The sequence below is a fragment of the Gallicola sp. Sow4_E12 genome, assembly GCF_052116305.1.
Lineage (GTDB): Bacteria > Bacillota > Clostridia > Tissierellales > Peptoniphilaceae > JBQKLI01.
In genome coordinates this window covers 57,672-106,632 of sequence record NZ_JBQKLI010000009.1, presented here as the reverse complement: position 1 = coordinate 106,632, position 48,961 = coordinate 57,672, and the positions used below count along the sequence as shown (strand labels likewise).

Genomic DNA, 48,961 nt, shown 5'->3' with positions numbered 1-48,961 from the left:
CACCAAGCTGCTCAGTAGATTGAGCTATCAGAACCTGATTAAATATTTCTTCAAGTAGTTTAGAAAATGCTTCATCCTTTGTTTCTTTTGTAAAAAGTCCGTGCAAAAGTTTTGTATCCAGTGTAATATTTAATTGAGCCATTTTGTTCATCTCCTCAGTTAGGTATTTGTTGGTACTTTTATTTTAACCGAGGACGAGCATTTTGGCTCATTTTTTTTGATTTTTCTTTTTACACCATTATACGGACTTTATCTAGCTTTGATTGTTATTATATGAAGATAGCTATGTCTAATAACTTATCTTTATTCATAGTGTAAAATATTATGTGTAAACATTCTTTTCTTTAATATAGAAAAAGAGGGCCTTTTCTTGTAAAATTTTGTTAACCGACAAAATAGAAAAGGAGACCCTCTTTATGGAATATTTTACCACAGAACTCATTAAAACAATAACTAAAGGTGACGATATTAAGGATTTTTTTCGCCTTCAAATAGAACTGGCGATAAACCAAATACTAAAAAATGAATTAACCGTTTTTTTAGACTATGAACGCTATGATCCTATCGGCTATAACTTGCGGAAATTCTCGAAACGGTTACTATGAACGAAAATTAAAAACCACCTATGGGACCCTTCACCTACAGGTTCCAAGAGATCGCTTAGGGAAATTTGTTCAAGGGCTGATTCCTGCACATCAACAGACAGCAGGAGATTTAGAAACCACAGTGATTCAGCTTTATCAAAAAGGGATCACAACCCGAGAAATAGGTGATTTAATCCAAAAAATGTATGGACATTATTACTCTCCCGCCACGCTTTCCAACATAACAAAATTAGTGGATAAAGATGTAAAAGCCTTTCATAGTCGTCCGATAAAAAGTCGTTATGTCGCCCTTTATTGCGATGCCACTTTCATTTCTGTAAGACGAGATAGCGTTCAAAAAGAAGGACTCCACAGCATTATTGGCATAGATGAAGAGGGACACAAGGAAGTGCTCGATTACGCACTCTTTCCTTCTGAATCAAAAGAAAACTATAAAGAGATGCTCCAATCTCTAAAAGAACGAGGACTCAAAGAAGTGCTTCTTTTTGTGAGCGATGGACTTTCTGGTTTAAAAGATGCTTTACTGGAAGAATTTCCAAAAGGTAGACATCAAGCCTGTTGGATGCATATTAATCGTAATGTCATGAAGCATATACGGGCAAAAGACAAAGCAGAAGTAGCCGATGACCTCCGACGGATTCATCAGGCTAGGGATTTAAAAGCAGCACTAGAAAATTATGATAGATTCATGGAAAAATGGAGCTACCACTATCCGAAAGCAAAAAAAACATTAGAGAAACACGATAATCTGTATACGTATTTGACCTTCCCAAAAGAAATACAAAGAAGTCTTTATACTAATAATTTAATAGAAAACTTTAATAAACGTATTAAGAAACGAACAAAAGGTAAAGAGCAATTTCCAAATGAAAACGCCTTAGATCGCCTAATATGTACGATTTCTTTAGAATATAATGAACGATTTGGGAATAGGATTCACAAAGGGTTTGGAAAAGTACAGGCTGAATTAAGAGAAATGTTTTCAGGCAGCGATTCCCTCTAGAGGGAATCATGAAGATTGTTGACAAAAGTATTACAAGTGAGGTTACACAAAAGATTTGACACTACCTCTTTATTTTTTTTTTTAATGTTTTCTATGGTAAAATAAATAGATAATGAGGATTTATTCTCTTTTGTGAAGAAAAAATTAAAGAAATACTAACAACATAAACAATAGCTAGTTGATTTTAAATAAAAAGCATATTGATGTTTAAATATCTATAGCTTTCAAGTCTAACAGATAAATAACTAATTATTTCTTAATAGAAGGTTATAGACAAAAATGAATGTAGAGAATTATTATAGCTTTTTCAGATATAAATTTGAATAATTTCTTCATTTATGTATTTATCAACTAATTATAGTTATTTGGAATTTAGTTTTTAAAGAAACCTCTATTTTTTAAAAATAGAGAAGAGTAGTAGTCTTTTGAAGTACCTAATATTTTTGATGATGAAGAGAATGTAGAGTTCTATTCATATTAATTATAAGATACGGTGGCTAATCATTAACTTTTATTAGTTGAACTTATAATTTTAGTTGTAAAATATTTGAATCTTACTGATTGGTAGTATATTTTTAGATCAAATGAGATAACTTATGTGATAAGGAGGCCGATATGATAATAAATGCAATAGATTTGTTTTGTGGAGTAGGCGGTCTAACATACGGAGTACAGCAGTCTGGGATAAATGTTATAGCTGGATATGATATTGATGGAAAAAGCAAATTTGCTTATGAATTTAACAATAATGCGAAATTCATATTAAAAGATGTAAAGGATATTGAAGAAGATGAAATTAGTAATTTATATCCTAAAGATACTCAAGTAAAGGTATTAATGGGTTGTGCACCTTGTCAACCTTTTTCATCCTATAGTCATAAATATAAAAACAACAGTAGTAATATCGAAAAAATGAATTTACTTGACTATTTTGGCAAGCAAATAATATTAGTTAAACCAGATATTGTTTCGATGGAAAACGTTCCTCAAATAACAAAAGAGCCTGTGTTTCATAAACTTTTAAAAGTATTAGAAGAGAACGAGTATTATTTTAATTATAAAATTGTTTATGCACCAGAATATGGCGTTCCTCAGAAAAGAAGACGGTTAGTGTTACTAGCCTCTAAACTTGGTAAAATTGAACTAGTAAAACCTAAATATAATAAAAGTAATTATCCGACTTTAAGAGATACAATATATAAATTGCCAACCTTAAAAGCAGGAGAAACAGATAGATATGATCCGCTCCATAGAAGTAGTAGAATGTCAACACTAAATATGAAAAGAATAAAACAGTCAAAACCAGGTGGGACATGGCGAGACTGGGATGAAGAATTATTACTAGAAGCATATAAGAAAAAAAGTGGACAATCATTTGGTGCTGTATATGGTAGACTTGAGTGGGATCAACCATCAAATACAATAACTACTCAATTTACAGGGATAGGTAATGGTAGGTTTGGACATCCAGATCAAGATAGAGCATTAAGCTTGAGAGAAGGAGCAATGTTACAAACTTTTCCTAGAGATTATATGTTCATAAATCCTGAGTTGGGGGGCAATTATTCATTATCACAAGTTGCTTTACAAATAGGGAATGCAGTTCCACCAAAATTAGGTCAATCTATAGGGGAAAGTATCCAAGTACATTTAAAAGAGGTATACCATGAACAAAATTAAATTTTCGACTTCAAATAACGCAGTAACTCATCTAGGAAGGAATTTGTACTCTACTACTCCACCAGCAATAGCTGAACTCGTGGCAAACTCATATGATGCTTATGCTACTAATGTCGATATAATATTAGCCCCAGAAAGAATAATAGTTATAGACAATGGTAAAGGACTAGATATTAATGAAGTAAAGGAAAAGTATGCGATAATTGGCTCTGAAAAACAAGACGAAGAGCCCATCAATGGTTTAGGAAAAAGAAAACCCATGGGAAAAAAAGGGATTGGGAAATTAGCAGCTTTTAGTTTAGGTAGTGTATATACTGTATATTCGAAAGCTGTGGGAGCAGAAAAATGGTTAAAATTCACATTACCATATGATGAAATGATAAATACTAAAGAATATATTTCTGAGCTTAAAGAATGTGAATTACCAGCACATCTATCAGATTATAACTCTTATGATCATGGGTTTATTGTGGAAGTAACCATACTTAGGCGAAAGGTTACAAAGTCCACAAAAGATAAATTAAAATTGCAACTTTCAAGACGTTTTTATATTGATCAGTCCAAGACGGATTTTATTTTGTATGTTGATAAAAAAGAGTTAAAATTAGATTCAAATATATATTATGAAAAAATCCAATACTTAACATATTTTGGCGATTATAAAGATGATGAATTAAAAAAAATATTTCCAAGGACGCAAACAATTGAAGAATATAAGAAAAATAATGAAGTTTCAAGTTATTTTAAAGAATTAAACATATCGGGATGGGTAGGTACAACACTAAAACCTAAGGATTTAAAAGAAGTAGAAGGCTCTAGTTTTGCTAACATCATAGTTTTAGCTAATAATAAAATAGCAGATGAAGATATTTTAAAAGATAGATCAAGCGCTAGGATTGCAAATAGTTATATAGTTGGCGAAATACTTGCTGATGATTTAATCAATAGCTTAAAAGATCCAATAACTTCAAGCAGGCAAGGGCTAGATGATTCTATTCCTGAGGTTGAAGAATTTATAGATAATATAGATAAAGTGAGAAATTATGTTATTGAAAAATGGAATCAAATAAGACTTGAATCGGCTGTTGATAAATTACCAAATAGAATTAAAGATAATAGATCATATAAAGAATGGTTATCGACATTGACACCTGAGCAAAAGAAAATTAATAATAAACTTCTTGATTTGTTATCGGCTAGATTAGATGATGATTTAAGTGTTGATAGCAAAGCTGTTGACTCAATGGTGATCTCAATAACTAGTGTAATAAATAATATAGAAGCTGAAGAATTAATATCCTGTCTTGAAGAAAATGAAATTAAAGATGAGAAATATGATTTTCTGTTTAAACTAATGGATAATATTGCAAAGACTGAAGACTTAAATCATTCAAATTTAATAAGAAAACGGTTAGAAGCAATCGATAGATTAGAAGAATTGATGGCAGATGATGAAACTCCAGAAAAACTATTTGAAAAACATTTATCGGATAATCCATGGCTTATAAGTCCGTATTGGAATATAGACAGAAACAACCCTACAGAAACCGATTACTTAACGAATCAAGAATTTTTCAAATTAAAGAAGTCGGATGAAGTATTTAAGAGAAATTTTTTAGATATTTGTATCAGGGTTGCAGAAGAAAAGTATCCTATAATTATTGAGCTAAAAAAGAATGATCCTGTGGACCATGCAAAAGTTACATACTCAATGATATATGATCAAATTAATAATTATAGGAAAGCTATGATACAAAATATTCCAGAACTTAAAACAGTTGATGTTAAAGAGATTAAAGTGATTTTTATTTTATCTGAGGATACAGGAATTATTGGATCAGATAATAGGATTGAATTATTGGACGATGAGGTTAAAATGCTCCAAAGTATGAATATTGAAATATTGAAGTACAATAAAATTATTGATAAATCTAGGAAAATGTACATGGAACACATAAAATATCAAGATAAAAAGAAACTAATTCCGAACTTATCGGAGCGGATTTCCACTTCCGAAATTTAGTCATTAATGAAATCCATATTCATGGAAAATACAAAAAAGATTATAATAACAATTATACTTATCATATAAACTTACGAACTATGTGAACTTCGGAATCTGATTGTTTTTGTGTATTGTTATCATATGGAGTGCTGATTTTTATATTTGCACAATTGATTAAAAAGAGTAAATCTCGATTGTTAGAATAATTAAATATATCAAAAAAGCGATTAAAAAAATCAAGTCGCTTTTTTGGATTCGAAAACCCCAGTTAGACCAGGGCTCAGTATACCTTTAGCGTTCCTAGACAGACAATAAAACACCTCTATGTTAGAATAAAGTTATGGTCTGCTAACTACAACAAATAACAGGAGGTATTTAATGTCATCAATAAATAATACTTCTAGCTAAGCTGATTGAAAATAGTATAATCAGGGCTAAACGTTCGAAAAGTTCGTTTATATAAATAAAAAACGAATAAAGAATACATAAGCACAAATATTGATAAACCAATACATAGACAAGCTAAAGAATCTCCTGAACCTCCCGCGGTATTCTAATTCATTCCAAAAAATAATAATCCTTTAACTATATCTAACCAAGTTGAAAAAAAGTGTATATTGCTCTAGAACTTGTAGAGTTGTATATTTAGTATATTATGTACGATAAGGGAGGATTATTGTGAAAAAGAAAATTTTAGGATTATTTCTAGTATTTGCTATGGTGGCGACGATGGTTTCAGGTTGCTCTCAATCGCCAAAAGAAACAGCTAAGGCAAAGTCAGAGGAAGCAGCGGTACCTGCAGGAAAACTTGGTAAAAAAGTTGAAGGAACCGTTACATATAATGTCGATATGTCAGGATATGACAAAGGAAAAGTTGTGAAATTATGGCTTCCTGTTGCTAAGACGATCGATTATCAAACAGTAGAAGAAGCTGTATACGATGCGAAAGCAAGCAAGGTAGAAATGAACGAAGATGAGTTAGGTAATAAAATGCTTTATGCGGAATGGGATGCGAATGCAGAACCGGCAGATAGAAAAGTTACCTGCTCTTTTGATGCAGTTCGAAACGAAGTTCTTCGCCCAGAACTTAAAGAAGAGGGCGAGGCAGGAAGCGATATGGATCAATATTTAAAAGGCAATGAGATGGTCGTTGTGAGCGGAGAAGTGAAAAAGCTTGCAGATGAGATCACTAAAGGCGAAGATACCTATCTTGGAAAAGCAAGAGCAATTTATGATTGGGTTATTGCGAACATGAATCGAGATAACTCTGTTACGGGCTGCGGTTTAGGAAATGTTCCCGTTTTGTTAACAACAATGGCCGGCAAATGTACAGATATTAACTCTGTTTTTGTTGCTCTTTGCAGAGCGTCAGGTGTTCCTGCCCGCGAAATGTTTGGTGTTCGAATGAATGCTGAAGATATCACGAAAAATCAGCACTGCTGGTCTGAATTCTATCTTCCAGGAACGGGATGGATTATGGCAGATCCTGCAGATGTTTTAAAAGCGGTACTTACAAACGAATGGGATAAAGAATCGCAAGAAACAAAAGATTTACAAGAGTATTATTTTGGAGGTTCTGATGCAGAAAGAGTCGAACTTTCAAGAGGGCGAGAGCTTAATTTATCTCCGAAACAAGAGGGGAAAGCTTTAAATAACTTTGGTTATCCTTATGCTAAAGTAGATGGAGAAGCAGTAGATTTTTATGCTCCAGATACATTTATCTACACAATTTCATTTAAGGCTAAATAATTAAATCAATCAATAGGAAAGATAGTGCGATAGAAAGAGATACTTCTGGAGCACTATCTTTTTGTTTATTATAGGGGGGAAAGAATTGATGCAGTTCAGATAAAAAACGATAGACTGTGAAAAGGCTGGAATAGCGTTAAGTAATCGTAGGAAAAACTTTCAAAATTTATGATGGTAAGCTTATAAATAATATCTTTTCCAACTTCTTTAAATTGCTTAAATTAGAGGGATTCTATATACTGATAAGTAACAATAAGCAGATAAATCGCACACAAATCATTTTTTAGGAGGGGGATATGGATTTACTATTTATTTCATTGGTTCTAATTTTAGCTCTTTTTGCGATGAACCTCTCGAGCAAGTCAGGGATTCCATCGCTTTTATTATTCTTAAGTTTAGGAATTATGTCTAATTTTCTAGGGATCGATTTCAATGATTACGGGTTGGCTGAGAAGTTTTCTACTCTTGCTTTGATCGTTATTATGTTTTATGGAGGTTTCGGTACAAACTGGCCCATGGGAAAGCCTGTAGTAAAAGAGGCGGCAGTTTTGGCGTCCTTAGGTGTTGCGGCGACTGCTGTGATAACGGGAGCTTTTGCTTATTTTATCTTACGATTTCCACTTTTGGAAAGTATGCTTTTGGGTTCTGTTGTAGGCTCTACAGACTATGCATCGGTGTCTAATATTCTGACTTCTAAGAACTTGAATCTAAAATATAATACGGCATCTCTTTTGGAGTTGGAAAGCGGTTCAAACGACCCAGCTGCTTATACGATGACAATGCTCTTTTTATCCTTGATCGCAGGTACGGATATTTCGATACCTGGTCTGATTCTTATGCAGATCATCCTAGGGTTATTATTCGGAGTCGTGATTGCTTTTCTTGTGAAAAAGATTTTAGTACGGATTAACTTTCAAAAAGACGGGGTAGCGATAGTATTTATGGCAGCGATGGCTCTTCTTACCTATTCTCTTACAAATGTGGTTGGTGGAAATGGATATCTTGCAGTATACCTTTTTGGAATTATTGTAGGTAATCAAGCTTTTATCGGGAAGAAAGACATCGTCTTTTTCTTTGACGGGTTTTCAGAGCTTATGAGTATAGGACTGTTCTTCCTTCTTGGATTGTTGGCAACTCCTGCCAATATTATTTCAAGCCTACCTATTGCAGCGATTATTATGCTCTTTATGACGGTAATTGCACGGCCTCTTTCTGTATGGGGATTAACATTGCCTTTTAGTCTAACGAAAAATCAGCTGACGGTTATTTCTTGGGCGGGTCTTCGTGGGGCTGCAGCAATTGCCTTTGCAATTATGGTGATCAATAGCGGAGTTTCTCTCAGTATTGATTTGTATCATATTGTATTCGGGATTTGTTTCTTATCTTCTTTAGTTCAAGGATCTTTTTTGGCAATGGTTTCCGAGAAGGCGGATATGATCGATCCGAAGGATACGGTATTATCAACCTTTGGTTATTATGCAATGAAGGGATCTATTTCGTTTTTTAAGACTACAATTGAAGAAGACAGTAGTCTAATTGGAAAAAAAGTGAAGGATCTGGATATGACCTTTGATTTTATCATTGCAAAAATCAAACGAGGAACGACTTCTATAGTACCTCGAGGAGAAGTTGAACTTGAGGCGGGAGATGTGCTGGTATTTGGCGGGGAAGAATATTTTGATCCCTATAGCCAGCAGCTTATAGAGTTTTCTGTTACTAAGGGACATCCATGGATTAACAAAAAGATCATGGATCTTAATCTGCCGGAAAACCAACTGATTCTTACGATCCAGCGGGGAGGGCATGTTGTCTCCGCAGAAGGCAAGACTGTAATTTTAGAAAATGACCGTATCACTATTTCAACAGATGATCGTTTAGATTTTAAGGCGGGCATATAGAAAGAGAAAAAGCAGTGCGAGGAGCACTGCTTTTTTTGAGCGATGATTGTTCAGAGATAGACTATATTATAATCTTTGAAAAATTTCTCAATAAAAAATTACCCTGCAATCCTTTTTTTTGTTTTTATCATATATTAAGATTCAAGAAATACTATTTTTTTCGTCATATTCTAGATAGCAAATTGCAAAATCCTGCTTATTGACTCTCTGTACAATTTGATATAGCTTTGTTTTATAGAAAGCTAATAAATAATAGCTAAAATTGAAAGGAGATGTATTATGAAAAAAGTGTGGTGGAAGGTGTTTTTATCTTGTCTAGCGGTTGTGTTGTTAGCTAGCTGTTCTGGAGAAAATACTCAGGAGAAGGTGGCGAGTAATGAGACTCAGCAGCAAGAAGGGGCTTTTACTGGTATATATATTGTTCAGCCTTCGTATGTAAAAGAACATATCAGCGATGAAAACATGATATTGGTAGATGCAAGGGGAGAAGAAACCGCCCGTAAAGGGACGATTAATGGAGCTGTGGCGACAAACTGGCAGTATCTATCGAATGTTGAAGATGCACCGAAGGGGGACTATGCTTGGGGATTGATTCTTCCGGCAGAGGAACTTGGCAAAAGGCTTGGTGAGGTCGGTTTATCAAAAGATAAAGAGATTGTTCTTTTCGCAGATGGAGCGAAAGGTTGGGGAGACGATGGAAGAATTTTATGGACTCTTCGAGCTGCAGGTTATAATAAGTTAAAAATGGTAGACGGAGGATTCAAAGGTTTGCAGAATGCGGGATTGGAAACAACAAGAGAACCGAAGAAACTAGAACCTGTCGAAGTTTCTATAGAAGAAGTGAAGAAAGATCATGTGATTGATACAGAAGAGTTGGAGAAAACAATTGATGATTATAAAGTGGTGGATGTAAGGGCAGATGAAGAATACGAAGGTGCTATATTATATGGAGAAGCAAAGGGCGGAAGAATCCCCGGGGCAATTCATCTAAAATTTACGGATCTTTTTAATGACAAGGGATATCTTAAAACAAATGAGGAATTGACGGCGTTTTTCGAAGCGGCTGGACTTCAGAAGACAGACAAAATAGTAACATATTGTACTTCTGGAATCCGTTCTGCTTATGCTCAATTAGTGATGGAAATGCTTGGTTTCGAAACTTCTAAAAATTATGACGGATCATATAATACTTGGTGCGTTCATAACCCGGTTGAAAAGTAGTTGAAGCATTGGACAATAAATATATGAAAAAGAAGAGGGATTCTATATTGCACTGTTATTAGCAGTAATAGTGCTGTATTTTTCTGTTGAATCTTTTCCTTCGAAGGTAACAGAACTCTTCCTCGTTTTCTCCTCAAATAGTGTAGAAAGTATCAGTGGTTTAATAAACAGCACTGGAAAGATGAAAGGTTCTGCAGCATTACTTCTGACTGCTTTCCAGATGATAGTCTTTCCATTTGATTCAGCGGAGATGATCTTTGCTCATAGGAAGATTTTTTCCGGCTGGGAGGGTTATTTTATTTCAGTACTCGGAAGAGTGATTGGGTCTATGATCTGCTATGATTTAGGATATACATTTTTCTTTGGTATTATAAATCGAATTAGAGAGAAGTGCGATTCGATGATTGACGAAAACAAAAGTAGAAAGGATTATAAACGGGCATTGTTTCTTAGAATATTACCGATCAATTATTCCTTTAGTTCCTATTTATCTGAGGGAGCCGGAATTCGATTAAAAGAGTATATAATTGTTTCCACTGGATGGGCAGGTGTTGTAACAGGCTTTTATTTTTTAAAAAGCGGGTATTTCAGCTATAGTACTGAACAAATTGTATTTTTAATAAGATTGGGGATAAACATATCCTGTATTATATTTTTTGTTTTTTGAATAAACGAGAAAAACATAATAGTTTGAGCAGACAAAAGCTTTTTTAAGTTGTGGGGAAATCCCAAAGGTTAAGGAAGCTTTTTTATTTATGCAGTTTTACCCTTCTTCCAAATCCTAATAGAAAACTAATATTTATCTCCTATGATAATAACAACAGGAGGAGAGTATTATGAAGTATCTATTAGAAACAAGAAATTTAACGAAAAAATATAAGAGATTTTTGGCGAATGAGGATATTTCTCTTAAGGTTCGGGAGAATACTGTTTATGGTTTATTGGGACCGAACGGGGCTGGGAAGTCTACATTTCTTAAGATGGTTACGGGAATGATTCAGCCTACGAAGGGGGAGATTTGGTTTGACGGGTCTTCTTGGGAGAGGGAGGATCTCTTAGAGATAGGTTCTTTAATCGAGTCGCCGCCTTTGTATTATAATCTGACAGCTTATGAGAATATGAAGCTTCGGGCTTTATTATACGGGCTGGAGGATTCTAGAATAGAAGAGGTTCTAAAACTGGTTGGTTTGGAGAATACAGGCAGGAAGAAGGCGGGGAAGTTTTCAACAGGGATGAAGCAGCGGCTGGGTCTAGGGATTGCTTTATTAAACAGACCGAAACTTCTTGTATTAGACGAACCGACAAACGGAATCGATCCGATAGGAATCGGAGAGTTTCGAGAGTTGATTCACAGACTGAAAGGCGAGGGGATGACAATCATTGTATCGACCCATATCCTTTCGGAGATTATGCAGATTGCAGACGATATCGGTATTATTGTGAGGGGTAAGCTTGCTTATCAACAGGAGATTACAAAAGAAGAGGAGTTAGAAAAGCTGTTTATAGAGGTCATAAAAAAGGCGGGCGAGCGCAATGATTAATATAATGAAAGCAGAAAGTTTGAAGTTTAAGAGAACGGATGTTCCGATTATGATCGTTGGATTTCCTTTAGTTGTGATGATGATCGCAGGTGTTTTGATGACGGGAGAATATGTTCAGCAGAGTTCTTATAACTGGTGGTATACATTATTCCTTCCGATATTTATAACGCTCATGGCAAGTTTTAGTTTAGACAAAGACCAAAAGTACAACTGGCACGGGTTGATGGGGATTATTCCGGAGAAATCAAAATTTTGGTTGGGAAAGATAGTCTATTACAGTTATCTGACATTGAAGACTGTTGCAGTTTTTCTTATACTAAACCTTGTTTCAGTCGTGGTAATTCCTCAACGGATAGAGGTTGTGACTAATATTTTTGCCTCTTTTGTTCTTTTTATTACATTTCTATGGCAGATTCCTATTTGTATGTTTCTGACGTTGAAGATCGGAAAGATTCCGACGCTGATTTTGAATATGATGCTTAATATAGGGTCTTTTATCGTTTTTTCAGGGAGTGATACATGGATGATGCCTTATGCAATTCCTGCAAGACTGATGATTCCGATTATAGATGTTTTGCCGAATGGACTTTTCAATAACGGGCAAGGTGTTTTAGCTAAAGGGAATGTGATTTTTCCAGGGATTCTAATCTCCCTTGTGCTGTTTGCGGCTTTGTCTTTTGCAACGGCTTGGTATTTCAAAAACAGGGAGAATTAAAATGAAATATTTGTTGAATAGTTTAAAGCAGGAGGATTATCTTTTTAGACATTCTTCCTTGATCTGGATGCATATTTTGTTTCCTGTTTTAGGAATTGTGATGCTGGGGTTGTACTTCTTCGGAGGGTCAAGAGAACAAGCAATCCTAGACTTTACGAGAATTCTTTCAATCGTTTATCCTTTTGTGATAGGGATTGTTTGTGCGGTAGCTGTTTCTTTGGAAGAGGAAAGCGGGATGTATCATCGGATCTTTACTTTTCCGGGGAATCGGTCCGTTCCATATTTTGTTAAGCTGATCTATCTGCTGCTGGCAGGACTTGTCTCTCTAACGATTACGATTATGGGTTTTGTTTTTTTGTATTCTAAAAACCATAACGAGGCCATTTTTATTCCAGATTTGATTTTTGGGGTAAGGGTTATTTGGCTAACGGCAATTCCCGTGTATTTGATACAATATTTCTTAAGCTATAGATTTGGAAATGTTTTCGGAATAAGTGTTGGTGTGATCGGGACTTTGATCGCTGCATTAATGGAGACGGGATTGGGCGATGGAATCTGGATGTACTCTATATGGGGAGCTGGAAACAGGATTCTTACCGTAAATAGTCTTTCTGATAAAATGAAAGTATATTTTGCAGGGGAAATAAACAGTTGTATTCTTTTCAGTATTGTTATTTCTATGGTGTTCGTGATAGGATTATGGTTTTTTAGCCAAGGGTTTGAGGGACAGAAGGAAATAGAAGAGTAGGGGATTGAGATGCATAAGTTGTTGATTCTTGAGGATGAGATGGAATTATCCCAGATCATGAAAAAGGCATTGGAAAAAGATGGATATCAGGTTACGGTATGGGAGTCAGCAGCAAAGAAGCAGATTTCTGATTTCGAAAACTTTGATCTCATTTTACTAGACATTATGATGCCTGAGATAGACGGTTTTACTGTTATGAAAAAAATTCGGGAGAAGCTTGATATTCCAATTCTTTTTGCGACAGCGAAAGTATTAGATCAGGATATTGTAGAGGGTTTTCGCTTAGGTGCGGATGATTATATTAAAAAACCTTTTAGCTTAGTAGAACTTCGGGCGAGAGTTTCTGCCCATCTTAGAAGAGAAAATCGGGAAAAGCACCAGTTTATACGTGATGACACGTACAGTTTCGATATCTCGGAACGAGTAGTTACAGGGATTGTAGAGGGAGAAGAGAAGAAGATCAGCCTGACAAAAAGCGAATACGATATAAGTCTGCATCTTTTCAGGCATAAAGGACAGGTATTTACTTTAGAAAGCATTCTGGAATCAGTTTTTGGATACGACAGCGAAAGTAATGAAGGGGCGATCCGTGTTCATATCAAGAATATTCGAGACAAGTTCGGCGAAATTCAGCTGGACCCGATAAAGACAGTGTGGGGAGTAGGATATAAATGGCGTTAAATAGAAGATCTTTAACATTTGTATTTCTAAAGTACCTGCTGATCTTTGTGTTCGCGGCATCCTTCATCTTCATCCTGTCTGTATCCTTTTTTATGTATGGTTTAAATAACGGTGGAATCCTTCCAGCAAATTTTGTAGAAAATTACGTCAGAAATAATCGAGATTCGTTAGAAAAAGGAGAGATAAATTATAAGGATATACCGTTTCCGGGGAAATATCTAGTTCTGGACAAAGACGGAAATCAAAAAGATACGAATATGGGTGAAGAAGGAATAAAGGACTATGAATTAGCGAAAGAGGGAAATGGAAATAGATACTTTTATATGAAAATTGAAAGAGCGGAAGATGTGATTTTCGTTCAATATGATCTAAAAGCGAAATATTCCGACCCGGTGCTCAATAGAGTGCTGCCGAGTCCAGAGCTGTTATATATTATGGTGCCGATTCTTATAAATGTGATTTTGGCTTTAGGGATCAGCTACCTTTTTAAGAAAAAGATGAAGGGAGAAATCGACTCGATTCTTCAAATGACGGAGAAAATCAAAGCCCAGGATCTTGACTTTACAGCTCAAGCTTCTTCTATTGTGGAGTTTAATGCAGCGATCGATTCTTTAGACAGTATGAAAGAAGCTTTAAAGAAATCTTTGGAAGAGCAGTGGGCTATGGAAAAGGAAAGACTGCAGCAGGTTGCCTCTATCACCCATGACATCAATACACCTCTTGCGATTATTAAAGGAAGCATGGAACTAATGATGGAGGAAGAGGATGCGAATCCTTATCATAAAACAGTCATTAATAATATTCATAGAATAGAGGAGTATCTAGCGATGCTGAAAAGCCAGACTGCAAATGATCCGCTAGTCTTTGAGGACTATAGCTGGATCGATACGGTGGAGTTCGTGAATCGTATAGAAGAAGAAGGGGATATTCTCTGCAGAAAAAATCAGCGGAGTTTCAAAGTTTATAGAGATAAACTTCCGGAAAGGTTTAAAGGAGATTTTGAAGAGTTAAAACGAGGAGTTTTTAATCTTTTAAATAATAGTATCCGTTTTACAGAGAACAAGGGAAAGATAGAACTCTTCTTTTATGCCGAAGAGAAGAGTTTCTTTATAGAAGTGCGTGACAACGGAAAGGGATTTTCAAAAGAGGCCTTACGAAGAGGAAAAGAAGTGTTCTATACAGAAACTAAGGAATCTGGAGAACATCTTGGAATGGGAATTTCTATCGCGGAGAGCATTGTAAAAAGACATGGCGGAGCGTTAAAGATTCAAAATCGGACTGAAGATAAAGGGGCACAAGTGATTCTAAAAATTCCTTTAGGAATCTAGCAAATCCTTCATATTTTTTAATACAAAAAGATAGGATTTAAGTGAACTCCGATCTTTTTTTGCAACACACTATGTGATTATCAGTAGTATACAGAGGTTTTATTCGGGTGTTCCTATGATTTCATAAAATAAAAACTTTCCTTTAATGAAATCACAGGAATACAACTATTGCTTTTCAATGCTTTCACAATATGAAAAAAAGTCTTAGTTTCACCCCTAGCCCCCCCTTTGTAACCCTGTAACTGTTTAAAAGCAAGGGGGAACCTAAGGACGCCTTTTTTATAACCTAGAAAATAAACGCCCTTCTTATTTCCGACCACAACTTCACTTTCTCACTCTGCACTCTTCCACTCTTCCACTCTTCCACTCTTTTTTTAATCCTATTTCCTATTTTTTTCCCTTCCTGGCCGCCAAAGGCGTGCCGCCTAAAGCCTAGGTCCCGTCAGGGATCCTGCCTGGGTTGCGAAGCAATCCCGCCTAATTATCTTTCAGGCACAACTCTTGCTTTCGTTTTCTGCTCAAAGCTGTAAGCGAGGTTTAGAATTTTTTCGTCTTCCTTTTCTTTTGTCACGAAGGTAGCTCCGGCGGGGGTGCCTTTTTCAGTTATTCCTGCCGGTACAGTGAATTCAGGAAATCCTGCTACAGAAGGCAAGAGAACACCGTCGTTGTTTAAGAAGACAATGGCATCGAGTTTGTTTTCGTCGAGCGTTTTATTTAATCTGGTTTTTGCATCTATTACCATGGAGTCCACTTTTTTACGGTCGAAATCTTTTACATCATTAGCGGATTCGATCAGGTCTTGTCCGTACTTTGTTCTTCTTTTTAAATCTTTCTCGTTAAAGCGGATGAGTTCTTCCAGACTTTTTACAGGGGCATTATTCTCTTTTAGGTATTTGTTTAAGTCCTTTTTAAAGTCCTGATCGATGATAAAGCCGTTGTCGATGCCTTTTTCATCTAACGAGATCGCAACAACTTCAGCACCGGCAGCTTTGAGTTTTCTTCAAGGAGTTGATCTTGATTCCCGGAGACGAGGCCGATTCTTTTTCCTTTTATAAAGTTTTCGTCTAGATGATCAGAGATTTCTTTTTTAGGATCGGACAGGGAGGCGTTGTATAAGAGGAGTGCATCTTTAACATTTTTAGCCATGGCACCTGCTGTGTCCATTGTCGAAGACAGGGGAAGGATTCCTTTTGTGGAGATAGAATCTTTTGTCGGTTTAAAGCCTGCAAGGGAATGGACTGCTGAAGGCGCTATAATGGAGCCTGTTGTTTCTGTGCCGATGGCGATAGAAGCAAAGTTTGCTGCAAGGGCTGCACCGCTTCCAGAGCTCGAGCCTTCGGGAGATAGTTCTATGGGGTCAAAAGGATTATGGGTTTGACCTGTTTTTGAACTGTATCCGCTGGGCATTTTTCTTGCCATAAAGTTTGCCATTTCCGATAAGTTTGATTTTCCAAGGAGGATAGCACCGTGTTTCTGAAGTGCGTCTACAAGATCTGCGTTGTTTTTCGGAGTGAAGTCTTTTAAGGCATAAGCTCCGCCGCTTGTGGGCAAGGTATTCGTATTCACATTATCTTTAATCAAAACAGGGATGCCGGAGACTCCTTTCGGGGTGTCCTTTTTTAAGTCATGGGCTTTTGCTTCTTCTATAGCTTTCGGGTTTATCTCTGAAACAGCGTTGATGCCTTTTGCTCCAGCGTCGTAGGTTTTGATCCGATCGAGATAAAAGGCGGTGAGTTCCGTATAAGTCAGTTCGTTTTTTGCGATGGAGTTTTGGATTTTATCGATGCTTTTTTCCTTAATCAACTTTTCTTTTTTGCGGACTTTTTCAAGATCGATCCCTTCAAGCTGTTTGTCGATGAGGGCGATCTGTTTTTCTTTGTCGTAGCTTATATATTCCTCCTGAGCGGGCGCAAGTGTGGAGAGAAAAAAGAGGATCCCCCCTCCAGCTAGAAGAAACAGGGCAAGAAGTCTTAGGATGAGTTTTTTAAGCATTGTTTTTTCCTTTCAATTTTTGTTTTATGATAGTACATCTGGCTGAGTTTTTAGTAGCAGCTGATGTACTGTTTTTGAAACAGAGCTTTTTGTGAGCTTATATAGTCCAAAGACGGATGCGTAAGCACTGCTAAGACCACAAGCTGAATTAATGTAAGAGAGGTCATGAATATCAGCTTTCCGCCAAAGAGCATAGAACCGATCAATGCTATAGTACAGCCTGCGAACAAGATCGTGTTTGACAAGGTGAAGGGCGTGCAGTTTGCAAATAAGGCTAAGATTCCCGCTGAGGAAAGAACGGCTGCAGACATTGTGGAAAGAGCCGGGTCAGGAATGTCTATGACGGTTGAGGCTGCCTGAAGTAAAATCATCACTGCTGCTGTTGCCATACCGATAGGGATGGAGGTTTTCACAGCATTATCTAAAAAGCTTCCGGATACACGTTCACGATTCGGTTTTAATGCCAGGAAGAAGGAAGGAATCCCGATGGTGAGTGCGTTGATTAAAGACATCTGGATGGGCATAATCGGATAATCTTTTCCCCAGAAGACAAAGAATACAGCAAGGATCGCAGAGTAAGTGGTCTTTACTAAGAATAAAGAGGCTACTCGATGGATGTTGTTGATAATTCTTCTTCCTTCGTAAACGGCCTTTATCAAAGAGCCGATGTTGTTTTTCAGAAGGATAATATGGGATACGTTTTTCGCTGCATCGCTTCCTCCGGCCATAGCGACACTGCAGTCTGCTTGTTTTAAGGCGGGGACATCATTTACCCCGTCGCCGACCATGGTGACGATATTTCCTTGCTTTTGCAGAGCAAGAAGAATTTCTTTCTTTTGGAAAGGACTGACTCTTCCGAAAATGGAAGTAGTTTTCACTTTTTCAAGGATGTTTTGATCAGCGACCTGTTTCATATTTGCAAAGCTCTTCATGTTTTTTATGCCGGATCTTTTTGCGATAGCGAAAACTGCTTGGGGATCGTCGCCGGAGATGATTTTCACTTCGACATTTTGTTTTTCGAAATAGTCGAAAGTTTCAGCTACATCTGTGCGGAGCTCGTCTGAAAGGATAAGGATACCTCGAAGAGTGCTCTCTTTTTCATCAAAGGTTTTTGCTTCCGAAAGGATAAGAACACGGTAGCCTTCGAGAAGGCGAGAGTGTATTTTTTCTTGCAGGGATTCGGGAATGCTGTAGTTTATAAATTCGGGAGCTCCTAGAAGCCAAGTTCCCTTTCCTTCGAATTCTGCTTTCGAATGTTTTCGTTCGGAAGAGAAAGGAAGGATAGAGGCAGCTTTCCAGTTCGTTTTCTGTGTAAAAGTTTTCTGCAGGGACTTCTGTGTCTCGTTTGCGGCAGGTAGGACGGAGGAAAGGGCAGAAGCTGCTTGTATCGTGGTATGTTTATCTTTCTCTTCTGCTGTAAGGTCCTTTATAGAGATTGTTTTATCTCCTTCTACTAATAGAAGATCCATAAATTTGATTTTTCCAGTTGTAATAGTACCTGTTTTATCGACACAGAGGATGTTTGTTCTAGCCAGTGTTTCGATACTGGAAAGTTTTTGGATCAAGGAATGGTGTCTGCTCATCGCTACGTCTCCAGCTGCCATGGAGACGGAGGTTAAGAGTATTAATCCTTCCGGGATCATGCCGATAATAACCGATACAGTTTTTACTGCTGCAGAAGGAAGATCAGTGGTAGAACCGACAAAAAAGGTTCTTGCAAAAAGGAGAATTCCTGCAGGAAGTATGATCAAACTTAGAAATTTTAAAAGATGATTTAGGGATTTGTTCAGTTTTGAATTTTCTTTCTTTATTTTTTTAGACTCATGGGTGATTTTGCCGCTCATAGTATCAGCACCTACAGCGGTGACTTTTGCATAGCATGCCCCGGCAGTAACGGTAGAGCCGGACCATAAAGGGTCTCCTGTTTTTTTCTGGATGTTTTCGGATTCTCCTGTGAGGGAGGATTCGTCTACTTCCAGATTCTGGTTCTCAACGATTTTACAGTCGGCGGGGATTTGGTCGCCAGTCTCTAAAAACAGGACATCATCTAAAACGATCTTTGTATACTCCTGCTTTTCAAGTTTGTCATCTCGAAGGACACGGACATAGGGCTGGGTAATCAGTGTTAGTTTGTCGACGGTTCTTTTTGCCTGAATCTCCTGAAGGATTCCGATCACTGTGTTGATCACGACAACGGATAAAAAAGTGAGATTGATTAAATAGCGAAGGCTTCTTTAAGGATGCGATCAGGATAATAGCTGCAAGGATCAGGTTGATAAAGTTAAACAGGGTAAAGATATGCTCCTTTAAAATATCGGGGATGGTTTTTGAGTTTTTGTTTGTTATCTTGTTAAACTGGCCTTTTTCCATGCGTTCAGAGACCTGAATGCTGGTAAGACCGCCTTTGTAATTTTTCATAGGACTCCTCCGGGAATGTTTTATGGATAGTTGATCTCTTTGATTGATAGCTATTATATCTTAGGGGTATGTGCAGATTATGAAGAGAGAAAAAGCTGCAGAATATTACTCGTTAAACTTTGATGAGAGAAGCAATAGTAAAAATGGATAGAAGAGGATTTTCTGCAGGATCAACTTCTAGAAAGGGTATATTCAACTATAAAGACAGCGGCATAAAAAATTCTGAAAACTAGATTATTTAACCATAGAGGGAGGAGAACTATGAAAAAGAAAAAAACCTATTTGATCACAGGGGCAGGTTCCGGGTTCGGCTGGGAGATTGCACTTCGAATGGCGGAAGATCATGAAGATGTTATCGCAGGGGTGGCGAATCATCGCCAAGGAAAGGAACTGGCAGAAGAAGCACGAAAGCGGAATGTTTCTATCAGGATCGCGAAACTGGATATTACATCTTCGGAAGACAGAGAACTTGCTGGCACATGGGATGTAGATGTGCTTTTAAATAATGCGGCAGTTTCTCTAGGAGGATCTATAGCGGATATTCCTGAAGAGGTTCTTCGAAAGCAGTACGAAGTGAATTTTTTCGGAACGATTTTTTTAACTCAGAAGATCGTTCATCAGATGGTGAAAAAAGGGGCAGGAAAGATCGTTTTTGTCAGCTCTCTTCACGGAATAATGGCCGACCCTATATCCGGTCCCTACTGCAGTTCGAAGTTTGCACTAGAGGCTGTGGCAGAGTCCTTAAGCAAGGAGCTTCAAGAGTATGGCATCGAAGTAGCGGTTATCAATCCTGGTCCTTATATGACAGGGCTGAATGACCGGGAGTATGCATCTATGTCAAAATGGCAGGAGGATGTTCCAGAAAGACTCTTTGACTATGAGGAGATGGCTTTTCCTTACGAGCAGTTTCTAAATATAGACCCTGTAGTAGAGGGAACGATAGATGTGATGACTGGCAAAAGCAATGAGTACCGAACTGTAATACCGAAAGCTATGGGAATCTATGGCAAAAAACGACAACGCGATCTTTGGAACAAGAAAACAACCAAACATCTAGGGAAACGCCATCCTTTGATAAAGCGGGAGTTTAAGATGGAACCGGAGACAACTGTCGTAGAAGGCATCCACAGGATGATCACGGATCCTTTCCAAAAAGAGGACAAGAAAAAGTGATAGTTCTTAAGTTTAAGTAAAGTTATTTGTTTCGCCTTTGTTGCTGCTTACGTTGTTTGATTATAGTCTGAAGGGAAAGCTCTCTTGATCGATTGTCCGATCAGGGGATCTTTTTATGGATAGATCCTATTATTCTTAAAAGAGTTCTCTTGTTAGCAGTTATAAATCGAGATTTTCCTTTATGGTATAATAATTCTATCCAACAATCATTTATACCTATTCTGATCTACAGAATATTTTCTTTAGTCTGGGTTGTCTTGGGCTTTCTTTTGGTAGATAAGAAGGTATTTTTGAAATAAAATAAGCACCTTGATTTGTTATAAATATAATGAATTCATACGCGGTGCAAAAGGAGAGAGAAAAATGAAAGAAAATTCAAAAAACTTGTCGATACTATTGGGAGCAGCGTTTTTAATGGCAACTTCAGCCATAGGACCCGGGTTTTTGACTCAGACTGCCACTTATACCGGGAGTCTTGGGGCAACATTCGGATTCGTTATCTTGATTTCACTGCTGTTTTCAGCGATTGCTCAGCTTAATATCTGGAGAGTGATCTGTGTTTCGAAACTAAGAGGACAAGATATTGCAAACAAGGTTGCACCGGGTCTAGGTTATTTTATTGCGATACTAGTTGCAATCGGAGGACTTGTTTTTAATATTGGCAATGTTGGAGGAGCGGCAATCGGGCTTCAGGCGATTTTCGGAATGGACATTAAGTTTGGGGCAGCTATTGGCGGAATTTTAGGAATCTTAATTTTTATTTCCAAAAAAGCCGGTTCTGTTATGGACCGTTTAACTCAAGTTTTAGGAGCCCTTATGATTGTTCTGATTCTTGTTGTAGCTGTAATGACACAGCCGCCTATAGGGCAAGCGATTCAAAGAACATTCTTGCCGGAAAGTCTTCCTCTTGTTGCTATTATTACGTTGATCGGGGGAACGGTAGGAGGATATATCACGTTCTCTGGAGGTCATAGACTTGTAGATGCGGGGATTGTAGGAGAAGAGAATCTGTCTCAAGTGAACCGTTCTGCCGTTATGGGCATGGGCGTTGCAGCCATTGTCCGGGTTTTATTATTCCTTGCAGTACTGGGAGTTGTATCAAAAGGGGTGGCATTAGACGCAGCAGATCCAGCCGGGAGTGCTTTTCAACAGGCTTTAGGAACTACAGGATATAAAATATTCGGGATTGTCTTTTTAGCAGCAGCACTGTCTTCTATTGTAGGCGCGGCTTATACTTCCATTTCATTTTTAAAAACATTAGTAGAACCTGTTCGTAAAAACGAACGTTTATGGACGATTATCTTTATTGCTTTTTCGACATTGGTATTGATATTTGTAGGACAGCCTGCAGCGATTCTTGTGTTTGCAGGAACAGTAAATGGATTTATCTTGCCGATCATGCTTGCAGCGATGCTTCTAGCAAGCAGGAAAAAGTCGATTGTAGGAGAGTATAAGCATTCTTCTGTTCTTTACTGGCTAGGATGGGTAGTGGTGATTCTTACTTCTATCATGGTTCTTCGTTCCATTTATTTATTGATAGCAGGTTAAAAGACTCCTGAGGTTAAAGAACTTATTATGGAGGACAGCATGGAAAATAGAGTAAAGCCTGTGGGAGATCAAGGAATTATGATCTCCTTCGGCAATGAAATAAGCGATGAGATCAATGGCAGCGTTACTAATTTTGTCGCTGATTTTAGAAAGAAAAACTTTGAAGGAATTATTGATATTATTCCTGCCTACAGTTCGGTTTTAATATCCTATGAGCCTTTTGTGTGGGGATATCCAGAGATTAAAAAAGAAGTAGAATCTCTTTTGGACAACAAGAAGGACAGCGAAAAAAAACGAAAAAGAATTTACGAGATTCCTGTGTGCTACGGAGAAGAGTTTGGGCAAGATATGGAAACTGTTGTTGCCCATACTGGTTTAACAGAGCAAGAGATTATCCGAATCCACAGCGGGACGGATTATCTGATATATATGCTGGGTTTTATGCCGGGGTTCGCTTATTTAGGGGGAATGGACGAAAGACTGATTACTCCTAGGCTGGATAAACCTAGACTAAGTATTCCAGCAGGAAGTGTAGGAATCGCTTCGGCTCAGACCGGTATTTATCCTATGGAGTCGCCGGGAGGCTGGCAGCTTATCGGAAAGACACCCTTAAAACCTTACGATCCTTCGAGAGTGCCGGTAATTCTTTATGAAGCGGGAGACTATATCCGTTTTGTTCCTGTTTCAAAAGAAGATTACGACCGCATCGAAAGGGAAGTTGAAGAAGGTATTTATAAAATAAGAAGAAGGGAGGAGTAGAATGGGGATTATAGTTTTAAACAGCGGAATGAAGACCACTATACAGGATAGAGGCCGCTATGGTTATCAAAATTCCGGGTTTTCTGTGTCTGGCGTGATGGACCGCCGTTCTGCGACTCTTGCAAATTTCTTGGTAGGAAACGAGCCGGGAGAGCCTGTTATAGAATTCGTACTGACGGGACCGGAGATTTCCTTTACAAAGGATACGATTATTGCCTTGACAGGAGGAGATTTTCATCCTAGAGTCAACGGAAATCCAGTAGAAAACTATTGCGCTATCGAAATCCGAAAAGGCGACCGCTTAAGCCTTCCTTTTGCAAAGACAGGAAGCTACGGTTATCTGGCTATAGCAAATGGTTTGGAAATCGAAAAGATAATGGGCAGCTTTTCAACAAATACCAGGGTTCATATCGGAGGATTCAAGGGGCGTCCTTTGGAAAATGGAGACAGCATTCCCTTTGCCAGAAGCAGAAAGCAAGATGAAAATGCACTAGTCCGAAGGATGAAGCCGGAAGTTTTTGAAGAAACGAAGGTGGAGCTTCGTGTAGTATTGGGTCCGGAGGAGGATTTCTTTACAAAGAAGGGAATAGAGACCTTCCTTTCAAATGAATACACTTTGACTTCTCAGATAGACCGGATGGGTTATCGTCTGGAAGGGGAAGAAATCGAGCATAAGGCTTCTGCAGATATTATTACAAACGGCATTGCCTTTGGAGCCGTTCAGGTTCCTGCCCACGGCAATCCCATAATCATGCTTGCAGACCGCCAGACAACCGGCGGCTATACAAAAATTGCAAATATTATCTCTGTGGATATTTATAAACTAGTCCAGCTTCGAGAGGGAGATTCTGTTACCTTTAAAGAAGTGTCCCCGGAAGAAGCTCAACGAATTTATAAGTCGGAGATAGAGAAGTGGAACAAAACGAAAGAAAAAATTGAACAAAGAGTACAAAGAAAGGGCTTTAAAAGAGCTGCAGCACAAAGGATAGCATCTTTGTACGAAGGAGGTTCTTATGGATATAGAAAAGATCATTAGAATAATGGATAGAATGGAGAATTCTTCCATCATGTCCTTTCAGCTGAAAGAGGGAGAAGATGAAATTATTCTTTCTAAAAATAAAGAGCAGGCAGCAGTACCCTCTTCACCTCAAACACAACCTACAGAAAATCCTGCACGGAAAGAGCCGGAAACTCCATCAGGAGATTATTTAAAATCTCCGATGATCGGAACATTCTACGCTGCACCGGCGCCTGATGCAGATCCTTTTGTGAATGTGGGTGACGTGATCGGCAAGGAGCAGGTAGTCTGTATTATCGAAGCGATGAAAATGATGACAGAAATCAAAGCGGAGATGCCTGGAGTAATCGAGGAAATGCTTGTTGCCAACGGCGAAAAGGTAGAGTTTGGACAGCCTCTTTTTAGATTGAAACGAGGGTAGCGATGATAAAAAAAATTCTTATAGCAAATCGAGGCGAAATTGCTGTTCGAATCATAAGAGCTGCAAGGATTCGAGGAATTAAAAGTGTAGCAGTCTATTCGGAGTCGGATCAGAATTCTCTTCACGTGAAGCTTGCTGATGAAAGTGTTTGTATCGGAGAAGGACCTGCATTCAAGTCCTATCTGAATCAGGAGCGAGTGCTTTCAGCAGCGGAAATAACCGGTGCAGATGCAATCCATCCTGGATACGGTTTTCTAGCGGAAAATCCTGATTTCGTCAGAAGATGCGAAGAGATGGGGATCGAGTTTATAGGACCTCGAGCTGATGTTATGGAGCTTATGGGAAATAAGTCTATGGCGAGAAAGACTATGGATGAGGCGGATGTGCCGGTAGTTCCAGGAAGTTTAGAATCCTTGACAAAGATGAAAGATGCTCTTAAGATCGCTGAAGAAATCGGATTTCCTGTGATGATAAAAGCCACTGCAGGAGGCGGCGGAAAAGGAATGAGAGCCGCTTCTTCAAAGGAATCTTTTCCAAGACAGTTCGAACTTGCCCAAAGGGAAACGAAGCTTGCTTTCGATGACGACCACATGTATGTTGAAAAGCTGATCGAAAATCCAAGACATATTGAGATACAAGTACTGGGAGATCAAAGGGGCAATATTATCGCCTTAGGAGAGAGAGACTGCTCCGTACAGCGAAACCATCAAAAGATGATCGAAGAATCTCCTTCCCCTTTCATTGATGAAAAGACAAGGGAAGAAATGAATGATGTAGCTGTCCGTGCGGCGAAAGCTGTAGGGTATGTGGGAGCAGGAACCATCGAGTTTATTATGGATGAAGATCGAAATTTCCATTTTATGGAGATGAATACGAGAATTCAGGTAGAGCATCCCGTAACGGAGATGGTAACAGGTATCGATCTTGTAGACTGGCAGATCCGTATAGCAAATGGAGAAACCTTAACAGTGAAGCAGGAGGATGTAGAACTGAAAGGCCACGCTATCGAATGCCGTATCAATGCAGAAGCTCCTATGGAAAACTTCAGACCCAGCCCAGGAAAGGTTGGCCATACCCATCTGCCGGGAGGAAACGGAGTGCGAGTAGACACCTTTATCTACACAGGATATGAAATACCTACCGATTATGACTCCATGATTATGAAAATTATTGTCCACAGCGAGAACAGAGAAGAAGCCCTTAGAAAAATGGCAGCAGCATTGGATGAGACAGTGATTTTAGGAATTGAAACAAATCTCGACTTCCAGTATCAAATCCTTCATGATCCTGTGTTTGCTAAAGGACTTGCGGATACAAGTTTTATAGGGAAGTTTTTGAAGGATAAAAGGATGGAAAAGGAGTAAAAGAAGGCGGGATTGCTGATGGGCCCAGGCAGGATGCCTTCGGCACCTAGGCTCTAGGCGGCACGCCTTTAGTAAGAAAAGAGTGAAGTGTGAAAGAGGGGAGAGGGGAGTTGTAGAGGAAAATAAGAAGTACGCTTATTTTCTACGTATGAAAAAGGCGTCGCTAGATGCTCTCCTGCTTCTAAGCGTTGGGGGTGTAAAAGGAGGGGGTATGGGGGAGGATATGGCCGATCGTTTCTAGCCAATCGCAAAATACCGCTCTTGGGAAACGAGTGGCATGAGGCCTGCTTGTCAAATCAAAAGACCTGATTTGAGCTAGGGCTTCAGGAGAATCTTGGGCGCTCTTCATCCTCCCCCAGAGATGGAAACTAATACCTTTCTCATACTATAAAAGTATAGAAATAAGAAATTTAGGGCTTAGTTTTCTAGGTAAAAACTCTTTTATTGTAGGACATAATAGAACGGCAGGATGCCTGTAGTAAGAAAAGAGTGGCCAGTCATTTCTAGCCAAGAATGTAAAAACACCATTCTTGGGAAATGAGTGGCATGAGCTAGACCTAACTAGCGTTTTTAAAAAAGCTTTAGTAGATCTGGTGCAACTCGTTCTCCAAATAAGTTTTTTCATTTGTCGAAGAACGATCTGCTGACCTGTGGCCAAATCTAAAGATCTGATTTGAGCTAGGGCTTTAGGAGAATCTTAGGAGCTCTTCATCCTCCCCCAGAGATGGAAATTAAGACTTTTCTTATACCGTAAAAATATTGGAATAAGAAATCTGGAGGATTAATTTTCTATTTTTACATCAGTCAATATATCGAAGTTTTAAGATTAGATATAGTATACTGATAAATTTTTAGAGAAACGAACATAAGGAACGCTAACGCCGTTTTTGAAGGAGGGAATATGTATAAAGTAGATTTAAATAGTGATTTAGGTGAAAGTTTTGGACGATATACGTTGGGTAATGACGAAAAGATTATTTCATTGATTTCTTCGGCGAATATTGCCTGCGGTTTTCATGCCTCTGATCCAATGGTGATGGATAAAACAGTTTCTTTAGCGAAGAAATACGGGGCAGGTGTTGGAGCTCATCCCGGATTTCCGGATCTTTTAGGTTTCGGAAGGAGAAATATGGTTTTAACTCCTGAGGAAGCAAGAAACTACGTTAGCTATCAGATCGGTGCTTTATATGGTTTTTGTAAAAGTTATGGAATCGAGCTTTCTCATGTGAAGCCTCACGGGGCTCTTTATAATATGGCTGGAAAAGATCCTGTTCTAGCAGAGGCAATCTGCGAAGGGATTGCAAGATTTGACGAGAATATTATTCTGTTAGGACTAGCAGGAAGCGAGCTGTTAAAAGCAGCAGAAAAGAAGGGACTTGCTTCTGCTTCGGAATTTTTCGCAGACCGTGCTTATGAAGAAGACGGCAGTCTTCGAAACAGAAAGCTTGAAGGATCCATGGTAACGGATGAAGAGGTTTCTGTAAAGAGAATCATTCAAGCTGTAACACAAGGAACAGTTGCCGCCTATTCAGGCAAAGAGATTCCAGTGAAAGTGGATTCTATCTGTGTTCATGGAGACGGAGAGAAAGCTCTATTGTTTGTAGAAAAAACAAGAAAAGCTTTAGAAGAAGAAAAGATCGAAATACTTCCATTGAAGGATATTGTAAGATAGAGATTAAATAGAAAAGATCAAGAGGATGCTTTCAGCAGTTGCTGCTGGAAGCATTTTTTATTGCAGATAGGATTAAAAACACTCTATTCAATCTCTGAACACAATCGTTGATACCTATATGAATATAATGATTTATATGTGGATAGGTGGGCATTATTTATATATGACAGGATAGAATTTTAATATTCTATTCTGTTTTTTTGTGAAATTCTCTACTTTGCAATGATTATCAATTATATAAAGAGGGTAATTTATGGATATACTTATCAATCGATAAGTAATGTAGTATAATTTTTTATAGAATGAAACATATAAATTGAAAATTAAAGTGCTCAAAATAGAATGAGAGCAGTTTTTAAGAAAAGAAAGAGGAATGCGTAATGAGAAGTAAAAAAAAGGGAATTGTTATCGGAGCAGGTACTGCAGGGCTGGCTTCTGCTATTCGTCTGCAAAATGCCGGTTTTGAAATGGAAATATTCGAAAAAGAATCCGGCCCCGGGGGCAAGATGACTCAGATAAAAAAGGATGGTTTTACTTTTGACTTGGGTCCGGCGATTGTGATGATGCCCGAGGAGTATCTGGATATTTTTAAAAGCTGCGGAAGAAACCCGAAGGATTATATAGAGATGGTGAAGCTTGATCCGATGTATAATGTGTTTTTTGGTGAAAATTTAGAAAGGAAATATGAGGTTTCTAACGATATAGTAAAACTTACTTCTATGCTGGGAAATATCAGTACTGATGATACGGAAGGGTTCTTTCGTTTTTTATCCGACATTTATACACGCTTTCGTATTGCAGAAAAACACTTTATCCGAAAGTCTTTTCGAAAACCTTCTGATTTTTTTAATCCAAAAACTCTTGTACAAGGTTTAAAACTTAAAACCTTTGACAGTGCTTCGAATATGCTTTCGAAATATGTGAAAAATAAAGATATTCAGTCTATGTTTAGTTTTCAGACGTTATATATCGGCGTTTCTCCGAAGAAGGGACCATCTTTGTATAATATTATTCCGATGATCGAACTTTTATACGGGATCTGGTTTATCAAAGGGGGGATGTACTCTATGGCAAAGGCTATGGAGAAATTGTTTTTAGAGCTGGGCGGCAAGATTCACTATGGAGAAGAAGCAGAAGAGATTCTTTTTGAAGGAGAATCCTGCAGAGGAATTGCTTTAAAAGACAGAGATGTATCCAGTGATTTTGTCCTTTGCAATGATGATTTTCCTTATGCTGTAAAGAATTTGATCAAGGATCCTGAGAGAAAAGGCAAGTATCAAGATGAGAAAATCGACGCTATGGACTATTCCTGTTCTTGTTTAATATTTTATTTTGGCTTACAGGGAGAGGTGTCCGAACTAGAGGTTCACAACTTTATAATTTCAAGGGATATTGATAAAAATTTAGATCAGATTTTCGAAGGGGAAAAACTGGAGGATCCTTCCTTCTACTTATTTTTTCCATCAAAAATAGATCCTTCTTTAGCACCAAAAGGCCATACAGGGATGTATGCATTAGTACCGGTGTCGGATTTAGGAAGTGCGAAGTATGAATATTCTGCTAAAACTATAGAAGAATATCGAAGCGCCATAATTAATAGAATGAAAAAAATCCCAGGACTGGATAATGTGGAGGAAAGAATTGTTTCAGAAACGGTTATTCAGCCTCAAGATTTCAAAGAAAAGTTTCATTCCTATAATGGAACCTGCTTCGGTCTGCAGCCAACATTGACACAGTCGAATTATTTTAGACCTCAGCCGAAGTGGAAAGAAGCGGAAGGACTGTATTTTTGCGGAAGCAGTACTCATCCCGGTGCGGGAGTTCCTATTGTTTTAGAGTCGGGAAGATTAGCCAGCGAAGAAGTAATAAAGGATTATGGATATGAATAATTTAAAAGACGATTATAGAAAATGCGAAGAAGTGATTAAAAAAATTCTCTGTCTTTTTATGCTGCTTTTAAAAATCTGCCGCTAGAAGAAGCAAATGCAGTCTATTCTATCTATGTGTTTAATCGAATCATCGACGATATTGTAGACGAAACACCAGACCAGAAAGCGGCGTTAGAAAAATACCGAGATTTTTATAAGGAGTACGAGTTCTTCAAAAATAGAAAGGACAAAGACAACTATAATTGGAGAGCGTTAAGGGATACAGTGGATAAATATGATATTCCTTATGCTTTTTTTGAAGAACAATTAGAAGGACAGCGGCGGGGAATTGGGCTGACTGGTTTTTCGACGGAGGAAGAGCTGGAAGAGTATTCTCGTTTAGTGGCAGGGTCTGTAGGGAAAATGCTTCTTCCTGTTTTAAGCAGCAGCTATGATCGAAAAATGGAAAGAGCTTGCGAAGAACTCGGAATCGCTATGCAGTATACTAATATTAAGTGATATTTCCGAAGACGCGAAAGTACGATCCCAAGTCTATCTCCCGGAAGACCTTATGAAAAAGTATGGCATTAGTATTGAGCATATTAAAGAGAAAAGATTAAATGACAGCTACACAGAAATGATTTGGAAGATGATAGAGAAAGCAAATACGTATTATGATTCTTTTAAAAACTCTGTCCTGATTTTAAGGTAAAATCAAGGCTTCCCTTGATGCTTGCTCTGGTATATTATCGGGAGATTCTTCGAGAAATAGAAAAAGATATTCCGGGTAGTTTAGAAAAACGAGTAGTGATCAGTTCAAAAAGAAAAATGGAATTATTCCACGAAACTCGAAAAGAGATAAGAAACAGGTTTTAGGAAATAGGGAAAAGGCGGGGTAGATTTGCAACCTAGGCAGGATGCCTTCGGCACCTAGGCACTAGGCAGGACCGCTTTGCGGCCTAGGGAAAGAGAAAAGATAGGGGATAGGTTATAGGATTTAGGAAGTAGGGGTGGTGGAAAATACTGTGCATTTTCTTCGTAAATAAAAGGTGTCGTTAGATGCTCTCTTAGGATAAAGAAAGTAAGAGGTATAGCTCTTGTTATTATGATTCCTGGACTATTTTTCCTTTTCCCGATATATTTATTACTAAATAGGGTAAATATGTAAAAGTAAATATTATATATTTTGAAAGGGGAATATATGGATTATTTAGCTGCAGTGGCAAAAAGACGATCAGTTTACAGTTTAAAGAAAGAGTCGACACTCAAAGACGAAAATCTTATCGAGATGATTAAACAGGTGACTCAGGATGCACCTAGTTCGTTGAACAGCCAGTCCCAGCGTGTTGTGATTTTATTAGGAGAAGAACACGATTATCTTTGGGAAAATATCGTTATGGAGACTTTGAGAAAGGTTGTAAACGATGAGGAAAGATTCAAAGAAACAGAGAAGAAAATCAAGGGATTTGCAAAAGCTTACGGAACAGTTCTTTTCTATCAGGATAAGAATTCTTTAAAAATTATGGAAGAAAAATTCCCGGATTATGCTCATAACTTTGACCGATGGGCAAGTGAAGGAGATGGAATTCTTCTTTATGGAATTTGGACAGCTTTAGCATCCTGCGGTTTGGGAGCGAGTGTTCAGCATTATAATCCTCTTATCGATGAAGAAGTGGCACAAAGGTATGATATTCCAAAAGAGTGGATGCTCATAAGCCAAATGCCATTTGGAGTTATAGAAGAATATCCAGAACCGAAAGAAAAAATGGCTGTAGAAGAAAAGGTTAAAGTCTTCGGAGAAAAATAAGGGTGAGAGTATGATTATGTTGATGATGAGAGTAGAAATTGATATAAGAGGAGTTCGATCTTTAAAAGAAAAAAGACAGATTCGCCTTCGGATCATCGACAGACTTCATCATCATTACAAACTTTCCGTGAAAGAGATTGAAAAGCAGAATTCCTTAGATTTTCTAACCTTAGGTATTTCCGAAGTTCTTTTGAAAGAGTCGGAAGCTTCTCAAAAGAAAGAGAAATATCTGGAAAAAATCGAAGAATGGTGCGATTATTCTGTTCGAGAAGTTCTATGGGACTGTATAATAGAATAAACTGCCCTCCAAAGAAAGGAAGTTTTTTCAGCAAAGCTTATTGCTGTAAAAATGTCCTTTCTTTTTTTAGCAGCCGTAGGCATACTGCTTTTCTTTAAGCTGTGACAAAAGAGAGCTGTATTTTCCTCTTATCAAAAAAGCTAAACAAAAAGCACAATCAATGTCTCTACCATAGAAAACGTTAAAAAGACTTACCTATATTCTGACACAAACACTTACCTATGTCTTGACACAAATGACTTACCCATGTCGTGATCAGACCTCCCGCTTTCTTTCCCTACTTCCTAAGACCTATAACCTACTCCCTCTCTTCTGTTTAACTTAAATATTGATATCAAGGGTTTTCAATGATAGAATATGAACATATAAATAAATGGAGGAGAAATATGAAAAAGTTAATGAAAATTGTAATGGCCTTAATGATGGCGTTTGTTTTAGCTGCCTGCGGCAATGCACAAAATGCGGAAAACACAGAACCAGCTGAGCAGGGCGCATCAAGCGGCGAGAAACTTATCGTTGGATTAGAAGCAGGATTCCCGCCATACGAGTACATAGGAGACGGCGGAGAGGTTGTGGGAATCGATATCGATATTTCTAAAAAAATTGCAGAAAAGCTTGGCAAAGAATTAGAAGTAAAAGATATGGATTTTGACGGAGCTCTTTTAGCGGTTCAATCAGGAAAGGTAGATATGGTAGCTTCTGGAGTTTCTGTAACAGAAGAACGAGAAAAACAAATGGATTTCTCTGAGAGATATGTTGATTCTACAGAAGTGGTTGTAGTCAATGCAGCAAATCTGACAGTAGAAACTCCTACATGGGATGCTTTAAACGACAAAATTGTAGCAGTTCAGCAGGGAAATATTGCAGATATTCAAGTCAGCAATCCAGAAAATACGCAGCCGAAAGAAGTGAAGCGTTATACGAAGTTTGTCCAAGCTACAGAAGATTTGAAAAATGGAAAAGTGGACTGTATCGTAATGGACCAGCTTCCAGCAGAAGAATTAGTAGCGGCGAATAATGATACTTTGAAGATTCTTGAAGGCGAGCCTCTGTTTGTAGATCAATATGCGATTGCAGTTCAAAAGGGAAATCAAGAGCTTTTGGATCAAATCAACACCGTAATCAAAGAGCTTAAAGAAAGTGGCGAATTAGACAAGATTATGGAAAATCATGCACAAAAATAAGGGAGAGGAACCTGTTTAAGGTTCCTTATCTTTTACTTAGAAGGGAATATTGAGATATGAATATATTAGACCGATTATATGAAGCCTTCGTTCCTCAGGGACGATATATGCTTTATTTAGATGGTTTGCTCTTAACGTTGAAGATCACTGTTTTAGCTGTTATTATCGGTATGGCTATCGGAGTGATTGTTGCAATTATCAAGGTAAGCCGCAAGCAGAATGCTATTATGGGGATTCTGGCAAGAATAGGAGACCTTTATACAACTGTAATTCGAGGGACACCGGTCCTTTTGCAATTATTAATCATATATAATTTGATTTTTACTTCAAGATCTACAAGCGAAGTGCTTGTAGGAGCTGTTTGTTTCGGAATCAACTCTGGAGCCTATATCGCTGAGATCGTCCGTGCAGGGATTGAAGCTGTGGATAATGGACAAGCGGAAGCAGGACGGAGTCTAGGATTTAAGCAGGGGGAAACGATGCGCTATATTATCCTTCCACAGGCGATTAAAAACATTCTTCCAGCCCTTGGAAATGAGTTTATCGTATTGATCAAGGAAACATCTGTAGGTTCCGTTATAGCTATTACTGAGCTTACAAAGGCGGCTACTTTAGTAGGATCGAGAACCTATGATATCTTACCCCCTCTATTTATTGCAGCGGCATTTTATTTAGTATTGGTTCTTATTTTACAGAAATTCCAAGGAAAATTGGAAAGGAGGATGGCACAAGTTGATTGATATTCTAAATTTAGAGAAGGCTTTTGGAGAGCATGAAGTCTTAAAAGGTATTACAACGAAGATTGAACGAAAAGACAGAGTCGTTATCGTAGGTCCATCCGGTTCTGGAAAATCAACCTTTTTACGCTGCTTGAATCTTTTAGAGCGTCCTACGGGAGGCAGGATCATAGTAGACGGACAGAATATTACAGATAAGAAAACGGATATCAACAAGGTTCGCCAGAAAATGGGAATGGTTTTTCAGCAGTTTAACCTTTTTCCTCATTTATCCATCGAAGAAAATATTACCATCGCGCCAAGAAAACTTAAGAAATTAAGCAATGAAGAAGCGAGAGAAAGAGCAAATGTTCTCTTAAAAAGGGTAGGCCTTGTAGATAAGGCAAAAGCATATCCGAATCAGCTTTCCGGCGGACAGAAGCAGAGGATTGCTATTGTAAGGGCTTTGGCAATGGATCCTGAAGTCATGCTTTTCGACGAACCGACCTCAGCTCTCGACCCAGAGATGGTAGGAGAAGTGTTGGATGTTATGACAGAGCTCGCTTATGAGGGCATGACTATGGTAGTGGTTACTCATGAGATGGGTTTTGCCCGCCAAGTATCGAATCGTGTTATGTTTATGGATGATGGTCTTATCGAAGAGGAGAATACTCCAGAGGAATTTTTCGCAAACCCGGAAAGCCCAAGACTTCAAAGTTTCTTATCGAAGATATTGTAGGGAGATAGGAAGAGGCGGGATTGCTGCACAACCCAGGCAGGATGCCTTTGGCACCTAGGCTCTAGGCAGGACCGCTTTGCGGCCTAGGAAAAGATAGAGGAAGATAGGGATGAAAGAAAAAGTGTGGAATGTGAAAGAGGGGAGAGGGGAGTTGTGGAGGAAAATAAGAAGTACGCTTATTTTCTACGTATGAAAAAAGGCGTCGTTAGACGCTCCTCTGCTCCTAAGCGTTGGGGTGTAAAAGGAGGGGGTCTGGGGGAGGATATGGCCGATCGTTTCTAGCCAATCGCAAAATACCGCTCTTGGGAAACGAGTGGCATGAGGCCTGCTTGGCAAATCTAAAGACATGATTTGAGCTAGAGCTTCAGGAGAATCTTAAGCGCCCTTCATCCTCCCCCAGAGATGGAAACTAAGACCTTTCTTATACTATAAAAGTATAGAAATAAGAAATTTAGGGCTTAGTTTTCTAGGTAAAGACTCATTGCTATAAAATCTTCTTGCTACTTTAGAAGTGCTTTTACAGTATACTTATATTAATTAAATATATTACTTCGCCACCGGGTGAAGTGGAAGGTATCGTATCTCTCCGTTAGGTCTAAGAAGGAGAGATGGGATGCCTTCTTTTTTTTAGGGAAAAGATAGGGAGTAGGAAAAGGCGGGATTGCTTCGCAACCCAGGCAGGATGCCTTCGGCACCTAGGCTCTAGGCGGCACACCTGTAGTAAGAAAAGAGTGAAGTGTGAAAGAGTGGAGAGGGGAGTTGTGGTGGAAAATGCGGAGCATTTTCTTCGTATATAAAAGGCGTCGTTAGACGCTCCCTTGCTCCTAAGCGTTGGGGGTGTAAAAGGAGGGGGTCTGGGGGAGGATATGGCCGATCGTTTCTAGCCAATCGCAAAATACCGCTCTTGGGAAACGAGTGGCATGAGGCCTGCTCGTCAAATCTAAAGACCTGATTTGAGCTAGGGCTTCAGGAGAATCTTAGGTGCCCTTCATCCTTCCCCAGGATTGGAAACTAAGACCTTTCTTGTACTGTAAATGTATAGGAAGAAGATATCTAGAGCTTTAAACTTTCTTATAGCAAGAGTTGCCATTGGAAGGAATAAATACGCATGGATCTAGAGGAACCTAAGCGTTAGTCAAGACATAGGTAAGTGTTTGTATCACGACAGAGGTTAGTATTTTAAATATTTATGGGGGAGAATATGGTAGAGATTAAGAGGGATTTTATAAAGTATGTAAGCTTGAATGTGATGAGCATGATTGCTTTATCTTGTTATATATTAGGAGATACGTATTTTGTGGCTAAGGGTTTAGGAGGGGAAGGGCTGGCGGCTCTTAATTTTTCGATTTCTGTTTATAGTATTTTAAATGGATTCGGACTGATGATCGGGATCGGAGGCGGAACGGATTATTCTTTAACACAGCATAAAGAAGGAGAAGGAAATAGATCCTTCAGCCATGCAGTGTTTATAGGAGGATGCGCGGCTCTTGTTTTTGTACTGATGGGGATCTTCTTTACGGAGCCTTTGTCTAATGTTCTTGGAGCGGAAGGAGCAACTTTGCCTTTGACCGTTACCTATCTTCGGACGATCCTTTTAGCGGCTCCTTTTTTCATTTTTAACAATATAAGTCTCGCCTATATTCGAAACGATAACAATCCAAAACTTCCAATGATTGCGATGATTACCAGCAGTTTTTCGAATATTGTACTAGATTATGTATTTATGTTTGTATTTGGCTGGGGGATGTTCGGAGCGGCCTTTGCTACGTCTTTGTCTCCTGTTATAAGCCTCCTTATTTTATCGAAGCATTTTAGAACTCAAGCAGGATTTAAATGGATAAAAACAAAAATTAGTTTAAATAGGATTTTTGCGATGGCATCTTATGGTTTTTCTTCTTTTATAGTAGAAATCGCCTCAGCTGTTTCTCTGATCACCTTTAATCTTATTATTATGAATATAAGAGGAACGATAGGTGTAGGGGCTTATGGGATCGTTGCGAATATCGCTTTAATCGAAACAGCTGTTTTTGTGGGGATTTCTCAAGGAATTCAGCCTCTAGCAAGCAGATCCTTCAGTTTAGGAAAAAAGACAGATCTAAAATTTATTTTTAGAGCTTCTTGGATTACGGCGGCTATAGTGATTATCCTTTGTTATGGAATCGTATTTTTCTTTGCAGAGGAAATAGGAATGCTGTTTAACAGCCAAGGGGATCCAGAACTTCTGGGCTTAGCGGTAGAGGGTCTTCGGATTTATTTTATTGGATACTTTTTCGCAGGTTTTAATATTGTGACTATTGCTTATTTAAGTGCTGTATTAAAAACAAAGGAGGGGATGTTTTTATCCATACTTCGAAGCATTGCAATACTTATTCCCATGGTTTTTATACTCCAGGAATACTTTAAGATGAGAGGAGTCTGGCTTTCCTTTGTATTTACAGAGGGAATTGTGTTTTTAATTATGATGGGTATATTCTATAGTGCAAAGAGAAATAGGGAAGAAAGGAAGACCGCAGATGAAATCTAGTGTATTAAGAGAAATGAAAAAGGAAGAGTTCAATGATTTTTTTAAGATCTTAGAAAGTTCTTTTCCCGTAAAAGAATACCGTTCCTATGAAAGGCAGAAAGAATTATTAGATCATCCAGATTATGATATCGAAGTTTATGAAGAAGAGGAAAGAATAAAAGGATATATCAGTTCTTGGAAGTTTAAAGATTTTAATTTTGTAGAACATCTCGTAGTATGTCCAGATACACGAGGAGAAGGAATCGGCACAAAGATTTTGACGTCTGCCCGATCAAAATGGATCAAAAGAATTTACCTAGAAGTAGAACCTCCAGAAGACAAGATCAGCAGAAGAAGGATCGCCTTCTATGAAAGAAACGGCTTTGAATTAAATGAGTATCCTTATGCTCAGCCTCCTTTAATGCCAGGAAATGCTGAAATACCTCTTCTTATAATGACCTCCCAAGGTAAGATAACCGAAGAAGATTTTCATGAATTTAAAAGGAAAATGAAAGGTGTCGTTTATATTTATTAAAGAAGATATTTATATTGATAGTTTTAAAACGATATAAGGTATAAGTATATCATTAGAGATAATAATATAACAAGGAGGAAAGTATGGGAAAATTAGATGGAAAAGTTGCGATTATAACAGGATCTACTTCAGGTATGGGAAGGGAAACAGCTTATTTGTTTGCAAAAGAAGGGGCAAAAGTCGTTATCACAGGACGAAATGAAGAGCGTTCTAAGGAAGCAGTTCAAAAGATTAAAGATACCGGCGGAGAAGCGATATATGTTTTAGTGGATATGACAGATTTAAAACAGGTGGAAAATATCTTCGACGAAACGATAAAAGTTTATGGAACGGTAGATATTTTGTACAATAATGCTGGAATGCTGTCAACAAAAAACACTTTGGATATTGAGCTGGAAGAGTTTTTAAATGTGTTTAATGTGAATGTAAACGCAGCTTTAGTCCTTACGAAAAAATGCGCTCCTGTGATGAAAGAAAAGGGCAAAGGGGTTATTATCAACACCGGTTCGGTAGCGGGAACCTCCGCAAGATGGGGATCTGTTGCCTATTGTTCTTCGAAACACGCAATGAGCGGTTTAACCAAAGCTTTTGCAAGGGAGCTTGGCCCGGAAATCCGCTGCAATGCTATTCTTCCTGGAGCGATCCAGACGGCGATGCTGGATTCTGTAGGGGGAGCCGATGCGATGGAACCTATGCGCCAGAGGAGTCCTCTTAAAACACTAGGAGAAGGGTTAGATATTGCAAACACAGCACTTTTCCTTGCTTCAGATGAATCTAGATTTATAACAGGACAATTATTAAGAGTAGACGGCGGAATCGATTGTTAGGGGAGTAGGAAGTAGGTAAAATAGGAAGTAGGGAATTGGTAGTAGGTAATAGGAGACAGGTAATAGGGTAAAGATTTTCTGTGCTTTATTATGAGTATAAAAAAGGGACGCTCCTGAGGAGGGTCTCTTTTTTTGTTCTAAAAGGGTATTAGTAAAGATAGGAGGTTTCTATGAATATACAAGAGCTAGTACAAAATCAAAGAGATTTTTATAATAGAGGTTATACAAAAGATTTAGATTATCGGATAAAGAAGCTTCGCGAATTAAAAGAAGCTGTAAAAATAAATGAGAATAGGATTATGGAAGCGTTAGATAAAGATCTGGGGAAGTCTCCTTTTGAATCCTACGAAACAGAGATAGGGATGTTTTATCAGGAAATCAATCATATTATAAAAAATCTGAAAAAATGGGGAAAGCCGAAAAGGGTTAAAACGCCTTTGGCTCATTTCCCTTCAAAATCCATAGTTTACTCAGAACCTTATGGGCAGGTGCTTGTGATTTCTCCGTGGAATTATCCCTTTCAGCTAACGCTGCATCCTTTTATTGCAGCAATAGCAGCCGGAAACACCGTGATTATAAAACCATCGGAGATTTCCGTACATTCTGCGAAGGTTTTAAGGAAGATTATAGAAGATACTTTCGATAAAGAATATGCTGCTGTTGTGGAAGGCGGTAAGGAAAGGACTCAGGAATTATTAGATCAACATTTCGATTATGTCTTTTTTACCGGCAGCACCGCTGTGGGAAAAATAGTCTATGAAAAAGCGGCAGAAAAATTAATACCTGTTACCTTAGAGCTTGGAGGGAAAAGTCCTTGTATTGTCGATAAAACAGCAGACATAAAACTTTCAGCAAAGAGAATCGCATGGGGAAAACTCTTAAATGCCGGTCAGACCTGTGTAGCACCGGACTATATTTGTTTACAAAAAGAAGTAAAAGAAGAGTTTATAAAATATTTAATAGAATCCATAGAGGAGTTTTATGGGAAAGATCCTTTAAACAATGAAGAATATCCCAAGATTATAAACGAGAAGCATTTTCGAAGACTTGTAGAATACTTGAAAAAAGACATTGTCCTTTATGGAGGGAGTTTTGATAATCAGAAAGAAAAAATAGCTCCATCGATTATAGAAGGAACCTGGGAGTCGGCTTCTATGAAAGAAGAGATTTTCGGTCCGCTTCTTCCTATTATTGTATTTGATCAGATCGAAGAGGTCGTGAATGTATTAAGGAATAAACCAAAACCCTTAGCCCTGTATCTTTTTACAACCTCCAAGGAAAATGAAGAAAGGATTCTGGGAGATCTTTCTTTTGGAGGAGGAGCTGTCAATGATGTGGTGATACAAGTTTCTTCAACCCACCTTCCCTTTGGAGGAGTAGGGAAAAGCGGACTGGGTTTTTATCACGGAAAAGAAGGTTTCGAGACCTTTACTCACAAGAAAAGCATTCTAAAGAAAAGCAATCTGCTGGATATTCCACTAAGATATCCGCCTTTTAAAAATAATCTGAAATTATTAAAGAAAATACTGAAATAAGAGTATAATATAAAGAAAAAAACAGGAGGAATTATGTTAGAGTTTAAATACGATACCCAGTTGTTAATCGAGGGAAAGAATTTATCGGAAGATGATATCGATGAATATATCAAAACACATTTTGAAGGAGACAGTCTCTTGGCGGTAGGAGATGAAAATCTGATTAAAATCCATTTTCACACAAACAAGCCTTGGGAGATACTGGAATACTGTTCTACCTTAGGAGAGATTTTTGATATTGTAGTGGAAGACATGGATAGACAATCAAAAGGACTGCAGGGATAAAAGCTTCCTGTACAAGAGCCTGTCAAGGGCTCTTTTTTTGTGAAGAATAAAAGGATTTGAAGTATGAAAAGCTGTTTTTATTGAATTCGGTTACAGAAATGTATAGAAGTATAATAAACTATATATCCTACTTCGTCCTTTACTGTTTTTTCAAATAGTTCAGCTATATCATATGGGGACATATCATATATATCTTCATACCATTCATTGCTTTCATCGTACATTGTCTCACATATTGCTTCAATATAATTTTTCTTATCCCTTGTGAGTTCTATATCACTTTCCAAAATAAACTGCTCACCATTTATATTTAACCTTCTTTCGAATAGGTATTATACTCCTATTTTACACAATAAACAACAAATAACAAATTAAAAACCAGAGAAAAAATTCATTCTCTGGTTAATACTAAAAACCTGTTTTAATGCCATTCACTAAGTTTATCCATAATCACTTTGTTACTTTCGTTAAAGGCCTTTTCATTTGCTTCTTTGTTACCACCCATATCTAGTGTCATTCCACTGGTATACATAAACCTATCTCCCACAAATATATGCCCTGCACCTTCATAAATAAAAACCTCAGTATTTTCTGGTCTCTTATTGTATATGTTTTCAGCAGCGACTTCACTTTGCCACATGTTATCATCATCACCAGCAATTAATACTATATTTGCATCAGTATTTTCGACTTTTATTCTAGCTTCTTCTTTGTTTTCGTCCCCTTTAGCTGCAGATTCATATCCCAGTCTAAAAGCCACTGGTTCATTTAGTAAAAATGATTTAAATAAATTAAATCCGTCACTTGAATTCCCAGCTTGCATATTTATATAAGGTACTTCCTCGCCCTTCCAAGTCCAAGAAGAATTCATTTGATTAAAATCTTCAAAGGATAATCCCATATAGGAAAACTCTGCTGGAGCCATAAGGATTAAATTGTCAATCTCTGAATATCTAGTTGCTAAATTCAGTCCCAATTCTGCACCTTTAGATCCACCATAAATAGTTATGATTTCACCATCTTCAATGTTGTCAGAAATATATTGTAAAACTTCATCAAAAAGTTCTAAAGGAACTTCCATTAGCTCTTTTTTCTGATTTTCCATTCCAAAGAAAAACAAAGATAAAACTTCATATCCATTTTGAGAAAATGCTTTTCCAGCCTCGTAATTTGGAGAGCCTTCAGAACCACCAAAGGTAATAACTACTCCTGGGTGTGTTTTTTCATTGGGAATTAATCTAAATCCATTTAAATAATCCCCCTCAATTCTAGATACTTCCACACCTTCAACATTCATATCATATTGGGACAAGTCTGTAGCTTTTAAATCCTCATCAGGATTGTAATTGTCCGGCTTGTACTTACTAGTGTTATAAGCTCGAAGTCCAAGGACCATTGCTCCAATTAAAATTAAAACAACTAAAATCCCAAGAACTACTTTTAATATTGTTTTCATAATTTCCCTTCTTTTAATTAAAGTTTAGTTCCACAATTTGGGCAAAATGTATGATCTTGTTCTACAGAATATCCACAACTAGAACAATTTAACATTCTAGAATTATTAGTATATATAGGAGTTAAATCTTCATCTCCTACACTAACATTTCTTCCAGATTCAATGTCTCTTCCAATTCCTTCTGACAAAAAAAATAATGACCCACAGCAACTAGCCTCCATAAAATACTTTTTTCCCATTTAAATACTGGTATAAAAAATAAACTTAAAGCGTTGTATTCAACAAAAACGTTATATCTTCCATATCTACCACAAACACTACATATTCTCGTTTCACCAAAATCTAAATCATCTCTTTTACTTGTAATGCCAAAAATGAAAAACATATATACTCCTCTATTTTAAAAGTTTAATACCTAAATTCCACGTGCATTTTTTATTAGCTTAAAAGAACACTATTTCACGAAGAATTTAAACTGATACTCCCACATTGTAACATTATTTACCACCACCTTTCAATCTTTTTCAATAAATTATTGATTGCAACTTTGGAGTAAAGATACTTATTAAACCCTGCAAGTTATCCACAGAGCAACACTCGATTTTCAAGATGATATCTTTATTATACCAGACATTTTTCATACACTTCCTTGTACGGATAGTTTTCTGACAAATTCATAATTACAGTTCTTGCGGTTTTAATGATTTTGGCTGCAAGAAATACATACTTCAAACGAAAGGTCTTTATTTGCTGTCTGTATTCTGAAGGCTCTAAGGAATCAATCTTGAACAACAAAAACAGGTTATATGAAAGCATCATCATTTGAAACACCGCTTCATTTGCCCAAAATGATTTAAGTAAAAGATGACCCACCGCCATGTCGTATTTGGCTTCTTTAATATAGTTCTCAGCATTGCCACGTTTTTCATAGGATATAACTACTTTTTCAGAAAGCAATGTAGTGTTTGTCACAAAGAAAAAGTATTCGTACTCAGAGCCTTCTAAAAGTGATATTTGTGCTCTTTCTTTTTCTGGTTTCAGTACGCGAGACACAACAAACCTTCTGTCTTTCTCCCAGTTATCTAATTTTGTAAACAGTTCTGTAGTTTCTCTGCCTTCTTCACCTTTAACGAATACAACCGATGAATTCGTTGCTTGGGATGCAAGCGTAGAATAACTTTTGGCTTTAATTAAATATTTGCAACCAAGAGATTCTATCGTTTCAATAATTTTTTCATCAAAGTAGCCACTATCCATTCGAAATAAAATCTCTAAATCATCTGTTTTGATGTTGGCTACTATTTCTTTGATCATTTCAGATGCACCGTTAGCTGTGTAAGTATTGCCACTTCTTACAAATCCGGTGACGTAGGCTTTTAATTCGTCGCAAAATGCAAACTGGATATTGTAGCATCGGTTTCCTAGTTTCTTGGGATTATATCCTTTTGATGCACCTTCTTGATGACCTTCTACGTTGATTACACTACTATCAATATCAATCGTAATGGATGTCAATTTACTTTTAGTGAGCAGTTTTTTAAAGACTTTAAAATTAATGTCTCTAAACATTTGTGTTGTCTTAAAGGTGAAGTTTCCTAAAAATCGTGACACTGTTTCAGGTTCTTTTACGGAAATATCAAATTCATTAACGAGTGGATCATTTTGAAGGAGCTTTAGACGTTCTAGCTTGTCTATACCAATAAAGTGACCACAGATCATCGTCTTTATATGATTCATCTTGATTTTATTTGTGGAGTCATTATCAAATACGAGGTCATCTTCAACTAGATCAAAAATCTCATTACTTTTTGCGTTCTCAAGGAGAAGAAAAAGACCTGCATTTGATGTTAGATTCTTAGCTGTGAAATCAATTTTATTAATCATAATTTAAACCCCTTTTTCTGCTTTTGTTACTATTGTTGTACCATATATCGACTCATAAAAGCTGATAATTCAACACATTTTTGAGCATTTTTCTTTCACCCAATGGGTGAAAGCTGAATTTTGAAGGAACGTATATTTATCAATGCTTTGAGGGTGGTTTATAAAGTACTGACGTAGAATCTCAGTATATATATTGAAAAAACGAAGTATTTTAATACTACTTTTTATTATGTAATAAGAATCTGCGTAAGGATAATTCTTAGGGGTATAATTTAATAAATAAAGACTTCTACAAGGAGGCATTTATGGCTAAAAAACGGGTGAGGCTTTATACAAGGCAGAATGATAAAACGCTTTATGCACTAGAGAAAAAAGGCAGGATTATTAATGAAAGAATGTATGTTAAACTGCATTTTGGGCCGGATGCGGATTTGTTTTTAGAAAGCTACGACTGGTTTACAAAGGAAGCATCAAAAAGGCTGCCAAAACCAGAGGATGTAACAGCTCCGATCTGGTGCTCTATCAGTGCGATTGGTTGTTTAAAGGCAACAGAAAATACAGTAGTTTATGTTCTAGAAGTGCCGGAAGATCAAGTGATATATTTCGATAATCTAAAATGGGATCATATTTTAAATAGAATCTATCTTCCGAAGGACAAGGAAGATGAAAAAGCTTATGAAGAGCATCTGAAGAAAATAGGAGTAAAAGACGGGTTCAGTTTTTTTGTCGGCAAATACAAGGGGAAATATCCGGAGGAAGAAAGACGAATACGAGACAGCTGGATCAGAGCTTTTGATATCGACAACTGGTCGCCTTTTGAAGTTTCCGGAAATCTATGGGAAATAAAAAAAGAATGGGTAAAACGAATTGTATATCCGGGGGAATCTGTACCGGGAGATGAGGAGTTGTTGTAACTGCGAAGCAATGTTTTTAATAACAAGACCATGATTTAATTTCAAAATAATAATATTATCTGTTATGATCTTGATATAGAATTCGCTCTAAAAGGCTGATCTATTATGTTAATTGTAAAGGAGCGATGAACATGGGAGAAGGAATTTCTCAGGAAAAGACTGCATTACAAAAAAAGCAAAAACAAAGAGCACGAATTACAAATTATTTTTTAGAAGCAGCGATTAAAATTATTGAAGAAGAGGGAGTAGAAGCAGTTACTATTCGTAAAGTAGCTGATATAGCCGGCTTCAATAGTGCGACATTATATAATTATTTTGATGATCTGCAGCATCTCTTGTTTTTTGCGTCTATGACATACCTTCAAGAATATATAGATGGTCTGCCTTCTTATATTAAACATGTGGAAAACTCAGAGGATTTATATTTAAAAATATGGAATTGTTTTATAGACTATTCTTTTTTGAGACCAAATATTTATTACACATTATTTTTTAGTGATATAAAATGCGATATGGATACTTATGTGGCTCAGTATTATTCGTTATATCCCTTAGATGTGAAGCGTTTTCCTAAGGATGTACAAAGTATGCTCAAAAATTCTTCGATTCGTCAAAGGTCTCAGGTTCTAATCGATCAATGTGTAGATGAAGGTTTTGTTAAGGAAGAGGCTGGTCCGGCTATTGTAGATATTACAACAAGCGTCTATGAAAATATGCTAATGCAGGTAAAAAGAAATTCTATTCTGCCAGGAGTAGCGAGAGAACTTTGTATGAAGTATGTTAATACAATCTATCAAGGATTAAAAGGTTTCGTTTAGAGTCAAGAGAGAGGCATTGCCTCTCTTTTTTATGTTTTTTTATAGGAAAGATAAAGTAAGTCTTTTTTGAAATAGTTTTCCTTTAGGAGATGTTTTTTATTGCAATTCAGTTTTAAGGGTGGTATTATAAAGGTAGTTACATAGTAATCATGATTATATTATTAAAAATGATTATAATTTTGTCTGATCAACGAAATTATACGAGAGGAAAGATCTTATGAAAAAGAATAGTAAAGATTCGAGTGTGTTTATCATTTCTATGATAATCGTTGTGTCAATCGTAGCTTGGGGATTAGTATTCCCTAAAAATTTTGAATTTGTAGCTAATAGGACTTTCAGCTTTATTTCTGCAAATTTTGGCTGGTTCTATACTATAGTTATGACTTCTTTCATCCTTTTTGCAATATGGGTGGGTTTCATCAGTCCTTATAAGAATATAAAGCTCGGACCTGATGATTCCAAGCCGGAATATAGTAATATTTCTTGGTTTGCCATGTTGTTTTCGGCGGGGATGGGAATAGGTCTCGTGTTTTGGGGGATTGCAGAACCTTTGAATCATTTTATGAAACCGATTGGAGCAGAGCCTATGACAAATGCAGCGGCAAAGTTTGCGATGACAAAGTCATTTCTTCACTGGGGGCTTCATCCCTGGGCGAACTACTGTGTACTCGGTTTAGGTCTTGCGTACATGCAGTTTAGAAAGAATAAGCCTGGACTTGTCAGCAGTATTTTCATTCCTTTATTGGGAGAAGAAAAGACGAAAGGTCCTATCGGAAAGACAATCGATATTTTAGCTGTGTTTGCTACTGCGGCAGGGATGGCGACTTCTTTAGGATTAGGTACTTATCAGATCAACAGCGGTCTGAATTATATGTTTGGTATTCCGGAAAATACTACAGTTCAGCTGATTATCGTTGTAGGTATAACGATTATTTATACTATAACAGCGGTGTTGGGAGTGGATAAAGGGATAAAGATGATTTCGAATTTAAATATGATCTTAGTTGCAATTATCCTTGTAGGATCTATTATTCTAGGTCCAACAGTTGGAATATTCAATACATTAGTAGAAAGTACTGGATTATATCTGCAAAATATTGTTGGAAACGCTTTTGAGATGGGGGCGTTTGGCGATGAGGCTTGGTACGGTACATGGACTATATTTTATTGGGCATGGTGGATAGCTTGGGCACCTTTTACAGGTGTATTTATTGCAAGAATTTCCAGAGGACGTACTATTAAAGAATTTGTAGCGGGAGTGCTTTTTGTGCCAACAATAGTATCTTTTATCTGGTTTGCGATCTTTGGAGGTATTGATTTTGCGACAGGAAAAGAAGTGTTGGCAGAGGCAGTGAAATCAACATCGACTGCGTTTTTTGTAGTAATGAATGAATTGCCTTTTGGTGGATTTTTAAATTTTGTAGCGATTATGTTATTGTTTACATTCTTTATAACTTCTGCCAATTCAGCAACTTTTGTATTAGGAATGTTGACTCAAGAGGGAGAGTTGAATCCAGACAATAAAAGAAAAACAACTTGGGGAATCTTACAAGCGGCATTGGCACTATCTTTGATGATCGGGTCGGCAAATGGACTTCAAATGCTTCAGACTATATCTATAATTGCAGCTTTTCCATTTGCTTTTATCATGGTGCTGTCAATGATTGCTTTAGCAAAAGCATTGAAGGAAGACAATACCGTGAAATTTGAAAGTGTATCATTTGAGGATTCTACGATAACAATGGAGGAAAAAAGAGTATGAAATTAGAAATTGGAAATTTTATAGTGAAAGATGTTGTTTTTGGAGATCGAACATTTTTCGAAGATTCTGTGCTAACAATTAATAAACAAGAAGCAGAAGAGTTCATTAAACAAGATAGTCATATTATTAAAGTAGAGATTGAAATTGCAAAACCTGGTGAGGACATAAGGATTCTACCGGTAAAAGAAGCAGTAGAACCAAGAATTCGAGTAGATGGAAGAGCACTTTTCCCAGGAGTGACTGGAGAGTTAGCACCTGCTGGTGAAGGAAGGGTTCATGCTCTAAAAGGAATCAGCGTATTAGGTGTTGGCGGTACTTGGGGATCTTTTGGAGATGGAATGATCGACATGGCAGGAGAAGGACAAAAATATACATTGTTCGGATCTCTTATAAATATTTGCCTTGTAATTGAGACGGATGAAGATTTTGAATATCATGAGCAGCAGAAGAAAAATAAAGCGATCCGATGGGCAAGTCATTTATTTGCAGAGTATTTAGGAAAAACGGTAAAAGATTTACAGCCAGATGAAGTTGAGATATTTGAACTTCCATCTCTAAGAAACCGTGATGAAGCTATAGAGAAACTTCCTTCTGTTGTACTAGTTTTACAACCTCAGTCTCAAATGGAAGAGATGGGATATAACGACTTAGTTTATGGATGGGATTTGAACCATTTTGTTCCTACTCTTATGAATCCTAATGAAATATTAGACGGGGCATTAATATCAGGAAGTTTTATGCCTTCATCTTCTAAATGGTCAACTTACGATATGCAGAACTTCCCGACTATTCGAGAGTTATATAAGGAGCATGGAAAAACATTAAACTTTCTGGGTGTTATCATGTCAAATTTGAATGTATCGTTAGAACAAAAGGAACGCTCAGCGATTTTTGTGGCTCAGCTTGCAAAATCTTTAGGTGCTGACGGAGCTATTGTTACAGAAGAAGGTTATGGAAATCCAGATACAGATTATATTCGTTGCATCGTTGCGTTGGAGGATGTAGGAGTTAAAGTTGTCGGTATTAGTAATGAATGTACAGGAAGAGATGGTGCATCCCAGCCATTAGTTGTTTTAGATGAGAAAGCGGATGCTCTTGTTTCTACAGGAAATGTTTCTACACTAATAAATCTTCCACCGGCAGCTAAAGTTATAGGTTGTTTAGAGTCTCTTGCTCGTGACGGTCTTTCTGGAGGTTGGGCTGATGATGAAATATTAGGACCATCTGTACGAGAAGACGGTTCCATCATTATGGAAAATAATGCAATGTTCTGCGGGGATCAAATAGCGGGCTGGTCTACAAAAACGATGAAAGAGTTCTAGGAGGGGTAAGGATGAAAAAAGCTATTTTATATGTGAATCAGTTTTTTGCAGGAATCGGCGGTGAAGATACAGCTGATTTAGAGCCTGTGATAAAGAAAGAAAAGATTGGGCCAGCATTATCTTTAGATAAGTATTTAGAAGCCGAAATAACGCATACTGTTTATTGTGGCGATAATTTTATGGGTTCAAATACAAAGGAAGCAGTTTCGAAAATAATTGAAATGCTGAAACCTCTTGAATTTGATATCTTTTTAGCTGGGCCGGCATTTCAAGCAGGCCGTTATGGGGTAGCTTGCGGTAATATCTGCAAGGCTGTGAAAGAAGAGTTTAATGTACCGGTGATTACATCCATGAATGAGGAAAATCCTGGTGTAGAAATGTTTAAAAAAGAGATGATTATTCTAAGAGGCGGAAAATCAGCAGCAAAAATGAAAAAAGATACAGAAGCTATGGCAAAGGTCGGGAATGTTTATCTTAAAGGAGAAAGACCAGGGCCTGCTGATGAGTATAACTTTTTTGAAAGAGGGATAAGAGATCAAGTTTGGCTTGATACACAAAAAACTGCAGCTCGAAGAGGGGTAGACATGCTGATAAAAAAATTAAGCAATGAATTTTATCAGACAGAACTTCCTATACCTAAAAAAGATGTAGTACCTATTGCAGATCCGATTAAAGATTTAAAAGAGGCTCGGATTGCTATTGTAAATACAGGAGGTATTGTACCGATAGATAATCCTGATAGAATACAATCGGCTTCTGCTACACGCTGGGGAAGATACGATGCTTCTGGAATGGAACGATTAGAAGGCGGTGTGTTTAAAACGATACATGCAGGATTTGACCCGGCAGCTGCCGATGCAGATCCGAATGTAATTGTCCCTTGGGATGTTATGAAAGAGATGGAAAAAGAAGGTGTTTATGGATCTTTGCATCCTTACTTTTATACAACAGTAGGAACAGGTACAACTC

At 37.6% G+C, this 48,961-nt stretch carries 44 protein-coding genes and 2 pseudogenes (1 of these 46 running past the window's edge); 37 read left to right on the top strand and 9 right to left on the bottom strand.

What is annotated here, in order from left to right; translation table 11 throughout:
- The first annotated feature begins 416 nt into the window (after positions 1-416).
- The 13 genes from ACTQ46_RS06475 to ACTQ46_RS06415 all read left to right on the top strand — a co-directional run bounded on the left by ACTQ46_RS06475 (position 417) and on the right by ACTQ46_RS06415 (position 15,174).
- Positions 417-605 (top strand): hypothetical protein, encoded by a 189-nt coding sequence (locus ACTQ46_RS06475; RefSeq protein ID WP_441748237.1) that lies wholly within the window; start codon positions 417-419, stop codon positions 603-605.
- Positions 547-1,608, top strand: coding sequence for an IS256 family transposase (locus tag ACTQ46_RS06470; protein WP_441748235.1), 1,062 nt, complete (start codon positions 547-549; stop codon positions 1,606-1,608). The genes ACTQ46_RS06475 and ACTQ46_RS06470 overlap by 59 nt, the downstream gene beginning before the upstream one ends.
- Before the next feature lie 615 nt (positions 1,609-2,223).
- Positions 2,224-3,288, top strand: coding sequence for a DNA cytosine methyltransferase (locus ACTQ46_RS06465; RefSeq protein ID WP_441748233.1), 1,065 nt, complete (start codon positions 2,224-2,226; stop codon positions 3,286-3,288).
- Positions 3,275-5,311 carry an ATP-binding protein gene (locus ACTQ46_RS06460; protein WP_441748231.1) on the top strand — a complete coding sequence of 679 codons (2,037 nt, stop codon included), beginning with the start codon at positions 3,275-3,277 and terminating at the stop codon, positions 5,309-5,311. Before ACTQ46_RS06465 ends, ACTQ46_RS06460 begins: the two co-directional genes overlap by 14 nt.
- A gap of 660 nt (positions 5,312-5,971) precedes the next feature.
- Positions 5,972-7,042 (top strand): transglutaminase-like domain-containing protein, encoded by a 1,071-nt coding sequence (locus ACTQ46_RS06455; RefSeq protein ID WP_441748229.1) that lies wholly within the window; start codon positions 5,972-5,974, stop codon positions 7,040-7,042.
- Between the two features lie 296 nt (positions 7,043-7,338).
- Entirely contained in the window at positions 7,339-8,940 is a 1,602-nt protein-coding gene (locus ACTQ46_RS06450; RefSeq protein ID WP_441748227.1) for a potassium/proton antiporter, read from the top strand.
- Between the two features lie 279 nt (positions 8,941-9,219).
- On the top strand, positions 9,220-10,161 hold the full coding sequence (locus ACTQ46_RS06445; RefSeq protein WP_441748225.1) for a sulfurtransferase: 942 nt from the start codon (positions 9,220-9,222) through the stop codon (positions 10,159-10,161).
- Between the two features lie 181 nt (positions 10,162-10,342).
- Complete coding sequence (locus tag ACTQ46_RS06440) at positions 10,343-10,828, top strand: hypothetical protein (RefSeq protein WP_441748223.1); 486 nt, start codon at positions 10,343-10,345, stop codon at positions 10,826-10,828.
- Between the two features lie 169 nt (positions 10,829-10,997).
- Positions 10,998-11,702: a lantibiotic protection ABC transporter ATP-binding protein gene (locus tag ACTQ46_RS06435; RefSeq protein ID WP_441748221.1), complete on the top strand. Its 705-nt coding sequence runs from the start codon at positions 10,998-11,000 to the stop codon at positions 11,700-11,702.
- Positions 11,695-12,417, top strand: coding sequence for a lantibiotic immunity ABC transporter MutE/EpiE family permease subunit (locus tag ACTQ46_RS06430; protein ID WP_441748219.1), 723 nt, complete (start codon positions 11,695-11,697; stop codon positions 12,415-12,417). The genes ACTQ46_RS06435 and ACTQ46_RS06430 overlap by 8 nt, the downstream gene beginning before the upstream one ends.
- Position 12,418: 1 nt before the next feature.
- Positions 12,419-13,165, top strand: a complete 747-nt coding sequence (locus ACTQ46_RS06425; protein ID WP_441748217.1) for a lantibiotic immunity ABC transporter MutG family permease subunit — start codon at positions 12,419-12,421, stop codon at positions 13,163-13,165.
- A gap of 9 nt (positions 13,166-13,174) precedes the next feature.
- Positions 13,175-13,846, top strand: coding sequence for a response regulator transcription factor (locus ACTQ46_RS06420; protein WP_441748215.1), 672 nt, complete (start codon positions 13,175-13,177; stop codon positions 13,844-13,846).
- Entirely contained in the window at positions 13,837-15,174 is a 1,338-nt protein-coding gene (locus ACTQ46_RS06415) for a sensor histidine kinase (RefSeq protein WP_441748213.1), read from the top strand. Before ACTQ46_RS06420 ends, ACTQ46_RS06415 begins: the two co-directional genes overlap by 10 nt.
- Before the next feature lie 481 nt (positions 15,175-15,655).
- Here ACTQ46_RS06415 and ACTQ46_RS06410 read toward each other — a convergent pair whose 3' ends face one another.
- The 4 genes from ACTQ46_RS06410 to ACTQ46_RS06395 form a co-directional block, all read right to left on the bottom strand.
- Positions 15,656-15,916, bottom strand: coding sequence for a hypothetical protein (locus ACTQ46_RS06410; protein WP_441748212.1), 261 nt, complete (start codon positions 15,914-15,916; stop codon positions 15,656-15,658).
- 212 nt (positions 15,917-16,128) lie between these two features.
- The gene (locus ACTQ46_RS06405) at positions 16,129-17,166 is read right to left on the bottom strand and encodes an amidase family protein (protein WP_441748210.1); all 1,038 of its coding nucleotides are present in this window, start codon (positions 17,164-17,166) and stop codon (positions 16,129-16,131) included.
- Between the two features lie 50 nt (positions 17,167-17,216).
- Positions 17,217-19,343, bottom strand: coding sequence for an HAD-IC family P-type ATPase (locus ACTQ46_RS06400; RefSeq protein WP_441748208.1), 2,127 nt, complete (start codon positions 19,341-19,343; stop codon positions 17,217-17,219).
- A complete protein-coding gene (locus tag ACTQ46_RS06395; RefSeq protein WP_441748206.1) occupies positions 19,252-19,584 on the bottom strand; it encodes a hypothetical protein in 333 nt (110 codons plus the stop codon). The genes ACTQ46_RS06400 and ACTQ46_RS06395 overlap by 92 nt, the downstream gene beginning before the upstream one ends.
- A 261-nt stretch (positions 19,585-19,845) precedes the next feature.
- On the opposite strand from ACTQ46_RS06395, the gene ACTQ46_RS06390 reads away from it, so the two are divergent.
- The 19 genes and pseudogenes from ACTQ46_RS06390 (at position 19,846) to ACTQ46_RS06300 (ending at position 39,836) form a co-directional block, all read left to right on the top strand.
- Positions 19,846-20,757, top strand: a complete 912-nt coding sequence (locus tag ACTQ46_RS06390) for an SDR family oxidoreductase (protein WP_441748204.1) — start codon at positions 19,846-19,848, stop codon at positions 20,755-20,757.
- A 363-nt stretch (positions 20,758-21,120) separates the two neighbouring features.
- The gene (locus ACTQ46_RS06385; protein WP_441748202.1) at positions 21,121-22,305 is read left to right on the top strand and encodes an NRAMP family divalent metal transporter; all 1,185 of its coding nucleotides are present in this window, start codon (positions 21,121-21,123) and stop codon (positions 22,303-22,305) included.
- Positions 22,306-22,344: 39 nt separating this feature from the next.
- Positions 22,345-23,064 (top strand): 5-oxoprolinase subunit PxpB, encoded by a 720-nt coding sequence (pxpB, locus tag ACTQ46_RS06380; protein ID WP_441748200.1) that lies wholly within the window; start codon positions 22,345-22,347, stop codon positions 23,062-23,064.
- Between the two features lies 1 nt (position 23,065).
- Positions 23,066-24,100 (top strand): biotin-dependent carboxyltransferase family protein, encoded by a 1,035-nt coding sequence (locus tag ACTQ46_RS06375; RefSeq protein ID WP_441748199.1) that lies wholly within the window; start codon positions 23,066-23,068, stop codon positions 24,098-24,100.
- Entirely contained in the window at positions 24,078-24,503 is a 426-nt protein-coding gene (accB, locus tag ACTQ46_RS06370) for an acetyl-CoA carboxylase biotin carboxyl carrier protein (RefSeq protein ID WP_441748197.1), read from the top strand. The genes ACTQ46_RS06375 and accB overlap by 23 nt, the downstream gene beginning before the upstream one ends.
- Positions 24,504-24,505: 2 nt before the next feature.
- A complete protein-coding gene (gene accC / locus ACTQ46_RS06365) occupies positions 24,506-25,867 on the top strand; it encodes an acetyl-CoA carboxylase biotin carboxylase subunit (protein ID WP_441748196.1) in 1,362 nt (453 codons plus the stop codon).
- Between the two features lie 901 nt (positions 25,868-26,768).
- A complete protein-coding gene (locus ACTQ46_RS06360) occupies positions 26,769-27,539 on the top strand; it encodes a LamB/YcsF family protein (protein WP_441748194.1) in 771 nt (256 codons plus the stop codon).
- A 380-nt stretch (positions 27,540-27,919) separates the two neighbouring features.
- Positions 27,920-29,428, top strand: coding sequence for a phytoene desaturase family protein (locus ACTQ46_RS06355; RefSeq protein ID WP_441748192.1), 1,509 nt, complete (start codon positions 27,920-27,922; stop codon positions 29,426-29,428).
- A gap of 48 nt (positions 29,429-29,476) precedes the next feature.
- Positions 29,477-30,119, top strand: a pseudogene (locus ACTQ46_RS06350) (phytoene/squalene synthase family protein).
- A 489-nt stretch (positions 30,120-30,608) separates the two neighbouring features.
- Positions 30,609-31,214 (top strand): nitroreductase family protein, encoded by a 606-nt coding sequence (locus ACTQ46_RS06345; RefSeq protein WP_441748190.1) that lies wholly within the window; start codon positions 30,609-30,611, stop codon positions 31,212-31,214.
- Positions 31,215-31,224: 10 nt separating this feature from the next.
- Positions 31,225-31,512, top strand: a complete 288-nt coding sequence (locus tag ACTQ46_RS06340) for a DUF503 family protein (RefSeq protein ID WP_441748188.1) — start codon at positions 31,225-31,227, stop codon at positions 31,510-31,512.
- A gap of 386 nt (positions 31,513-31,898) precedes the next feature.
- The gene (locus ACTQ46_RS06335) at positions 31,899-32,696 is read left to right on the top strand and encodes a transporter substrate-binding domain-containing protein (RefSeq protein WP_441748186.1); all 798 of its coding nucleotides are present in this window, start codon (positions 31,899-31,901) and stop codon (positions 32,694-32,696) included.
- 56 nt (positions 32,697-32,752) lie between these two features.
- Positions 32,753-33,436: an amino acid ABC transporter permease gene (locus tag ACTQ46_RS06330; RefSeq protein ID WP_441748184.1), complete on the top strand. Its 684-nt coding sequence runs from the start codon at positions 32,753-32,755 to the stop codon at positions 33,434-33,436.
- Positions 33,429-34,151: an amino acid ABC transporter ATP-binding protein gene (locus ACTQ46_RS06325; RefSeq protein WP_441748182.1), complete on the top strand. Its 723-nt coding sequence runs from the start codon at positions 33,429-33,431 to the stop codon at positions 34,149-34,151. The genes ACTQ46_RS06330 and ACTQ46_RS06325 overlap by 8 nt, the downstream gene beginning before the upstream one ends.
- A 1,201-nt stretch (positions 34,152-35,352) precedes the next feature.
- Positions 35,353-36,675, top strand: a complete 1,323-nt coding sequence (locus ACTQ46_RS06320) for an MATE family efflux transporter (protein ID WP_441748180.1) — start codon at positions 35,353-35,355, stop codon at positions 36,673-36,675.
- Positions 36,665-37,189: a GNAT family N-acetyltransferase gene (locus tag ACTQ46_RS06315; protein WP_441748178.1), complete on the top strand. Its 525-nt coding sequence runs from the start codon at positions 36,665-36,667 to the stop codon at positions 37,187-37,189. The genes ACTQ46_RS06320 and ACTQ46_RS06315 overlap by 11 nt, the downstream gene beginning before the upstream one ends.
- Positions 37,190-37,272: 83 nt before the next feature.
- The gene (locus ACTQ46_RS06310) at positions 37,273-38,016 is read left to right on the top strand and encodes an SDR family NAD(P)-dependent oxidoreductase (RefSeq protein ID WP_441748176.1); all 744 of its coding nucleotides are present in this window, start codon (positions 37,273-37,275) and stop codon (positions 38,014-38,016) included.
- A 170-nt stretch (positions 38,017-38,186) separates the two neighbouring features.
- Complete coding sequence (locus ACTQ46_RS06305; protein ID WP_441748174.1) at positions 38,187-39,551, top strand: aldehyde dehydrogenase; 1,365 nt, start codon at positions 38,187-38,189, stop codon at positions 39,549-39,551.
- Positions 39,552-39,584: 33 nt separating this feature from the next.
- Complete coding sequence (locus tag ACTQ46_RS06300) at positions 39,585-39,836, top strand: kinase to dihydroxyacetone kinase (RefSeq protein ID WP_441748172.1); 252 nt, start codon at positions 39,585-39,587, stop codon at positions 39,834-39,836.
- A 77-nt stretch (positions 39,837-39,913) separates the two neighbouring features.
- On the opposite strand, the gene ACTQ46_RS06295 is transcribed toward ACTQ46_RS06300, so the two are convergent.
- From ACTQ46_RS06295 to ACTQ46_RS06275, 5 genes and pseudogenes are all read right to left on the bottom strand, one after another.
- Positions 39,914-40,144 (bottom strand): hypothetical protein, encoded by a 231-nt coding sequence (locus tag ACTQ46_RS06295; RefSeq protein ID WP_441748241.1) that lies wholly within the window; start codon positions 40,142-40,144, stop codon positions 39,914-39,916.
- A gap of 113 nt (positions 40,145-40,257) precedes the next feature.
- Complete coding sequence (locus ACTQ46_RS06290; protein WP_441748171.1) at positions 40,258-41,292, bottom strand: acyl-CoA thioester hydrolase/BAAT C-terminal domain-containing protein; 1,035 nt, start codon at positions 41,290-41,292, stop codon at positions 40,258-40,260.
- A 17-nt stretch (positions 41,293-41,309) separates the two neighbouring features.
- Positions 41,310-41,387 carry a zinc-ribbon domain-containing protein gene (locus ACTQ46_RS06285; RefSeq protein WP_441748239.1) on the bottom strand — a complete coding sequence of 26 codons (78 nt, stop codon included), beginning with the start codon at positions 41,385-41,387 and terminating at the stop codon, positions 41,310-41,312.
- 78 nt (positions 41,388-41,465) lie between these two features.
- Positions 41,466-41,677: pseudogene (locus ACTQ46_RS06280) on the bottom strand (zinc ribbon domain-containing protein); the annotation flags it as partial.
- 236 nt (positions 41,678-41,913) lie between these two features.
- Complete coding sequence (locus tag ACTQ46_RS06275) at positions 41,914-43,176, bottom strand: IS1380-like element ISEnca1 family transposase (protein ID WP_031587700.1); 1,263 nt, start codon at positions 43,174-43,176, stop codon at positions 41,914-41,916.
- A 305-nt stretch (positions 43,177-43,481) separates the two neighbouring features.
- On the opposite strand from ACTQ46_RS06275, the gene ACTQ46_RS06270 reads away from it, so the two are divergent.
- The 5 genes from ACTQ46_RS06270 to ACTQ46_RS06250 form a co-directional block, all read left to right on the top strand.
- Complete coding sequence (locus ACTQ46_RS06270; protein ID WP_441748169.1) at positions 43,482-44,090, top strand: DUF3841 domain-containing protein; 609 nt, start codon at positions 43,482-43,484, stop codon at positions 44,088-44,090.
- Between the two features lie 131 nt (positions 44,091-44,221).
- Positions 44,222-44,908, top strand: coding sequence for a TetR/AcrR family transcriptional regulator (locus ACTQ46_RS06265; protein WP_441748167.1), 687 nt, complete (start codon positions 44,222-44,224; stop codon positions 44,906-44,908).
- Positions 44,909-45,125: 217 nt separating this feature from the next.
- Positions 45,126-46,670, top strand: coding sequence for a BCCT family transporter (locus ACTQ46_RS06260; protein ID WP_441748165.1), 1,545 nt, complete (start codon positions 45,126-45,128; stop codon positions 46,668-46,670).
- Positions 46,667-47,992, top strand: coding sequence for a glycine/sarcosine/betaine reductase component B subunit (locus ACTQ46_RS06255; protein WP_441748163.1), 1,326 nt, complete (start codon positions 46,667-46,669; stop codon positions 47,990-47,992). The genes ACTQ46_RS06260 and ACTQ46_RS06255 overlap by 4 nt, the downstream gene beginning before the upstream one ends.
- Before the next feature lie 11 nt (positions 47,993-48,003).
- On the top strand, positions 48,004-48,961 hold the 5' portion of the coding sequence (locus tag ACTQ46_RS06250) for a glycine/betaine/sarcosine/D-proline family reductase selenoprotein B (RefSeq protein ID WP_441748161.1). Its footprint extends 347 nt past the window's final position; 958 of the gene's 1,305 nt are visible here — the first part of the coding sequence; it begins with the start codon at positions 48,004-48,006; its stop codon lies beyond the right edge, outside the window.

Coding starts and splice junctions, on each gene's coding strand:
- ACTQ46_RS06475 (WP_441748237.1), top strand. CDS start 417: ATGGAATATTTTACCACAGAACTCATTAAAACAATAACTAAAGGTGAC.
- ACTQ46_RS06470 (WP_441748235.1), top strand. CDS start 547: ATGAACGCTATGATCCTATCGGCTATAACTTGCGGAAATTCTCGAAAC.
- ACTQ46_RS06465 (WP_441748233.1), top strand. CDS start 2,224: ATGATAATAAATGCAATAGATTTGTTTTGTGGAGTAGGCGGTCTAACA.
- ACTQ46_RS06460 (WP_441748231.1), top strand. CDS start 3,275: ATGAACAAAATTAAATTTTCGACTTCAAATAACGCAGTAACTCATCTA.
- ACTQ46_RS06450 (WP_441748227.1), top strand. CDS start 7,339: ATGGATTTACTATTTATTTCATTGGTTCTAATTTTAGCTCTTTTTGCG.
- ACTQ46_RS06445 (WP_441748225.1), top strand. CDS start 9,220: ATGAAAAAAGTGTGGTGGAAGGTGTTTTTATCTTGTCTAGCGGTTGTG.
- ACTQ46_RS06440 (WP_441748223.1), top strand. CDS start 10,343: ATGAAAGGTTCTGCAGCATTACTTCTGACTGCTTTCCAGATGATAGTC.
- ACTQ46_RS06435 (WP_441748221.1), top strand. CDS start 10,998: ATGAAGTATCTATTAGAAACAAGAAATTTAACGAAAAAATATAAGAGA.
- ACTQ46_RS06430 (WP_441748219.1), top strand. CDS start 11,695: ATGATTAATATAATGAAAGCAGAAAGTTTGAAGTTTAAGAGAACGGAT.
- ACTQ46_RS06425 (WP_441748217.1), top strand. CDS start 12,419: ATGAAATATTTGTTGAATAGTTTAAAGCAGGAGGATTATCTTTTTAGA.
- ACTQ46_RS06420 (WP_441748215.1), top strand. CDS start 13,175: ATGCATAAGTTGTTGATTCTTGAGGATGAGATGGAATTATCCCAGATC.
- ACTQ46_RS06415 (WP_441748213.1), top strand. CDS start 13,837: ATGGCGTTAAATAGAAGATCTTTAACATTTGTATTTCTAAAGTACCTG.
- ACTQ46_RS06410 (WP_441748212.1), bottom strand. CDS start 15,916: ATGGTAATAGATGCAAAAACCAGATTAAATAAAACGCTCGACGAAAAC.
- ACTQ46_RS06405 (WP_441748210.1), bottom strand. CDS start 17,166: ATGCTTAAAAAACTCATCCTAAGACTTCTTGCCCTGTTTCTTCTAGCT.
- ACTQ46_RS06395 (WP_441748206.1), bottom strand. CDS start 19,584: ATGAAAAATTACAAAGGCGGTCTTACCAGCATTCAGGTCTCTGAACGC.
- ACTQ46_RS06390 (WP_441748204.1), top strand. CDS start 19,846: ATGAAAAAGAAAAAAACCTATTTGATCACAGGGGCAGGTTCCGGGTTC.
- ACTQ46_RS06385 (WP_441748202.1), top strand. CDS start 21,121: ATGAAAGAAAATTCAAAAAACTTGTCGATACTATTGGGAGCAGCGTTT.
- pxpB (WP_441748200.1), top strand. CDS start 22,345: ATGGAAAATAGAGTAAAGCCTGTGGGAGATCAAGGAATTATGATCTCC.
- ACTQ46_RS06375 (WP_441748199.1), top strand. CDS start 23,066: ATGGGGATTATAGTTTTAAACAGCGGAATGAAGACCACTATACAGGAT.
- accB (WP_441748197.1), top strand. CDS start 24,078: ATGGATATAGAAAAGATCATTAGAATAATGGATAGAATGGAGAATTCT.
- accC (WP_441748196.1), top strand. CDS start 24,506: ATGATAAAAAAAATTCTTATAGCAAATCGAGGCGAAATTGCTGTTCGA.
- ACTQ46_RS06360 (WP_441748194.1), top strand. CDS start 26,769: ATGTATAAAGTAGATTTAAATAGTGATTTAGGTGAAAGTTTTGGACGA.
- ACTQ46_RS06355 (WP_441748192.1), top strand. CDS start 27,920: ATGAGAAGTAAAAAAAAGGGAATTGTTATCGGAGCAGGTACTGCAGGG.
- ACTQ46_RS06345 (WP_441748190.1), top strand. CDS start 30,609: ATGGATTATTTAGCTGCAGTGGCAAAAAGACGATCAGTTTACAGTTTA.
- ACTQ46_RS06340 (WP_441748188.1), top strand. CDS start 31,225: ATGATTATGTTGATGATGAGAGTAGAAATTGATATAAGAGGAGTTCGA.
- ACTQ46_RS06335 (WP_441748186.1), top strand. CDS start 31,899: ATGAAAAAGTTAATGAAAATTGTAATGGCCTTAATGATGGCGTTTGTT.
- ACTQ46_RS06330 (WP_441748184.1), top strand. CDS start 32,753: ATGAATATATTAGACCGATTATATGAAGCCTTCGTTCCTCAGGGACGA.
- ACTQ46_RS06320 (WP_441748180.1), top strand. CDS start 35,353: ATGGTAGAGATTAAGAGGGATTTTATAAAGTATGTAAGCTTGAATGTG.
- ACTQ46_RS06315 (WP_441748178.1), top strand. CDS start 36,665: ATGAAATCTAGTGTATTAAGAGAAATGAAAAAGGAAGAGTTCAATGAT.
- ACTQ46_RS06310 (WP_441748176.1), top strand. CDS start 37,273: ATGGGAAAATTAGATGGAAAAGTTGCGATTATAACAGGATCTACTTCA.
- ACTQ46_RS06305 (WP_441748174.1), top strand. CDS start 38,187: ATGAATATACAAGAGCTAGTACAAAATCAAAGAGATTTTTATAATAGA.
- ACTQ46_RS06300 (WP_441748172.1), top strand. CDS start 39,585: ATGTTAGAGTTTAAATACGATACCCAGTTGTTAATCGAGGGAAAGAAT.
- ACTQ46_RS06290 (WP_441748171.1), bottom strand. CDS start 41,292: ATGAAAACAATATTAAAAGTAGTTCTTGGGATTTTAGTTGTTTTAATT.
- ACTQ46_RS06285 (WP_441748239.1), bottom strand. CDS start 41,387: ATGTTAAATTGTTCTAGTTGTGGATATTCTGTAGAACAAGATCATACA.
- ACTQ46_RS06275 (WP_031587700.1), bottom strand. CDS start 43,176: ATGATTAATAAAATTGATTTCACAGCTAAGAATCTAACATCAAATGCA.
- ACTQ46_RS06270 (WP_441748169.1), top strand. CDS start 43,482: ATGGCTAAAAAACGGGTGAGGCTTTATACAAGGCAGAATGATAAAACG.
- ACTQ46_RS06265 (WP_441748167.1), top strand. CDS start 44,222: ATGGGAGAAGGAATTTCTCAGGAAAAGACTGCATTACAAAAAAAGCAA.
- ACTQ46_RS06260 (WP_441748165.1), top strand. CDS start 45,126: ATGAAAAAGAATAGTAAAGATTCGAGTGTGTTTATCATTTCTATGATA.
- ACTQ46_RS06255 (WP_441748163.1), top strand. CDS start 46,667: ATGAAATTAGAAATTGGAAATTTTATAGTGAAAGATGTTGTTTTTGGA.